The 57,671-nt window shown below is 44.4% G+C and carries 49 protein-coding genes, 1 other RNA gene, 1 riboswitch and 2 other annotated features; of the genes, 20 read left to right on the top strand and 30 right to left on the bottom strand.

All coding sequences use genetic code 11. The annotated features are described in order from the left end of the window. Positions 1–398: 398 nt before the first annotated feature. The gene (locus tag DW251_RS13420; protein ID WP_021869285.1) at positions 399–2,249 is read right to left on the bottom strand and encodes a VanW family protein; all 1,851 of its coding nucleotides are present in this window, start codon (positions 2,247–2,249) and stop codon (positions 399–401) included. 214 nt (positions 2,250–2,463) lie between these two features. Here DW251_RS13420 and DW251_RS13425 point away from each other — a divergent pair, with 214 nt between their 5' ends. After that, a complete protein-coding gene (locus tag DW251_RS13425; RefSeq protein WP_118301456.1) occupies positions 2,464–3,321 on the top strand; it encodes a PHP domain-containing protein in 858 nt (285 codons plus the stop codon). 122 nt (positions 3,322–3,443) lie between these two features. Further along, complete coding sequence (locus DW251_RS13430) at positions 3,444–3,680, top strand: hypothetical protein (protein ID WP_021869283.1); 237 nt, start codon at positions 3,444–3,446, stop codon at positions 3,678–3,680. An 88-nt stretch (positions 3,681–3,768) separates the two neighbouring features. Here the strand turns inward: DW251_RS13430 and DW251_RS13435 are convergent, their stop codons facing one another. Continuing rightward, a complete protein-coding gene (locus DW251_RS13435; RefSeq protein ID WP_118301457.1) occupies positions 3,769–4,947 on the bottom strand; it encodes an alanyl-tRNA editing protein in 1,179 nt (392 codons plus the stop codon). 203 nt (positions 4,948–5,150) lie between these two features. Here DW251_RS13435 and DW251_RS13440 point away from each other — a divergent pair, with 203 nt between their 5' ends. Then, positions 5,151–5,384 (top strand): hypothetical protein, encoded by a 234-nt coding sequence (locus tag DW251_RS13440; RefSeq protein WP_118301458.1) that lies wholly within the window; start codon positions 5,151–5,153, stop codon positions 5,382–5,384. Between the two features lie 49 nt (positions 5,385–5,433). Here DW251_RS13440 and DW251_RS18000 read toward each other — a convergent pair whose 3' ends face one another. Further along, the gene (locus DW251_RS18000) at positions 5,434–5,577 is read right to left on the bottom strand and encodes a hypothetical protein (RefSeq protein ID WP_021869960.1); all 144 of its coding nucleotides are present in this window, start codon (positions 5,575–5,577) and stop codon (positions 5,434–5,436) included. Between the two features lie 125 nt (positions 5,578–5,702). Here DW251_RS18000 and DW251_RS13445 point away from each other — a divergent pair, with 125 nt between their 5' ends. From DW251_RS13445 to DW251_RS13455, 3 genes are all read left to right on the top strand, one after another. Continuing rightward, positions 5,703–6,128, top strand: a complete 426-nt coding sequence (locus DW251_RS13445; protein ID WP_118301459.1) for a hypothetical protein — start codon at positions 5,703–5,705, stop codon at positions 6,126–6,128. Between the two features lie 13 nt (positions 6,129–6,141). Continuing rightward, positions 6,142–6,429, top strand: a complete 288-nt coding sequence (locus tag DW251_RS13450) for a hypothetical protein (RefSeq protein WP_021869958.1) — start codon at positions 6,142–6,144, stop codon at positions 6,427–6,429. A 102-nt stretch (positions 6,430–6,531) separates the two neighbouring features. Next, positions 6,532–6,647, top strand: a riboswitch (glycine riboswitch). 44 nt (positions 6,648–6,691) lie between these two features. Beyond that, on the top strand, positions 6,692–8,062 hold the full coding sequence (locus DW251_RS13455; RefSeq protein WP_021869957.1) for a sodium:alanine symporter family protein: 1,371 nt from the start codon (positions 6,692–6,694) through the stop codon (positions 8,060–8,062). A gap of 97 nt (positions 8,063–8,159) precedes the next feature. Here DW251_RS13455 and DW251_RS13460 read toward each other — a convergent pair whose 3' ends face one another. The 3 genes from DW251_RS13460 to DW251_RS13470 form a co-directional block, all read right to left on the bottom strand. After that, positions 8,160–8,948, bottom strand: a complete 789-nt coding sequence (locus tag DW251_RS13460) for a L,D-transpeptidase family protein (RefSeq protein WP_243034970.1) — start codon at positions 8,946–8,948, stop codon at positions 8,160–8,162. A gap of 208 nt (positions 8,949–9,156) precedes the next feature. Further along, positions 9,157–11,571, bottom strand: a complete 2,415-nt coding sequence (gene leuS, locus DW251_RS13465) for a leucine--tRNA ligase (protein WP_021869955.1) — start codon at positions 11,569–11,571, stop codon at positions 9,157–9,159. A gap of 66 nt (positions 11,572–11,637) precedes the next feature. Further along, positions 11,638–11,888 (bottom strand) — a binding site (T-box leader). Positions 11,889–11,910: 22 nt separating this feature from the next. Next, positions 11,911–12,258: a 4-fold beta flower protein gene (locus tag DW251_RS13470; RefSeq protein WP_021869954.1), complete on the bottom strand. Its 348-nt coding sequence runs from the start codon at positions 12,256–12,258 to the stop codon at positions 11,911–11,913. Positions 12,259–12,543: 285 nt separating this feature from the next. On the opposite strand from DW251_RS13470, the gene DW251_RS13480 reads away from it, so the two are divergent. Next, the gene (locus tag DW251_RS13480; protein WP_118301461.1) at positions 12,544–13,854 is read left to right on the top strand and encodes an endonuclease Q family protein; all 1,311 of its coding nucleotides are present in this window, start codon (positions 12,544–12,546) and stop codon (positions 13,852–13,854) included. Here DW251_RS13480 and DW251_RS13485 read toward each other — a convergent pair whose 3' ends face one another. Continuing rightward, complete coding sequence (locus tag DW251_RS13485) at positions 13,855–15,012, bottom strand: PrpF domain-containing protein (RefSeq protein ID WP_118301462.1); 1,158 nt, start codon at positions 15,010–15,012, stop codon at positions 13,855–13,857. A gap of 206 nt (positions 15,013–15,218) precedes the next feature. On the opposite strand from DW251_RS13485, the gene DW251_RS13490 reads away from it, so the two are divergent. Further along, positions 15,219–16,127 (top strand): LysR family transcriptional regulator, encoded by a 909-nt coding sequence (locus tag DW251_RS13490; RefSeq protein ID WP_118301463.1) that lies wholly within the window; start codon positions 15,219–15,221, stop codon positions 16,125–16,127. Positions 16,128–16,191: 64 nt separating this feature from the next. Here DW251_RS13490 and DW251_RS13495 read toward each other — a convergent pair whose 3' ends face one another. From DW251_RS13495 to DW251_RS13525, 7 genes are all read right to left on the bottom strand, one after another. After that, a complete protein-coding gene (locus tag DW251_RS13495) occupies positions 16,192–17,190 on the bottom strand; it encodes an isocitrate/isopropylmalate dehydrogenase family protein (RefSeq protein WP_118301464.1) in 999 nt (332 codons plus the stop codon). A 2-nt stretch (positions 17,191–17,192) separates the two neighbouring features. Beyond that, positions 17,193–18,533 (bottom strand): citrate synthase, encoded by a 1,341-nt coding sequence (locus tag DW251_RS13500; RefSeq protein ID WP_021869949.1) that lies wholly within the window; start codon positions 18,531–18,533, stop codon positions 17,193–17,195. Between the two features lie 54 nt (positions 18,534–18,587). Beyond that, positions 18,588–20,900 (bottom strand): hydratase, encoded by a 2,313-nt coding sequence (locus tag DW251_RS13505; RefSeq protein WP_021869948.1) that lies wholly within the window; start codon positions 20,898–20,900, stop codon positions 18,588–18,590. A 443-nt stretch (positions 20,901–21,343) separates the two neighbouring features. Further along, positions 21,344–23,437 carry an elongation factor G gene (locus DW251_RS13510; RefSeq protein ID WP_118301465.1) on the bottom strand — a complete coding sequence of 698 codons (2,094 nt, stop codon included), beginning with the start codon at positions 23,435–23,437 and terminating at the stop codon, positions 21,344–21,346. A gap of 194 nt (positions 23,438–23,631) precedes the next feature. Then, positions 23,632–25,779: an ATP-binding protein gene (locus DW251_RS13515; protein ID WP_118301466.1), complete on the bottom strand. Its 2,148-nt coding sequence runs from the start codon at positions 25,777–25,779 to the stop codon at positions 23,632–23,634. Between the two features lie 6 nt (positions 25,780–25,785). Next, positions 25,786–26,472 (bottom strand): response regulator transcription factor, encoded by a 687-nt coding sequence (locus DW251_RS13520; RefSeq protein ID WP_021869945.1) that lies wholly within the window; start codon positions 26,470–26,472, stop codon positions 25,786–25,788. A 159-nt stretch (positions 26,473–26,631) separates the two neighbouring features. Then, entirely contained in the window at positions 26,632–27,933 is a 1,302-nt protein-coding gene (locus tag DW251_RS13525; RefSeq protein ID WP_021869944.1) for a citrate:proton symporter, read from the bottom strand. 183 nt (positions 27,934–28,116) lie between these two features. On the opposite strand from DW251_RS13525, the gene DW251_RS13530 reads away from it, so the two are divergent. From DW251_RS13530 to aroA, 4 genes are all read left to right on the top strand, one after another. Beyond that, positions 28,117–30,621 carry an excinuclease ABC subunit UvrA gene (locus tag DW251_RS13530; RefSeq protein ID WP_118301467.1) on the top strand — a complete coding sequence of 835 codons (2,505 nt, stop codon included), beginning with the start codon at positions 28,117–28,119 and terminating at the stop codon, positions 30,619–30,621. Positions 30,622–30,828: 207 nt separating this feature from the next. Next, positions 30,829–31,851 carry a 3-deoxy-7-phosphoheptulonate synthase gene (aroF, locus tag DW251_RS13535; RefSeq protein WP_118301468.1) on the top strand — a complete coding sequence of 341 codons (1,023 nt, stop codon included), beginning with the start codon at positions 30,829–30,831 and terminating at the stop codon, positions 31,849–31,851. Between the two features lie 297 nt (positions 31,852–32,148). Continuing rightward, a complete protein-coding gene (locus DW251_RS13545; protein WP_347474668.1) occupies positions 32,149–33,285 on the top strand; it encodes a prephenate dehydrogenase in 1,137 nt (378 codons plus the stop codon). Between the two features lie 25 nt (positions 33,286–33,310). After that, positions 33,311–34,588 (top strand): 3-phosphoshikimate 1-carboxyvinyltransferase, encoded by a 1,278-nt coding sequence (gene aroA, locus DW251_RS13550; RefSeq protein ID WP_118301470.1) that lies wholly within the window; start codon positions 33,311–33,313, stop codon positions 34,586–34,588. Positions 34,589–34,676: 88 nt separating this feature from the next. Here aroA and DW251_RS13555 read toward each other — a convergent pair whose 3' ends face one another. The 6 genes from DW251_RS13555 to DW251_RS13575 all read right to left on the bottom strand — a co-directional run bounded on the left by DW251_RS13555 (position 34,677) and on the right by DW251_RS13575 (position 40,420). Then, a complete protein-coding gene (locus DW251_RS13555; protein ID WP_182433626.1) occupies positions 34,677–35,198 on the bottom strand; it encodes an L-2-amino-thiazoline-4-carboxylic acid hydrolase in 522 nt (173 codons plus the stop codon). Continuing rightward, positions 35,167–35,316 (bottom strand): hypothetical protein, encoded by a 150-nt coding sequence (locus DW251_RS18005; protein ID WP_182433627.1) that lies wholly within the window; start codon positions 35,314–35,316, stop codon positions 35,167–35,169. The genes DW251_RS13555 and DW251_RS18005 overlap by 32 nt, the downstream gene beginning before the upstream one ends. Beyond that, on the bottom strand, positions 35,317–35,850 hold the full coding sequence (locus DW251_RS13560) for a methylated-DNA--[protein]-cysteine S-methyltransferase (RefSeq protein WP_021869938.1): 534 nt from the start codon (positions 35,848–35,850) through the stop codon (positions 35,317–35,319). Between the two features lie 273 nt (positions 35,851–36,123). Then, positions 36,124–37,608: an aldehyde dehydrogenase family protein gene (locus tag DW251_RS13565; protein WP_118301472.1), complete on the bottom strand. Its 1,485-nt coding sequence runs from the start codon at positions 37,606–37,608 to the stop codon at positions 36,124–36,126. 99 nt (positions 37,609–37,707) lie between these two features. After that, positions 37,708–38,859, bottom strand: a complete 1,152-nt coding sequence (locus tag DW251_RS13570; protein ID WP_021869936.1) for an iron-containing alcohol dehydrogenase — start codon at positions 38,857–38,859, stop codon at positions 37,708–37,710. A gap of 163 nt (positions 38,860–39,022) precedes the next feature. Then, positions 39,023–40,420 carry a PLP-dependent aminotransferase family protein gene (locus DW251_RS13575; RefSeq protein WP_118301473.1) on the bottom strand — a complete coding sequence of 466 codons (1,398 nt, stop codon included), beginning with the start codon at positions 40,418–40,420 and terminating at the stop codon, positions 39,023–39,025. Between the two features lie 99 nt (positions 40,421–40,519). Between DW251_RS13575 and DW251_RS13580 the strand changes: the two genes are divergently transcribed. The 3 genes from DW251_RS13580 to DW251_RS13590 are packed head-to-tail and all read left to right on the top strand — an operon-like array spanning position 40,520 to position 42,293. Continuing rightward, positions 40,520–41,311: an SDR family oxidoreductase gene (locus DW251_RS13580; protein WP_021869934.1), complete on the top strand. Its 792-nt coding sequence runs from the start codon at positions 40,520–40,522 to the stop codon at positions 41,309–41,311. A 13-nt stretch (positions 41,312–41,324) separates the two neighbouring features. Then, complete coding sequence (locus DW251_RS13585) at positions 41,325–41,660, top strand: hypothetical protein (protein ID WP_118301474.1); 336 nt, start codon at positions 41,325–41,327, stop codon at positions 41,658–41,660. A 42-nt stretch (positions 41,661–41,702) separates the two neighbouring features. Next, the gene (locus DW251_RS13590) at positions 41,703–42,293 is read left to right on the top strand and encodes a nitroreductase family protein (protein WP_021869932.1); all 591 of its coding nucleotides are present in this window, start codon (positions 41,703–41,705) and stop codon (positions 42,291–42,293) included. An 11-nt stretch (positions 42,294–42,304) separates the two neighbouring features. Here DW251_RS13590 and DW251_RS13595 read toward each other — a convergent pair whose 3' ends face one another. Beyond that, positions 42,305–43,078, bottom strand: a complete 774-nt coding sequence (locus tag DW251_RS13595) for a ZIP family metal transporter (protein ID WP_118301475.1) — start codon at positions 43,076–43,078, stop codon at positions 42,305–42,307. Positions 43,079–43,154: 76 nt separating this feature from the next. Next, entirely contained in the window at positions 43,155–43,793 is a 639-nt protein-coding gene (locus tag DW251_RS13600; protein WP_118301476.1) for a cytidylate kinase-like family protein, read from the bottom strand. A gap of 182 nt (positions 43,794–43,975) precedes the next feature. Next, positions 43,976–44,209: a binding site (T-box leader), on the top strand. Positions 44,210–44,283: 74 nt separating this feature from the next. Between DW251_RS13600 and DW251_RS13605 the strand changes: the two genes are divergently transcribed. From DW251_RS13605 to DW251_RS13615, 3 genes are read left to right on the top strand one after another with little or no spacing between them, the layout of a single operon-like run. After that, a complete protein-coding gene (locus DW251_RS13605) occupies positions 44,284–45,375 on the top strand; it encodes an ABC transporter substrate-binding protein (RefSeq protein ID WP_021869929.1) in 1,092 nt (363 codons plus the stop codon). 33 nt (positions 45,376–45,408) lie between these two features. Continuing rightward, positions 45,409–46,350, top strand: a complete 942-nt coding sequence (locus DW251_RS13610) for an ABC transporter permease (RefSeq protein WP_021869928.1) — start codon at positions 45,409–45,411, stop codon at positions 46,348–46,350. Further along, positions 46,343–47,116, top strand: coding sequence for an ATP-binding cassette domain-containing protein (locus tag DW251_RS13615; RefSeq protein WP_021869927.1), 774 nt, complete (start codon positions 46,343–46,345; stop codon positions 47,114–47,116). The genes DW251_RS13610 and DW251_RS13615 overlap by 8 nt, the downstream gene beginning before the upstream one ends. Positions 47,117–47,168: 52 nt before the next feature. Here DW251_RS13615 and DW251_RS13620 read toward each other — a convergent pair whose 3' ends face one another. The 6 genes from DW251_RS13620 to DW251_RS13645 all read right to left on the bottom strand — a co-directional run bounded on the left by DW251_RS13620 (position 47,169) and on the right by DW251_RS13645 (position 53,753). Then, on the bottom strand, positions 47,169–47,900 hold the full coding sequence (locus tag DW251_RS13620) for a hypothetical protein (protein ID WP_118301477.1): 732 nt from the start codon (positions 47,898–47,900) through the stop codon (positions 47,169–47,171). 317 nt (positions 47,901–48,217) lie between these two features. Then, positions 48,218–49,252, bottom strand: coding sequence for a sugar kinase (locus tag DW251_RS13625; protein ID WP_021869925.1), 1,035 nt, complete (start codon positions 49,250–49,252; stop codon positions 48,218–48,220). A gap of 148 nt (positions 49,253–49,400) precedes the next feature. Then, positions 49,401–50,432, bottom strand: a complete 1,032-nt coding sequence (locus tag DW251_RS13630; RefSeq protein WP_021869924.1) for a sugar kinase — start codon at positions 50,430–50,432, stop codon at positions 49,401–49,403. Positions 50,433–50,511: 79 nt separating this feature from the next. After that, positions 50,512–51,162, bottom strand: a complete 651-nt coding sequence (locus DW251_RS13635) for a bifunctional 2-keto-4-hydroxyglutarate aldolase/2-keto-3-deoxy-6-phosphogluconate aldolase (RefSeq protein ID WP_021869923.1) — start codon at positions 51,160–51,162, stop codon at positions 50,512–50,514. Between the two features lie 133 nt (positions 51,163–51,295). Next, complete coding sequence (locus tag DW251_RS13640) at positions 51,296–52,054, bottom strand: IclR family transcriptional regulator (RefSeq protein WP_021869922.1); 759 nt, start codon at positions 52,052–52,054, stop codon at positions 51,296–51,298. A 214-nt stretch (positions 52,055–52,268) separates the two neighbouring features. Next, positions 52,269–53,753, bottom strand: coding sequence for an altronate dehydratase family protein (locus DW251_RS13645; protein WP_118301478.1), 1,485 nt, complete (start codon positions 53,751–53,753; stop codon positions 52,269–52,271). Positions 53,754–53,992: 239 nt separating this feature from the next. Between DW251_RS13645 and DW251_RS13650 the strand changes: the two genes are divergently transcribed. Beyond that, positions 53,993–54,997 (top strand): LacI family DNA-binding transcriptional regulator, encoded by a 1,005-nt coding sequence (locus DW251_RS13650; protein WP_021869920.1) that lies wholly within the window; start codon positions 53,993–53,995, stop codon positions 54,995–54,997. A 29-nt stretch (positions 54,998–55,026) separates the two neighbouring features. Beyond that, positions 55,027–56,442 (top strand): glucuronate isomerase, encoded by a 1,416-nt coding sequence (gene uxaC / locus DW251_RS13655; protein WP_021869919.1) that lies wholly within the window; start codon positions 55,027–55,029, stop codon positions 56,440–56,442. A 160-nt stretch (positions 56,443–56,602) separates the two neighbouring features. Here uxaC and DW251_RS13660 read toward each other — a convergent pair whose 3' ends face one another. Then, entirely contained in the window at positions 56,603–57,127 is a 525-nt protein-coding gene (locus DW251_RS13660; protein ID WP_021869918.1) for a transcription repressor NadR, read from the bottom strand. 137 nt (positions 57,128–57,264) lie between these two features. Further along, positions 57,265–57,618: RNase P RNA component class A (gene rnpB, locus DW251_RS13665), an RNA gene on the bottom strand. Positions 57,619–57,671: the final 53 nt, after the last annotated feature.

Raw genomic sequence — 57,671 nt, forward strand, 5'->3', positions numbered from 1 at the left:
TATTTTCTGAATTTTCAGGGTTTTACATACTGTTTAATCTTCAATTATCAAGGATCTCATTTCGTTGTCAGACTTGTTTGCTGCAACGGTTATTTATTATAACCGGTTGTTTTTCATTTGTCAACAACTTTTTAAATTTATTTTTTCGTTTCTTTTGAAACGATTGCTACTCTCTCAAGCGCGAAGATTATAATAGCAAACCTCAAACCATTTGTCAACAACTTTTTTGTATTATTTCAAATTTCATAAAAAAATATTTTAATTCTTTTGTCGCAAAAAAGTTGAAAACATTTCCATCCCATATCCGCAAAAATCCCCTGCCACCCAGCATCATCTGCCGGTGACAGGGGATTTTGTGATCCACAAGATCTGTTTTATTCTATTTTCCGATCTGGCTTCTAGTCTGGTTTTACAGGTATTACCACATCTCCGCTATCTCCAGGGCCGCCATTTTCTGCTGCTGTGGTGGTAGCTGCTGCAGTTGTCTGTACCGGTGCCGGGGAAGCGGCTGTGGTTGCTTCTGCGGAATGAGAAGGCGCTGCGGTTGTATGATTTGCTGCAGTTGTCGCATTTGGTGCTACCGTTGTGCTGGCTGCGGTTGTCTCAGACGGAACATAGCCATCTGGCATTCCATCTACGGTAGATGGAGCGGTGGTTGCCTGTGTAGTTGTCTCAGATGGATTTAATACTACACCACTGGAATTACGGCGGACTACAGGGGTATGTCCCTTATAAGTGGTCTTGTGATCCAGTTCTCTGGACACTTCTTTTCCATTCTTATAAACGATCTTATAGGTTTCCCATCTGCTTCCGGCACTTCCCTTGGACTTGGTCACTTCTGCGCCTGGCTGAAGAGTCTGGTCTTCCTCATAGGTTGGATTTGGTGTACCCAGATCTTCTACCTTTTTAGACTCTAAATCCCAGGTAACTCCATCTTCCAGGATCGGGATACCATAAACTGCTACCGTTACTTTCTGGTCTGCATAACTTGCTCTTAAACCAATGGCTGTACTTGAATTATTAATAAACTTAAAATCCGGCTGATCCCAGCTTACAGTTGCGTCACGGCCTGGTGTTACATAGCTTGGCTCAAATGTGTGGGAACGGCGGGAGCTGATCTTTAAACCAGCCTTAAATACTGCATTATATAAAGTAGTAGAAACCTGGCATACACCACCACCGATCTCCTGTACTACTTCTCCGTTATTATAAGCAGCTGCGCCTTTGTATCCCTTAGCTTCGGTACGCTGTCCTACAGTACCATTAAAAGAAAATTCCTGTCCCGGCTTGATAACTGTACCATTAATAGCCTCTGCTGCCAGACGCACGTTGGTATTACGGTTCTGGTTCGCAGTTGTGGTCGTTGTAAAGGTGCTGATGGTCTTATATTTCTCTTTTGCGCTGGATGCAGAGATCTCCGGTGCTACAGTGCTTCCGGTTGCAGTGATCGTTGCATCAAACTTTTTATCATTTAAAGCCTGGGAAATATCTGATGCCAGCTTGTCCTGGTCAATGGCAAAACCATTTTCCTCACCTGCAAATACGAATTTACCGCTTGCTGTATCAAACTTGTCAATGGAACCGTTCTTTGCCTTCTTGTCCCATTTTGCTGCGCAGGCTGCTGCCTCTGCCTTGACCTGCTCATCCAGACCAGATGTGTCCAGTGTATAGCTTTCCTGAGGATCACTGCCATCTTTGTAGATCTCATCTAACAGTGCTTCCACCTTTTCTGCCATCAGATCCGTTACCTGATACTGGTCAGACTCATATTCTACTGTCATACTCCACGGGAATTCCTTTAAAATAGCTGCTTTTGCTTCGCTCTTGGACATTCCTGTAATAGAGATACCATCCACCTGGACCTCTTTTTGCATTTCAGTCTCAGCTTCGCTTTCGATCACTGTTTCTGTTCCTGCAGTATCTGTATTGGAACCTTTTCCCTTAAGAGCAAGGGAAATTCCTGTGATAAATACGATCAGGACTACACCTGCAATGGCAATGATCTTGTAATTCGGGCCTTTCTTTCTGTGATATCCACTGCTCCGTCTGGTGGAATGGCTTCCTCCCGAACGGGAAGAATAACCAGAAGAACTGCTTCTGCGGCCGGAAGATGTTCCATAACTGCTTCTGGAAGAACTGCTCCTTGAAGATGAAGCGCTTCTTCCTGATGCACCGCTTCTATTTGTACCTCTGGCCCTGCTTCTGCCTGTAGAGGAATTTCGACTTCTGTTGTTTTCTAACTCATTCATTTCTTTTCACCTGTTACATTTTTTAGCTTATTTTTAATCACAGCTTGTAGTATAGCATACTTTATTTAAAATGGAACCGATTTTTACACTTTTTTTCAGATGATTTCTTACCCTTTTTTTCTGTTTGTAACATTCCTGTTAAAAGTGTTACCAAAGTATTTCAATCGTGTTATTATTATAGAAAAAACAGTTTAAAAACAAAGGAGGTTTTACCATGGGTTTTGTTGACCTGCACGTTCATTCCAATGCTTCCGACGGTACCTTTTCTCCCTCTCAGGTAGTGGAACTGGCAAAAAATGCCGGATTGGATGCCTTTGCCCTTACAGACCACGACACCACTGCCGGTGTACCTGAGGCATTAGAAAAAGGACGTGATCTTAATATAGAAGTGATCCCCGGAATTGAGGTGTCCAGTAGTTTCGATGGAACAGAGATCCACATTTTAGGACTTTTCGTAGATTCTGATGATCCGGTACTTGCCGCCATGCTGGAAAAAATGCGTATCAGCCGTGGCCGCCGCAATGAAAAGATGCTGGAAAATCTGGCCGCTGACGGGATCTCCTTTACAAAGGAAGAACTTTGCGGAGATAATCCTGATACCATTATCACACGGGCACATATTGCCCACGCTTTAGTGGCAAAAGGCATCTGTTCCGGAATGGACCAGGCATTTAAAAAATATCTTCAGTACGGCGGCCGCTATTGTCCGCAGAAAGAGCATCTCTCTCCGGAAGAAGTTGTAAAAACGCTGATCTCCAATGGTGCTTTCGTGGCCTTAGCCCATCCTTTCCAGTACAAATTCGGAGATAAGAAAACGGAAGAACTGATCGCCCACATGGCCGACCTCGGTATGAAGGGACTGGAAGTTTACCACTCCTCCAACAACAAGTTAGAAAGCATGAAACTTCAGGAAATGGCTGTCAGACATCACCTGCTCCCAACCGGCGGTTCCGACTTCCACGGCGGGAACAAACCGGATATTTCGATTGGTACAGGACGGGGCGGACTCAGAGTTTCTTCCCTTTTACTGGAAGATATCAAACGTGAAAGAGCAAAACAGGCGCTTTCATAAAAATTTCGCTAAAAATCACAAAATTTTACCCTTGTATCAGAGTCTCATCTTTGTTATAATGCAATCGTTAAAAGATTAACTAAACAAATGATAATAGATGTAATTCAGAAGGAGGAATTACCATGAAGATCCAGAATATTACTGATGTAGAGAAATTTTTCAAAGTGATCGACCAGTGCAAGGGAACCGTAGAATTAGTATCTCCAGAAGGCGACCGCATTAACCTGAAGTCTAAACTGGCTCAGTACCTGTCCATGGCTACTATTTTTTCCAATGGCTATATCAAGGAACTGGACCTGGTAGCACATGATAAAGAAGACATTGAACGTCTGATCAAATATATGTATCAGGGTGAATAAATCATAAACAAATGTGTTTTGGCACAAAAACAGCTGCAGGCTCCCATCTATCTGGATTCCCGCAGCTGTTTTATTATTATTCCTACTATTATTCCAGATTTCCAGCTTCCTGCATCAGTATTTCTCTGATCGCACTTTCTGCCGCTTTAAAAGTTCCCTGCGCCATCAGGTTGCTTCCGCCGCCTCTTCCATTAAGAGCACCGTTCATTGCCTTGCTTAATTTGCGCATATCTGCCTGACTGCTGCCTAAAGCATACTGATATACCTGTTCATCCTCATTTCCGGAGAAAACTCCTACGATCTTTCCTTTTCCCTTTTCATAAAGCATGGTAGCCAGCTGGCGAAGCTGTACAGGTGACAATCCCTCTTCAAATACAGCAAGTACCTCCGTGCTTTCCGGATAGCTTTCCGCCTTTTTTTCCAAAAGCTGCTGCCACAGGCGTCCTAAAGCCAGATCTTTTTCCTGACTTTCATTCTTCATCTTTTCCACTGCATCCGGTACCAGAGCCAGTTTTGCAGAAAGCAGATTGGAAATACGGATCTCATCCTTTAAACGTTCCCTGTAATCCATCAGTGCCCGGCGTCCACAGAGCATGGAAATACGCACGCCTCCTTTATAGTTGATCATAGTACGCAGTTTGATCAGACCTACTTCCCCGGTTGTCTCCACATGGGTGCCACAGCAGGCGCAGATATCTCCGCCTGGTATCTCTACAATGCGTACCAGACCGGTCAGTTCTTTTTTGCTCCGGTAATCCAGCTCTTCCAGTTCTTCTTTCGAAGGATAAAACACCTTTACAGGCACATTATCATAGATCAGCTGGTTCGCTTCATCTTCCAGCTCATCTAACTGCTCCTGGGTGAGAACACCGTTAAAATCCACCGTCACTTCATCTGTTCCCATATGGAAACCTACGTTGCCATAGCCAAAATGTTTATGTACCAGACCGGAAAAAATATGTTCTCCTGTGTGCTGCTGCATATTGTCATAACGTTTCTGCCAGTCAATGACTCCCTCTGCCAGAACCCCTTCTTCCAAAGGAGCCTCCAGTTCGTGGATGATCTCCTCTCCCTTTTCGCTGACATGTAAAACTTTTACACCATTTAAAGCACCTGTATCACTTGGCTGTCCGCCGCCTTCCGGATAAAAAGCAGTCTGATTTAAGATCGTATCCCAGGTTCCTTTTTTATTTTTTGTACATGAAATTACGGTACACATAAATGTTTTTACATAAGGGGTTGCATAATATAAACGGTTCTGATCCATAGGTCATTCCTCCATCCTTTGATTATAAAACGCCGCGTCTGCGGCTCTTGTCTTTCTTTTTCGCCCTATCATTATACCACCTTTATCCCTTATCTTTATTTAAAATTCTCTTTAAATTTAATTTTTCCCGAAAAACAAGAAACATAAGCAAGCTGCCTGACATATGATAGCATTGTAATCAAACATATTTCGGAGGAACTAAAATGAGTGATGTAGCAGCAACTAACTGCGGCTGTGACTGCGGGTGCGGATGCCAGAGCGGAGGAAATGGATGCAATATTATCTGGCTCATCCTGATCTTATGCTGTTGTGGCGGTGGAAATGGATGTGGCGGCTGTTTTGGAAATAACGGCTGCGGAAACGGATGTGGATGCGACATTATCTGGATCCTGCTGCTTTTATGCTGCTGTGGCGGCGGCAATGGCGGCTTCTGCTGATCTTCCTCAGAAAGTCAGAAAACAACGGGGCGTTTATGCGCCCCTGTTTTCATTTTGGAAAAACTCCTTTTTCTTCTTTTCGCTCTTCTCCTCTTCTCTTTCCTGCCTTATAACCTCTGTTTTTCTTTTTTTGTACACATTCCTCATCTATTTCATATACAGCATTCCCGTCGATCACCAGTCTGCTATACATAATGAACCTCCTTTCAGAAAATGGACTCCCAAACCTTTTAAGAGTACATCCTCATACTACAATATATGCATGAAATAAAAGGTTGCCGCATAAGTTTAAACCAAAGCAATAAGGCTGGTAAAAATATGAATTCCTACAATGAACATACAGACTATAAACTGACAGACCTGGACTATCTTACAGGAGATCACCATCTGCAGATGATGAAAGCTGCACTCCCCTTCTTAAATGTTCCCCAACAGCGTACCCTTTCCATGTTTGTGAAAATACAGGAACTTAAAAATACATTTCAGCTTTTTGAGGACGGTCAGACTGCAGCTATGGGGATCTGCTCCTTAGACCAGCCTGAAAAACCCGGTTCTGTAAAAGAATTATTAAAAACTTTAAAACCTTATGGAAACCCGGGAGAACAAAATCTCATTGATGCAGCAAATGCTTTATTAGACGGACAGACACCTTTAGAACAACTCAGACATTTTTTAACTCCCGCACAACAGACCCGTTTTGAAACCTTGCAAATGGTCATTGCTGCCCTTCAGGCTATGAATTAAAAAAGGAGTTTTTATGGACAATAACTGGAAACAGGACCCGCGGCTTATGGCAATGGATCCTGAAAAAGTAAGCTTATTAATGGAATTTGCAGAAAAAACGGCTCACACCGACCAGTCCCAGCTCATGCCTCATTTTCTGCATATATGCCAGGAAGCAAATGCAAAAGGTCTGCAATTTACAAATTCTGAAACCGCCCTTCTTGTAGATATCTTAAGCTGCCATATGCCGGAAAAAGACCGTAAAAAACTTCCGTTTCTTAAGCTAGCTGCAGGGAAGATCGCAGGCGGGATCCATAAATAGATTATTAGCTTCTTTCCGTTGTATGTTTTTTTATACTTTTTTAATTATTGCATTTTTATTTTATATATGCTATAGTCTCCCCATGCGGCAAATGCCGTGACGATATACTACTCTGGAGAGTCTCTTTCAATATCTGAAACGAGCGCCGAAGGTGTACAGCAGGAATAAATGCAGAAAATTCCTGCCAATCTCTCAGGCAAAAGGACAGGGCGGAATCAGACGATCCACAGACGTAGAACATACAAAGGGAGACTATCTAATTATGGACATGTTTGTGAAATTGGTCAATTCTGCTAACACCTTTTTATGGAATGTAGTGCTGATCCTTCTGCTTTGCGGAACCGGTATTTATTACACATTCCGTCTGAAATTTGTTCAGATCCGCGAATTTAAGCAGGGCTTAAAACAGGTATTCGGCGGTATCGGAAAGAAGCATGAGAAAAAAGAAGGAGAAATGACTTCCTTCCAGTCTGTTGCTACTGCCATCGCAGCCCAGGTAGGTACCGGAAACCTGACGGGTGCTGCTACTGCCCTGATCGGCGGCGGTCCTGGCGCTATCTTCTGGATGTGGATGTCTGCGTTCTTTGGCATGGCTACCATTTATGCCGAAGCAACTCTTGCACAGAATTATAAAACAGTAAAACACGGCGAAGTAACAGGCGGTCCTGTTTACTACATCCATGCTGCATTTAAAGGACTCTTTGGCAAGATCCTTGGTGTTATTTTCGCCATCTTTTTGATCCTGGCTCTTGGATTTATGGGCAATATGGTACAGTCTAACTCTATCAGCACTGCTTTCAGCCAGGTATTTACCTCACGGAATATCTCTATTCCGCCTTTTACAGTTGGCCTTCTTCTGGCCGTTGTTTCCCTGTTCGTATTTATCGGCGGCACCAACCGTCTGGCTGCAGTTGTGGAAAAGCTGGTTCCATTTATGGCACTTGTATATATTGCAGGAAGCCTGATCGTTATCCTTTGCAATATTACCCGCTTGCCTTCTGCTGTTGCCCAGATCTTTTTAGGTGCTTTTAATCCATCCGCTGTTTTAGGCGGCGCGGCAGGCGTTACTGTAAAAGAAGCCATCCGCTATGGCGTTGCAAGAGGTCTTTTCTCCAATGAAGCCGGTATGGGTTCCACACCTCATGCACATGCAAGAGCCGTTGTGAAAAATCCTCACTGCCAGGGACTTGCTGCTATGATCAGCGTATTTATTGATACCTTTATCGTATTAAATTTAACTGTATTCAGTATCCTTACTACTAACTCTTTAAGCAGCGGCAAGGACGGTATTATGCTGACCCAGTATGCATTTTCTACTGTTTTCGGCTCCTTCGGTGATATTTTCATCGCCGTATGCCTTCTGTTCTTTGCCTTCTCCACCATCCTTGGCTGGCACTTTTTTGGTTCTATCAACGTAAAACACTTATTCGGCAAGAAAGGAATGGTTCCTTATTCTGTTCTGGTAGCTGTGTTTATCGTTGTTGGTTCTATGTTAAAAGTGGATCTGGTTTGGACACTGGCCGACTTCTTTAACGGTCTTATGGTCATTCCTAATGCCCTGGCTCTGTTGGCTTTAAGCGGTGTTGTTGCTTCTATCTGTAAGAAATACAGTTCTGAAAAATCAGATAACTAGATCAGCAAACGCGCTATCTGCGTGTTCTTGTATGATCGTATAATATCGTATAATATTAAAAGGGCGCCTCTGCGGGCGCCCCTTTTTGATCCATTTCTTACTTCATGTACTCACTTAAATTCAGATGCTCTGCATCCTTTGCGATCACGATCCTGGTGTTCGTATCTACCAATCCTAATAATTCCTTCATCCGGCTTTCCGGCAGGCAGATGCACCCTGAGGAGCCCTGATAACCAGATGCTTTAAAACAGTGAAGGAAAATAGCAGAACCTTCTCCTGGTGTTCTTTCCTTATTATAATCCAGATTTAAAGCATAATTATAATAAGGAGTTGCTTTGATCAGATCTTCCCCTGAATTCCAGTCTTTTGCTGTAGTCTTATCATTTACCAGCTGGTTATAATGAGGACTGGCCGGATCATCTACCCAGAAATCACCTTCTGCGATCTTATGGTATGGCAGTACACTTCCCGGATCATCTAAAAGACCAAAAGCCAGATCAAAGGAGTACACGCCGGAAGGAGTTGCTCCGTCTCCTTCTTTTTTATTGTCTGTAATGCCATTTCTTCCTACATAGCCTTTTTCTGTCCACTTTAATTCCCAGTTTCCATTTTCCTTCTTATAATAAGAAATGTCTGCGTTGCAGTCACCGGTTCCGGCTACTGCAAGGATCTGGGTGATCACAGCTGTCTGCTGGTCCTGCTGACGTTCCTGAGTGTCACCCGGCTTTTCTCCGGTTGAAACATCCACAGAGGCTTTCTCTCCTGGTCCCCCGGTATTTGCATTTAAGTCTGCTCTTCCTGCGGCCAGGGAAGTCATGCCTAATACTCCCGTGGCAATAAGAGCTGCTGCTGCAAAGGTCATCCATTTTTTCTTCTGTATCTTCAATTTATGTACGATCCTTCCTTTTTACTGTTTCATCTTACCATTTCATTTTTCTATCCCTTATCTTACCACATTTACAGCTTCGTTTCTCTTACATTTTTCTTACCCTGATGCAAAAATGAAAGCCTGGGCAGCAAAAAGGCACCGGTTATACACCGATGCCTCTTTGTATCTGCAATTTGAACTATTTCAATTATTTCAACAATTCTAATTACTTGCAAACAATGTTGATGATCTTTCCTGGAACGTAGATCTCTTTTACGATATTTCCAGCCATCTTATCCTTTACTGCTTCCTTGCCCTGAACAATCGCATCTTCCTTGGAGATGTCAGCCGGTACGCTGATAACTGCACGGGTCTTGCCATTTACCTGAACAGCTACTTCTACTTCATCATCCTTCATAGCCTCAGTATCGCACTCCGGCCACTGGGAATGGAATACGCTGTCGGTTCCGCCTAACTGGCTCCACAGTTCTTCACCGATATGTGGTGCAAATGGAGCTAACAGGATAACGAAGGTCTTTAAGGTTTCTTTATCAATTCCGCCTTCCTTCTTAGCCAGATCCATTAACTTGTTGTTGTATTCCATGAAACCGGAAATAACAGTATTTAAGCTGAACTGGTTAAATCTCTGCTCGATATCGTAAACCAGTTTATGACGCAGCTTAACCATTTCCTTGGTTTCTTTCACATCTTTGTCCTTGCTGTCCATAACCAGGTTCCAGAAACGGTTCAGGAAACGGGATACACCTTCAATACCTCTGTCATCCCACTCTGCATCCTGTTCTGGCGGTCCTACGAACAGTTCGTAAAGTCTTAAGGAGTCGCAGCCGTAATCTCTTACCAGATCATCTGGGGAAACTACATTGCCCTTGGACTTACTCATCTTGATACCATTCTTACCAGTGATCATACCCTGGTTGAACAGCTTCTTAAATGGCTCGTCAAAGTCAATTACACCGATATCGCACAGGAACTTGGTGTAGAAACGGGAATACAGTAAGTGAAGAACTGCATGCTCTACGCCGCCGATATACATATCAACTGGCAGATACTTGTCTGCTTTTTCTCTGGAAACCAGAGCTTCGCTGTTGTGGTTGTCCACATAACGCAGGAAGTACCAGGAAGAACCAGCCCACTGAGGCATGGTATTGGTCTCTCTCTTAGAAGGAGCACCGCAGACTGGGCAGGTGGTATTTACCCACTCATCAATTGCAGCCAGTGGTGACTCACCGGTTCCTGTAGGCTGATAGCTTTCTACCTCAGGCAGCTTTAATGGAAGCTGATCTTCCGGTACCGGTACACAGCCGCACTTCGGGCAGTGGATGATCGGGATCGGCTCGCCCCAGTAACGCTGACGGGAGAATACCCAGTCACGCAGCTTGTAGTTTACAGTCTTGCGGCCGAAGCCCTTCTCCTCGATGATGTGTGGAGCTTCCTTCTTTAATACAGAAGATTCCATGCCGTTCCAGTCGCCGGAGTTGATCATGGTTCCACTTGCTTCTGTATAAGCTTCGGTCATATTTTCAATTTCCTTGCCATCCTTGGCAATAACCTGGATGATCGGAAGATTAAATTTCTTAGCAAATTCAAAGTCTCTGTCATCATGAGCAGGTACGCACATGATAGCGCCGGTACCGTAATCAGCTAATACATAGTCAGACAGCCAGATTGGTGTCTTTGCGCCATTTAATGGGTTGATAGCATAGCTTCCGGTAAATACGCCGGTCTTTTCCTTTGCCTGCATACGGTCTACGTTAGAACGCATGGAAGAATCGAAGATGTACTTCTCAACTTCTTCTCTGGTCTCATCTGTAGCAAGGCTCTTAGCCAGCTTGTGCTCTGGAGCCAGTACCATGAAGGTTGCACCATACAGGGTATCAGGTCTTGTGGTGTAAACAGTGATTTTTTCATCTCTGCCTTCGATTGGGAACTCAACCTCTGCACCATAAGATTTTCCGATCCAGTCAGTCTGCATCTTCTTAACCTTTTCAGGCCAGTCAAGCTTATCCAGGTCATTTAACAGTCTTTCTGCATAGGCAGTGATTTTTAACATCCACTGACGCAGGTTCTTCTTGGTAACAGGAGTGCCGCAGCGCTCGCAGCAGCCATTTACAACTTCCTCGTTAGCCAGACCTGTCTTACAGGATGGGCACCAGTTGATTGGGAATTCCTTCTCGTATGCAAGACCCTTCTTGAACATCTGAACGAAGATCCACTGGGTCCACTTGTAGAATTCAGGATCTGTGGTATTTACTTCCATATCCCAGTCATAGATCGCAGCGATCTGCTTGATCTGACGTTTGATATTTGCAATGTTAGCTGCTGTAGATTTTGCAGGATGTACACCCATCTTAATCGCGTAGTTTTCTGCAGGCAGACCAAATGCGTCCCAGCCCATAGGATGGATCACATATTTGCCCTTTAACAGCTGATATCTGCTCCATACATCAGAGATAACATAGCCTCTCCAATGTCCTACATGAAGACCATTTCCTGATGGATATGGGAACATATCCAGGCAGTAATATTTCTCTTTCTTTCCATCATTTACATTGATGGGGTTCTTTTCCCAGTTCTCACGCCATTTTTTCTCAATGGCGGAGTGATTATACTGTGATGCCATAATTCATTCCTCCGTAAATATTGCCGTGGGTGACGTAATGAGATAAAAAAACTGCGTCTCCTGTTTCCAAGAGACGCAGATATCATTTCCACGCGGTACCACTCTGATTCATGCGAAGTCGCATGCACTCAATTCCTCTTATAACGGTAAGGCCTCCGTCTTTTCTTACTGAAAATGAAGATCCTGTAATGATCTCATCTCTTTCTGAAAAGCTGCTCATGGATCAGTTCGGCACTTTCCAGTCACCGGTTCTCATCTTTTCCCGGCTCTCTGTGGGGCTTAAAAAGTGTTTACTACTTCCATATCACTGCATTTGCACTAAACCATAATTTAGCATATTTACACATCAGTGTCAATACCCTCTTTTTCGCTCCAATGAGCCTGGTAAGCCATTTTTGCCTTTCTCATTTCCCTTGAACCCTTAGATGGCAGGGCCTTTTTTGCATACTTTGCAGGAGTTGTCTCCATGGATGGTCTTGCAGGTCCTGCAAATGCCTGAGGGGTAAATAAAACACAATATCCGCCCATATCACGAAGCCAGCCTTTTTCAAACCAGCCTAACTGCTTTCCCGGGAAATTGTATACTGCATCCTGGAACAGATAGGCGATGGCTCTTCCATCAAAGGTCCAGATCACATCGTTTTCTATATAAGCAGCTGCTTTTCCCTTTTTATTATAAAGTGTCATGTTCTCATCCTCCTGTAAAATTCAATGTTCTCTCGGAATCTTTTTGTGCCTGATTTTGTGAGAAGATTTTTTGTCAGTTGTGCTCAAATTTCTGAGGCGTACGCGGTGCGTACGTTGATGAAATTCGGGTGCAGCTGGCGGAAAATCGGCCACAAAAGCAGGTGCATGAAAGACTCCGAGAGGACATCACCCCATAATACTTTCGAAAATTATTTTAACCTATCCCCTCTTGAAAGGCAATGGTATAATGTATGGGTTCACAAGAAAAACAGGAGGATTTTTATCATGTACATTGCAGATCTTCACATACATTCCCGTTACTCTATGGCTACCAGCAAGTTCCTCACACCGGAATACCTGGATCTGTGGGCCAGAAAAAAGGGCATCCATATCCTTGGAACAGGGGATTTTACCCATCCTTTGTGGCGGCAGGAGTTAAAAGAAAAATTAGAACCGGCAGAGCCAGGGCTTTATAAGCTGAAACCAGAATTGCGCCTTTCTGAGATTCCTTCCGGTTCCTTTGATCCCCGTTTTGTGGTCAGCGGTGAGATCAGCACCATTTATAAGAAAAACGGCCGTACACGGAAAGTGCACAGCCTGATTCTGCTTCCAGGACTTGAGGCTGCAGACCGTCTTTCAGGAGAACTGGAAAAAATTGGAAATATTCATTCTGACGGACGCCCTATTTTAGGACTGGACTGCCATGACCTGTTAGATATGACCCTTTCTGTATGCCCGGATGCCATGTACATTCCCGCTCATATCTGGACCCCTCATTTCTCTGTGTTCGGGGCATTTTCCGGCTTTAACAGTATGGAAGAATGTTTCGAGGAATTAACACCCCATATCCATGCTGTAGAAACCGGTCTTTCCTCTGATCCGCCAATGAACTGGAGTGTACCCTCTTTAAACCGGTACCAGCTGATTTCCAATTCCGATGCCCACTCTCCTTCCAAGCTTGGAAGAGAAGCAACCTTACTGGATATCAGTTTGTCCTATAAAAATCTGTACACTGCCATCCAGACCGGCAAAGGACTCGCCGGTACACTGGAATTCTTCCCACAGGAAGGGAAATATTTTATGGACGGCCACAGAAAATGCGGTGTATGCCTGTCACCTGAAGAGGCCATCAAATTAAATGGCATCTGCCCGGTATGCGGTAAGAAGCTTACCACCGGGGTATTGCACCGGGTACAGGATCTGGCGGCACTGCCTGCACCTGACCTGTTTTCCAATACGCAGGCTGCCTCTGCAAAACCGCTGACAGACACTCCTTTTTCTGTTTCCAAAGGATCCGACCAAACATCTGCCATACACCTCCCCTTTGAAAGCATTTCCCCGTTGCCGGAACTGATCGCTGCTGCAGAAGGTTTCTCTCCTTCCAGCGTAAAAGTGACCCGGATCTATGAAACACTTTTAAACGAACTTGGAAATGAATTTTTCTTATTAAGAGAAGCTGAAACATCTGATATTACGGCTGTTTCATCTGAAAATATTGCAGATGCTATTACCTGCCTGCGTCAGGGAAAAGTTCGTTGGAATCCCGGCTTTGACGGACAGTTCGGCACGATGGAGCTGGTACATCCTTTTCGCTAGTTAAATTCTAACTAATGCCACGCCATCCAGTAAAAGATTTGCTGTGCGGAACCCAAATGTGTCTTCGATCACTAACGTTTTGCCCCTTTCTTCTCTGTAATCCACGCCACATTCAAGGGTCCCGCCTGCATGACCAATACGCAGATACTGTGTATCTGCACCCTTTTTCAAAACCTGTTCCACTATACTTCCCGGCACTACTGCCGCTGCAGCTGTACACATGGCACCGGTCATTGCATAACTTGGATGGGCTTTCTGCATAGACATCATGCGGGAAAGAAGATCGATTTCTTCCTTTTTTATCATTTTTCCATCAGAAGTAATATAATCATCTGCCTCAGCTACGAAAGTCATTTTAGGGATTCCCGGTGTTTCCCATGCAGATTTCTTATAGTCACTGATCAGTCCCAGCTTAACAGCAGCAAGACCTCTTACTGTTTCCAAAAGTTCCAGCTTTTCCTCATCTGCATTTATTTCTTCAGGAAGTTCCTTTCCGCTAAGTCCCAGATCCTCTGCCTTTACAAATACAAGGGGATTAGCTGCGTCAATGATGGACACTTCTATGGATCCCATTCCAGGTACTTCCAAAACATCTACTGCTTTTCCCGTTGGAAGAAGTCCCTTTTTAAGGGTTCCAGCCGGATCTATAAATTTTAACTTTATAGGAGAAGCTGATACCGGTACCCCTGCGATCTTAAAATCTCCCTGGTATACAACCTTGCCCCCTTCTGTCTTTACATCAGCAGCAATGACTTTATCCGTATTTGTATTAAAGATCCTGACTGTAGTCATTCCTTCCTTTGCATTTACCAGACCTTTTTCAATAGCAAATGGTCCTACTCCTGAAGAAATATTTCCGCAGTTTCCTTTGTAGCTTACTACAGGTTTGTCCACAGACACCTGGGCAAATGTATAATCTACATCTGCATCTGACCGGTCTGACTTCTTTATGATTGCTACTTTACTTGTAACAGATTGGGAACCACCTAAACCATCGATCTGTTTCTGATCCGGACTTCCCATTAAACGCAGTAATATTTTGTCCCATTCATTATGATCTTCCGGAAGATCCTCTTCCAGAAGATATACGCCTTTACTTGTTCCGCCTCTCATAAGCGTTACAGGAAGTTTCAAAATATGATCATCTTTTCCCTGCATAATTAAAATGCTCCTTATACCCAGTAATATTAAGCAGCTGGCCTTACTGCTGTTTCCGGTACCGTACCTTTTGATGATTTCATCATAGCACACCGCGATAAGGAATTGAAATTCATTATTTTCATTAAAACTATTCCTTTTATCAATAGTTTTTGATATGATAAAAAGCAGAAAAATAATACATCCCAGAAAGGAACTGGTACCCTATGGATTTTAAAGACCTGTCCTATGTAATAGCGATTGCCAAAACACAGAATATTACAAAAGCTGCCGATATGCTTTATGTGACACAGCCGACTCTCACCAAATTCCTTCAAAATCTTGAGCGGGAAATGGGACAGAAATTGTTTAAAAAATTAGGAAACCGCTTTGTTTTAACATATGCCGGGGAACGTTATGTAGCGAAAGCCACCGAAATTTTAAACCTGAAAAAAGAATTAGACCAGGAGATGGGAGACATTATACGGCAGAATGCCGGTCTTTTAAAAATTGCTTTTCCAACCATGCGTGGAACTTATATGCTTCCCTGTACACTTCCTATTTTCCGAAGTTTATATCCCCATGTACGTCTGGAGATCAGAGAAGCACATTCCAGTCTTTTAGAGGGAATGCTTTTAAATGGGGATGCTGATCTTGCATTCTTTAACCTGCCTGTAAAAAACCCTGATATTGATTATCAGATCATCAGTCATGAAGAAGTTGTCCTTGTACTCGGCAATGACCACCCTTTAAAAAATAAAGGTATAAAAAAAGAAGGCTGCAAATATCCCTGGCTTGACCTGAAGCTTTTGGAAAATGAGCCTTTTATCCTGCAGCCACCGGATCAAAGGACCCGTCAAACGGTGGATCAATTGTTTAAATCCTGCCATATCCATCCTCAAATATGCCTTCAGACCGGTAACATTCCTGCTGCTGCGGAACTTGCCTCCCAGGGATATGGAGCCTGTTTTGTAACAGAAACCCATTTAAAACATATTCCTTTTAAGAAAAAACCTGTGCTTTTTTCTGTTGGCACCCCAAATACAACTGTTGATTTTGTTGCAGCCTTCAGAAAAGGAAGCTATCTGTCTTATCATGCTCAGGAATATATTAAGATCGTCCGGGATTTTACATGATTTTTCTAGTACGCAAAAATCCCCCTGCAGCCGCAGGGGGACAGGAATTTACATATAATTAATTTTACAGATGTGCAATAATAGCCTTCTCATATTCAATGGTTGTAGCAGTTCCGCCTATATCTGGTGTAAGAACGCTTCCGTCCTCCAGCACCAGGTCTACTGCCTTGCGGATCTTGGCAGCAACGTCTTTCTTTCCGATATGCTCTAACAGCATACATGCAGACCATAAGAACGCAGTTGGGTTTGCAATTCCCTGTCCTGCAATATCAGGGGCACTGCCGTGAACTGCCTCGAACATGGCGAAATCTTTACCCAAGTTGCTGGATGGAAGAAGTCCCAGACCTCCGATGAGGCCACTGACCAGATCAGATAAAACATCGCCATACAGGTTTTCTGTTACGATAATATCAAATTTTTCAGGATGCATAACCAGCTGCATAGCCACATTGTCTACGATCTTATCATCTGCTTCAATATCCGGATATTCCTTGCTGATATCATAGAAGATATCGCGGAACATTCCGTCTGCCATTTTCATGATATTTGCCTTATGAACGCAGGTCACTTTCTTACGTTTATGGCTTACTGCATAGTCGAAAGCAGCGCGGATGATACGCTCACAGCATTTTCTGGTAATGATCTTAATAGAATGAACCGTATCCTTATCGATCATCTCTTCTACGCCTGCATACAGATCCTCTGTATTTTCGCGGAAGATAACAATATCTACATTTTCAAATGCAGTCTTTACAGCAGAGTTTGTCTTTGCTGGACGGATATTTGCGTAAAGATCATACTTCTTTCTTAAAGTAACATTTAAAGAACGGAAGCCCTTTCCTAAAGGAGTTGTAATAGGGGACTTTAATAAAATGTGGGTCTTTTCCATAGAAGCATAGCCCTCTTTCGGGATCAGTTCACCATGCGCTTCGTATTCTGCAGCACCTACATTAAATACCTCATAGTTTAAATCTGCCCCAGCTGCGTCTAAGATCCTTAAAACGCAATCTGTGATCTCCGGTCCGATTCCATCGCCTTTAAATACTGTAATTGTGTCTGCCATCTCTATCTCTCCTCCATTGCTGTATATTCTTTATTATCACCTACATACTTGGTTGCAGGACGCATGATCCTTCCATCATAAAGCTTGTTTTCAATGTTATGGGCAACCCAGCCGACCATACGGCTGCACACAAATAATGGTGTGTAAAGATCTCTCGGGATACCTAACATTTCATAAGCAAAACCGCTGTAATAATCTACATTAGTAGGAAGTGCAACTCCCTTGCGCTCTTTCATAGTCTCTAAGGCAATACGTTCAAACCTCTGACGGAAATCAAATTCCGTCATCATCTTCTTTTCCTTTGCTACTTCCAAGCAGCGTGCCCTTAACATTTCTGCACGAGGATCGGAAATGGTATAAACTGCATGGCCAAATCCATATACAAGACCGGTACGGTCATATAACTCACCATCCATCAGCTTATTAACAGCTGTTTTGATCTTCTTATCATCTGCGGTATATCCGCCGGTTTCTTCCAGAACCGCATCCATCATTTCCGCAACCTTGATATTTGCACCGCCGTGTCTCGGTCCCTTCATGGAACCAATACTTCCGCAGACAGTGGAATAGATATCGGTGCCTGTAGAAGAGATCACTACATTGGTAAATGTGGAGTTGTTACCACCGCCGTGATCTGCATGAAGCATGAGAATGGTATCTAACAGTCTTGCCTCTTTATCAGAAAACTTCTGGTCTTTTCTCAATAAACTTAAGAAGTTTTCAGCAATGGAGTATTTCGGGTTTGCATAGTGGATAAATAAGCTGTCTCTGTTGTAATAATGAACTTTGCTCTGATATGCATAGCAGGCGATCGACGGAAGCTTTGCCATCAGGTTAATACCTTTTACCAGGGTTTCATATACATCCGTGTTATCCGGGTCATCATCGTAATTGTATAAAGTAAGAACTGCATCCTGAAGCTTGTTCATCAGGTTTCTGCCAGGCATACGCAACAGGTTCATTTCCACAAATTCATCCGGGATCTCATAGCAGTCAGTTAAGATATTTCGGAAATGCTCCAGTTCCGCTTTCTTTGGCAGATATCCAAAGAGAAGAAGGAAGCAGACTTCCTCATAACCAAAATGACTGTCCCCTTTACCTTTTACCAGGTCTTCTACATCATAGCCTCTGTAGTAAAGCTTTCCTGGAATAGCCTGGATGCCTCCCTCTGGAGTTTCGTCATAGCCCACAACATCTGCCACACGGGTAAGTCCTACTCTTACACCGGTGCCGTCTTCATTTCGAAGACCTTTCTTTACATTGTATTCTTTATACCATTTATTTGGAATATCCGTATAATTCTGGGATTTTCCATAAAACTGTGCAAGATAACTATCTTTCATAACCTGTTCTCCTCTCCCGGCATGTTCTCCTACTGCTGTCGCTTTTGCGTATGATCAATGTCTGTTCCGGTTATAATTAATAAGGCATCCGGCCTTAACAATGGCTCTTTCTTCCGGTGTCATATCTGCAATATAAAGATTTAACTCTTTGATTTCTGCCTTTGCATCTTTTCCGTTTCCAAGGACATATGCCTTAATGGAACTTAAATCCCCATCCAACGCTTTTCTCACTCCCGGAACGTAGATATAATCACCTACTTCAAAGTCAGGATCTGCTTCCATCTGGAATGGCAGCATGCCCCAGTTCATAACATTGGAGCGGTATCTCTTGGTTGCATATTCCTTACAGATATTTGCAAGTCCGCCGATGACTCTCTGGCAGCTGGCTGCCTGCTCTCTTGCAGAGCCGTCACCAGGCTTTACTGCATATACCATACTTCCTACTTCTGTATCTTTTACGGAAACATTTTCATTTCCAGAAATAGTCCTGATGGCTGCAAATACATTTGCAAGATCTGGTTCTAATGCCAGTTCTTTTTCTTCGCCCTCAGCTACTCTTGCTTTTTCTAATTTATCTACTTCTTTGGTCCGTCCTACATACTCCGGATCTCTTCTGGATAAGGTGAACTCTGCCAGTCCCAGTGGATTGGAACGATAGGAAGAAGTTTCACCAGATGGGATCAGTTCATCGGTAGTTGTTACCGGGTCCATGATCTTGGAGCAAACCTTTAAGAGGATATTATCTGTTAATGGGCTCATCTCCGGCCAGTCTTTGATATTTGGACCATATACAAGGGATTTCTCCTCTTCTGCCTTACCAAAGCCCTGATATACACGGTTCTTGTAAGACTTATCATCAAAGTCATATTCCGGAATATCATTCCAGCAGTCTAACTCCCATGCAGAGGTAAGTTTTCCTCCGTTTGCTGCTGTTGCTGCAATAGAACGGGCATCCATCAGTGCTACCGCTGCCATTTGTCCGTTTCCTGGCTTGCTTCCTTCACGGTTCGGGAAGTTTCTGGTGGTGTGGCGGATACTTAAACCATTGTTGCAAGGTGTATCGCCTGCGCCAAAGCAAGGTCCGCAGAAAGCGGTACGGATGATAGCGCCTGCATCCATCAGGTCTGAAATAGCGCCTTTCTTTACCAGGTCTGAGAATACCGGCTGGGAAGAAGGATAAACAGCCAGTGAAAATTCATCACAGCCACAGTTCTTTCCACGAAGGGCATGTGCTGCTTCGATCACATTGGTATAGTTTCCGCCTGCACAGCCTGCGATAATTCCCTGCTGTACCATCAGGTCATTTCCAACTACTTTATCAAGAAGTGTGAAATGCGCTTTTCCTCCGGATACCTTTTCAGCATCCATTTCTACCATATGAAGGATATCCTTCATATTTGCCTTTAATTCGTCGATCTCAAATGCATTGCTTGGATGGAAGGGAAGGGCGATCATTGGCTTTACGGTACTTAAGTCTACATAAACACAGCCATCGTAGTAAGCCACATCTGCAGGATCCAGTTTCTTGTAATCTGCCTCTCTGTGATGCTTTGCCAGGTAATTTCTGGTATCTTCATCCGTTCTCCAGATGGAGGTTAAGCAGGTGGTCTCTGTAGTCATTACGTCTACGCCATTTCTGTAATCGGTAGTCATAGAAGCAACACCAGGTCCAACAAATTCCATTACTTTATTCTTTACATATCCATTTTTAAATACCGCACGGATGATGGCCAGCGCAATATCCTGTGGACCGGTACCAGGTTTTGGACATCCGTCTAAATAAACTGCGATCACACCCGGATAAGCTACATCATATGTATCGCGAAGCAGCTGTTTTACCAGTTCGCCGCCGCCTTCGCCGATTGCCATGGTTCCTAAAGCGCCGTAACGGGTATGGCTGTCAGATCCTAAGATCATCTTTCCGCAGCCTGCCATCATTTCTCTCATGTACTGATGAATGACTGCGATATGAGGTGGAACGTAGATGCCGCCGTATTTCTTTGCAGCGGAAAGACCAAACATGTGGTCATCTTCGTTAATGGTTCCGCCTACTGCACAAAGTGTATTATGGCAATTAGTCAGGACGTAGGGGATCGGGAACTTTTCCATACCGGACGCTTTGGCTGTCTGGACAATTCCTACGAATGTAATATCATGGGATGCCATGCTGTCAAAACGGATCTTTAAATGTTCCATGTTATCAGCTGTATTGTGGGCGCTTAAAATAGAATAAGCAATGGTTCCCTTTTTTGCAGCTTCTTTATCTGCTTTCTTTCCTGTAAGGGCTTCTACTTTAACGCTTTCCTGTTCCGGTACGATTTCTTTTCCATTTACAAGATAAATACCACCATCATATAATGATACCATTTTTCTACCTCCTGATTTCCGCTCACAAAGGGTTTTTGTCGTTCATGTTAAAATGTACTTACCTTACTTCGCGGCTTTGTTCGTCGTTGCTTCATACTATAAACCAATTATTTTCATTTGTCCAGTCTATATATTGTAATTGCTACAGCTTTTTAGTTGTGTTTCAGAATGTAAGAAGGGGATTTTTGCTGTTAGATGGTATCGCTTTAACGTGTGACAACCAAAAAAAATCCCACTTTCTGGCTTCCAAGGGTTCACCCTTCAGAAATTCCAGAAAGCGGGATCTTTCATATATTATCTGTTTTTTATTATCTGTTTTTTCCTTAAACAGATCTTTCTTGAATTAGTTACAGTTCAGCCATCATCTTTTTGTTTCCATATTCATGAAAACAAGAATCATAGTAGGTTCACCATATGCTGATTTGGATGAACTGTAACTTTTATTATTCTTCCTTCGCAGCAGCCCTAGCTTCTACTTCGCGCTTCTGTACATCGCCAGGAGCCTGCTCGTAGCGGCTGAATTCATAGGAATAGTCTCCTAAACCACCGGTCATGGAACGAAGATCGGTGTTGTAGCCGAACAATTCAGACATTGGAATGTCTGCTTCGATGACCTGTTTGCCGTGGTGGTCAGATTCCATACCTAATACACGGCCTCTTCTGCGGTTTAAGTCACCCATGATATCGCCGGTGAAGCGGTCAGGAGCAACAACCTTTAAGGAAGCAATCGGCTCTAAAAGCACTGGGTTTGCATCCATAAAGCCCTGTTTAAATGCCAGAATAGTAGCCATCTTAAATGCCATTTCTGAAGAGTCTACCGGATGATAAGAACCATCTAACAGAGTAGCCTTTAAGCCAACAACCGGATATCCAGCCAACGGTCCCTTAAGAACGCATTCCTGCAGTCCTTTTTCTACTGCCGGGAAGTAGTTCTTCGGTACGGATCCACCGAATACCTTCTCTTCAAAGGTGTATGGTGTCTCTAAATCGCCGGATGGCTCAAATTCCATGATAACATCACCGTACTGGCCATGTCCGCCGGACTGTTTCTTATGTTTGCCCTGTACTTTTACTTTCTTTCTTAAGGTCTCACGGAAAGCAAATTTCGGTTTGGACAGAACTACGTCTACTTTGTAGCGGGTCTGCAACTTGCTGATCACAACATCTAACTGCTGATCGCCGATACCATAGATCAGGGACTGACGGTTTTCAGGATCATTCTTAACCTGTAAGGTCAGGTCTTCTTCCATCATACGTGCTAATGCGGTAGAAACCTTATCATCTTCGCCCTTATTAGCTGCCTTGTATGCCATATATGTATATGGTGTGGAGATCTGTGGTTTGTGGTAAACGATCGGAGCTGTACGAACTGCCATGGTATCGCCGGTTCCGGTTACAGTCAGTTTTGCAACTGCGCCGATATCGCCGGCCTTTAACTCAGGAACTTCGATAACTTCCTTGCCGCGCATTACATAAACTTTACCGATCTTCTCTTCTGCATCTTTATTTACATTGTATACAACCGTATCGCCCTTTAAGGTACCAGTACAGATCTTCATCAGGGAATACTTTCCGATAAATGGATCTACGATGGTCTTAAATACTCTTGCAGAAAGGGATACGTCATCATTATATTTAGCGGTGAAACGCTCGCCTGTGGAAACGTCTACACCGATACACTCAAAGTGATTTGGTGCCGGGAAGTATTTGTCAATAACCTGAAGGAGAACCTTAAAGCCCTGGCAGTTGATTCCGGAGCCCATCATAACAGGTACGATGTCGCCTTCGATAACATGTGCTCTTAATGCACCTGAGATCTCTTCCTGTGTAAATTCTTCTCCCAGGAAATAACGTTCCATATATTCTTCACTGGTTTCTGCAACTGCCTCGATGAGGGCGTCTCTTGCGATGGTTAAGTTCTTCTGAACATAATCTGGAATCTCGCACTCAACATAATCACTGAGGTTTGTAAAGCGGCGGCCTGCCATCTTTACTACGTTTACGAAACCTACGAATTTTTCATTTTCACGGATTGGAAGCTGGAAAGGAGCGATCTTTCTTCCGAACTTTTTCTCCAGCTTTACAACCAGCTCACGATAGCTGGCGTGATCATCGTCCATATTAGTAACGAAGATCAGTCTTGGCAGATTGTACTTTTCGCACATCTCCCATGCTCTTTCTGTACCAGGCTCGATACCTGCTTTACAGTTTACAACGATAATGGCTGCATCAGCAACGCTGATGGCTTCTTCTACTTCACCTACGAAGTCAAAAAATCCGGGAGTATCCAGTAAGTTGACCTTAACCGATCCGTTCTCTCCCTGGTATTCCAGAGGAATCAGTGTGGTGGAAATGGAAAACTGTCTCTTGATCTCTTCTTTGTCATAATCACTAATAGTGTTTCCGTCAGCAACTTTGCCCATACGCTTGGTAACACCTGTGATCAAAGCCATTGCCTCCGCAACTGTTGTCTTACCAGCGCCTCCATGCCCAAGTAATACAACGTTGCGGATTTGTTCAGTACCATATACGTTCATAAACTTCCCTCCTGTACACTTTATTTGTGCGAAACAACTGTAATATGTGCTTCGTCTTTGCCATGTGTACATTCTACTATATTTTTCTGAAATATTCAAGTTTTTTTGTTAAATTCTACACAACATTTTTCCAAAACATTCCAGATATTTTGATTTAAGTCACCACATGTTCCTGTTTTTCTCATCTTTAACCGTCATTTTGCCTTAATTGCCTCTTCAAATTCGCTAAAAAAGTCCTGTTTCAACATAAAACGGTCGATCATGCCATTATTCAGATACCACTGAACATCACTTCCGTCCTGTTCTGATAACAATAAAAGACGGATCTCCGGATTCATCCGGCGGATCATTTCACATAACTCGATTCCATTCATCATGGGAAGAACTTCATCTGCAATGATCAGGCCATAAAAAGAAGGCGTTTTCTGTACCCGGTCAAGGAGGGCTGCCGGATGGGTATAAACTTCGATCTGCCCAGTCTTTTCAAATTTTTTCCCTTTATAAGCAGACATCCTGGCATCTTCTGATATAATAGCGATCCTGGATACAGATTTTAAACGTTTTCTAAGATTGCCTTCCTCTTCTGAACTACTTTTGGGGATCATAAGCAAAAAGGTCGTTCCTTCTCCCTGACGGCTTTCTACCTCAATCTTTCCCCCTACAGACGCAATGATATTTCTTACCACGGAAAGCCCCAGTCCCGTTCCCTGTCTGGAACCTTTTGTTGTATAAAATGGCTCGAAGATCTTCTTTTGCACATCTTCCGGGATCCCGCATCCTGTATCAGAAATACGCAGGCAAAGCTGGTCTGTTCCCATTTCAGCTAATTCCACTGTCAGTTCTTTTTTATCAGACTGTTCCATTGCCTGAAATGCATTTTTGCACAGATTCATCAGGATATGTTCTGCCATTCCTTGTCTTACAAGAGCATACTGAGGTGTATCAGGAATTTTTGTTTTTAATGTAATGGCTGCCGGAACCAATTGTCGTACTACTGACATGGCCTTTCTTACTTCCTGTGCAAAATCCAGCCGTTCTAACCGGATCCCTGTATCCTGTCTTGAAAATGCCAGCAGCTTTTTTGACAGATCTGATGCCTTATCTACGGAATCTGTGATCTCATGGATCATCTGCCGGTTTTCTTCTGATATGGTATCATCGTTCTCCAGAAGTTCCGAATAGATCAGGACCGGGGTCAGATAATTATTAAATTCATGTGCTATATGGCTTGCCATCATGCCAAGAGACTGTATTCTCTGGTAATGGCGGATCTCATCATTTTTCTTTGCCACCATCTCCATTCCCTGGTTTATTTCCTTAAGGTACGCTATTTCCCTGTACTGTGATATGGTACGGAACCGGTTATAAAGAATGTATACCGTTGCCGTGATCAGCAGCACCATATATAAAACAGCGATCCCCACCAGGATCTCCATCATAGTATCTAAAGGTTGGGAAAGCTCTGTTAAAGGGATCGTAGAATTCACGATCCAACGTTCTCCCTGAATATAGATCGCCTGAAACGCAGCCACTCTTTTTACTGCTTTTAGTTCCGGATTATCCCATATATAAGTATGGATCAGGCCTGCGCCCTTATCTTCTTTATTTTGTCTTTCCAGCCATTGTTTCAGATCATCCAGATCCAACTGTGTATACATTTTTTGCCGGTCTTCTAATGCCTCCAGACCAATCTGGCTTTTTACATGATGCATGATAATATAGGTATCCTGGTCCTTAACAATAGAGTATCCGCCCTTTCCGATCTTTACAGGCTCTACGATCTGACGGTACAGCTGTTCCAGATCCATAGAAAGAACAAGATCATAAACAGCTCCATTTGCTTCAACCTGCTTTTCTATGTACATTTCATACCAGCCTGTTTCTTCTGATATCTTTTTTCCCGTGATCTGTGCATTCGTGGCATGTCCCGCCGGAGTATGTTCTGCCTCAGCAGCTTCGTAAAAAGGCTCTGTACCTGCTTTATAAAGGATCTGCCTGCCATCAGGACATATCAGACGGATCCAGTTATACAATTTCTCATTTTTATCCAGAAAATAGGATATTTTCCGGTTCATCTGCATTTTTTCCCCTAAAAGCCCATTTTCTGATGAGTAAAAAAGGTCGATCTGCTCCAGCTGTTCATTAAGGAACATGTCAAGATTATTTCCTATGATCCCGGCTATGGTAAGCAGCTGGCTTTCCTCTGTATGGATTACCTGCTCTTTATAACGCTTATAAAATTCTGCACAGGATAATGCCATAACCAGTGACAGAAACACTACCAGAAAAACAGCGCCTATTGCTGCCTGTCTTTTTCCTTTTGTTTCCTTGATCCATTTCATTTTTTATCAGACCTCCAGCATATATCCGATTCCCCGTATTGTTTTTAAATATTTAGGTTCTTTTGGATTTTCCTCGATCTTGCTTCTGATCCGCTTAATATAAACCGTGATCGTATTATCATCTACCACTGCCTCATTCCACACCTGGCTGTAAAGCTGTGCCTTTGTGAATACCTGTCCCGGATGCTCTAACAGAAAGCGGAATAGCGCCTGTTCCCTTGCTGTAAAATTCAGGGAGACTCCGTTTTTTAAACACTCCATTTTCAAAGTGTCCACAGCAAAGGGACCTTTATGGATCCTTGCTTCCGATGCCTGACTGTATATCTGGTTTCTCCGGATCAATGCTTTTGCTGTCTGTATCAGCACAGAAGTATGAAATGGTTTTGTCAGATAACTGTCTGCCCCGAATCCCAGCCCCAGCACCTGGTCCATCTCATCTGACTTTCCAGAAAGCATCATCACCGGTGTATGATCTCCCCAAGCCCGCATAGTCTGTAATACCTGATAGCCGCTGACATTTTCCATCATCACATCCAGGATCACCAGATCGAAATGTTTCTGTTTTAGTAAATCTAACGCTGTACTGCCATCAGCTGCTTCTGTTACATGCATTCCTTCCCTGGTCAAAGCCGTCCGTACAGCCAGACGGATTGCTCTTTCATCATCTACCATCAATATTTCTTCCGTATTCATGTTCATTTCCCCATTCTATTTTTTGCTCTTTCAAGCGCATTTGTACCTATAAAAGAGTATAGCAAATATATAAAAATAAGACCATAACCGGCTGGCTTTTTCTCACAGCCGGTTATGGTCTTTTGTGTTCTTACTATGCTTTTATGGTCTTACTGTCTCTTATAAACTTATGATCCCTAAAATTACTCCCAGTACTAACATGATCAGGCTTACCACATAATAGGGCGGAATGCTGAATTTCATATGATCCTTTAATTCTGTTCCTGTCAATCCGATAGCCAGATAAGTAGCCGGGACAAGGGGACTTACCATTAGCGCCAGATTCTTTCCGATCAGCATGGTAAGTGCTGTGTTCAGGGATGCAACCCCGTATGTTTCGCCAACCTGCATGACCAGAGGCATGATGCCGTAAAAATATGCATCGGTTCCCACACAAAGGCCAAAAGGAAGGGCAAGGATACCAAAAATAATGTGGATGTATTTTCCCATAGCTGCAGGAATGACCGCCATGATCGCATTTGCCATTGCTTCCAGCATTCCTGTTCCATCAAAAATACCTACCATAGCGCCTGCCGCAAACAAGGTTGCTGAAATGATCAGTGCTGCCGGAGCATGCTTCTTTACCAGTTTATCCTGGATCTTCTGATCCGGGTAGTTTACTGCCAGTAAAACACAAAGTCCTAACATAAAGATCACATAGGATTTTCCTACACCAGTTGATAATGCTGCGATCACAGCAACCGTAAGAAGGAAATTAAAGATCAGATATCCTCTGGATTTTTTCAGTGCTTCTGTTTCTGCCTTTTCTTTTTCATTTGTCTCAACTTCTACACCTTTTCCTGCACCGGCACCCTTTTTTACCGCGTACATTCCAAGCAAAACGGCGATCACACTATTCATGACCAGACCAACAATCTGAAGCGGGATCAGCATATGCCACAACTCTGTTGCGTCCATCTGAAGTACAGTTGCCGCCCTTGCTGTAGGTCCGCCCCATGGAAGCAGATTCATGACACCCATACAGGCTCCGGTAATACACAGTAAGATCCGGGCATCAATATTCATTCTCTTGTATACTGGATACATTGCCGGGATCGTAATCAGAACTGTTACAGCGGTGGTTCCATCCAAATGGGCAATGGTTGCGATCATTGCAGTTACCACAGTAACTGCGATCACATTATTTCCAGCCTTTTTTACAAGCCAGTTTACGATCACGTCAAACAATCCTGTATCAGACAAAACCCCAAAATAAATAACAGAAAAAATAAACAAAATACCATTACTGGTAGTTGTCTTAATGCCATCTGCAATAAATCCCAGAATGTCTGTAGGAACAAACCCCAGGATCAGGGCTGAGATGGTTGGGACGATAGCCAATACTACAATAGGTGACATTTTCCCCTTTAAAAGAAGGGCTACGATCACGATGATCATTAAAAATCCAATTGCTGCTGCCATAATTTTTTCCTCCTTCATTTGTATTTTATTTTATACATACAAAATTAAATGATCATGACTCTAAAATGACAGTTTTGTCATAATTGAATTACGGTTCCGTCATGTGACGGTCTGCTTTTCTTGCAATTCCTTACGGAGATTGTTAAAATAGTTGCAGAATAATGAGAAAGGTATGCACATTTTATGTCTGAAAATAAAACCTTTAAAAGCAATATACAGAAAATACAGATCCGCGGCGCCCGGGTGCATAATCTTAAAAATATCAATGTAGACGTACCCTTAAACCAGATCGTAGCCATTGCCGGTGTCTCCGGCTCCGGAAAGTCCTCTCTGGCTTTAGGCGTACTATATGCAGAGGGCTCCAGACGCTATCTGGAGTCTCTTTCTACCTATACAAGAAGGCGCATGACCCAGGCATCCAAAGCCAGTGTGGATGAGATCTTACATGTTCCCGCTGCTCTCGCCCTGCATCAGCGTCCCGGCGTTCCCGGCATCCGAAGCACCTTTGGAACCGGTACAGAACTTTTAAACAGCCTGCGCCTGATGTATTCCCGTCTGGCTTCCCACTGCTGTCCAAATGGACATTATCTGGCTCCCACACTGGCAGTGGCTGCCGGAAAAGAACTGGTCTGCCCTGAATGCGGCATCCACTTTTTTGCTCCTTCTGCAGAGGAACTGGCATTTAACAGCCAGGGAGCCTGCCGCACCTGCAATGGAACGGGAACGGTTCGCACCGTAGACTTAAATACCCTGGTGCCAGATGACTCCTTAACCATTGACGAAGGGGCTGTGGCTCCCTGGAATACTCTTATGTGGTCTTTGATGACCGATGTATGCCGGGAAATGGGTGTGCGCACCGATGTGCCTTTTAAGGAATTAACAGAAAAGGAAAAAGACATCGTTTTCCATGGACCTGCTGAGAAAAAACATATTTTCTATCACGCCAAAAACTCCAATCAGGCAGGAGAACTGGATTTTACCTACTTTAACGCTGTCTACACCGTAGAAAATGCTCTTTCCAAAGTAAAAGATGAAAAAGGTATGAAGCGGGTGGAGAAGTTTTTAAAAGAAGATGCATGCCCGGACTGCCATGGTTCCCGTTTAAATGAACGGGCCAGAGCGCCGAAATTACAGGGGATCACTCTTGATAAAGCCTGTGAAATGACCTTATCCCAGCTGATCACATGGGTGGACAATGTTCCCAGTTCTCTCCCAGCGGAAATGGTGCCAATGGCAGAAAGCATCTGCGACTCCTTCCAGACAGCTGCAAAACGGCTTATGGAGCTGGGACTTGGCTATCTCTCCTTAGACCGGGCTGCTTCTACTCTTTCTACAGGGGAGCGCCAGAGAATGCAGTTAGCCAGAGCCGTGAGAAACCGAACCACAGGTGTCCTCTATGTACTGGACGAGCCGTCCATTGGACTCCACCCGGTAAATATCGTTGGACTGACAGGGGTTATGGATGATCTGATCGCTGACGGAAATTCCGTTATTTTAGTAGACCATGACACACAGATCTTATCCCATGCAGACTGGCTCATTGAAATGGGGCCGGAAGCAGGCGCAAAAGGGGGACAGGTGATCGCAGAAGGGACTATTTCTGATATTGTGGAAAATAAAGTATCCCGCATCGGTGCTTTTCTAAAGCCGGGATACGCCAAACGCCTGCGTCCGGTGATCCAGGAAAATGACCTGTTTGAACATGGGGCCATCTCCCTTTCTACCGGTGCCATCCATACAGTAAAACCACTTAAGGTAAATATCCCCAAAGGCCGTCTTACCGTTGTAACCGGTGTTTCCGGTTCTGGAAAGACCACTCTTATTCTGGAAAGCCTTGTTCCCGGCATAGAGGCAGCTATTGCAAAAACGCCTCTGCCTTCCCATGTCCTTTCTGTGGACCCGGCAGGTATTTCCCAGGTAAAACTGATCGATGCAACTCCTATTGGCATCAATGTCCGCTCCACTGCTGCTACTTATGCCAATGTCCACGATGAACTGCGAAAAGTATTTGCAAAAACGGCAGATGCCAAAAACATGGGATATAAAGCTGGTGATTTTTCCTATAATACAGGAAAGCTTCGCTGCCCCGTATGTGACGGCACCGGCCAGGTCAGCCTGGACGTACAGTTTCTGCCCGATGTGGACATTCCATGCCCGGAGTGCAGAGGTTCCAGATATTCCAAAGAGGCATCTCTTATTAAATACACGAATAAAAAAGGGCAAAGTGTTTCTCTCCCGGAACTTATGGACATGGACATCCATACAGCCCTTGAAGCCTGCGATGACCTCAAACTGGTAAAACAGCGGCTCACTGTGTTAAAAGAGCTTGGACTTGGATACCTGACTTTAGGAGAAGAAACACCCAGTCTTTCCGGCGGTGAGGCCCAGAGACTGAAATTGGCAAGCGAAATGGGCAAGCTGCAAAATGACTCCCTGTTTATCTTTGATGAACCTACCATTGGGCTGCATCCTCTGGATGTGCAGACTCTCCTTAAGGTATTTCAGACCCTGATCGAAAATGGAGCAACTGTTGTGGTCATTGAACATGACCTGGATGTGATCCGCAATGCTGACTATATTATTGATATGGGACCTGGAGGCGGAGCAGACGGCGGCCGTATCGTTGCCTGCGAGACACCGGAACAGCTTGCAAAAGATCCAAACAGCCAGACCGGCCGCTATTTATAGCATGAGTTACATAAAAGCGTAAAAGTTTAAAGCATTAAAGTGTTGACTTTTACGCTTTTATGTATTAAACTGTCTGCAAGTTAAGAGATACCTGGATTGAAAAAGCACATCATGCTCACCGCAATCCGATATCTGGTAAAAAGGGGCATCTAACATACAGAGCCGATATACAAGAAACCATTATGCGGATAAGGAGTATAACAGACTATGATCATTATTATGAAACCACAGGCTTCCAAAGAAGCTGTTGAAAAAGTAACTTCCCTCATTGAGTCAAAAGGACTTCAGGCCCATCTTTCTGAAGGTTCCCAGGTCACGATCGTTGGTGTTGTAGGTGATAAGAGCAGACTTGCCGGAAGCAATATTGAAATGAGCGAAGGTGTTGACAAGGTCGTTGCTGTCACAGAGTCTTACAAACTGGTCAACAAAAAATTCCACCCGGATGACTCCATTATTCCTGTAGGCAACACCCACATCGGACCAGGAACCATGACTGTTATGGCAGGTCCCTGCGCTATTGAGTCAAAGGAACAGCTGCTTTCCACTGCTTTCGCTGTAAAGAAAGCTGGGGCTACCTTCCTTCGCGGCGGTGCTTACAAGCCCCGTACTTCCCCATACTCTTTCCAGGGACTGGAAGAAGAAGGCTTAAAATATATGAAAGAAGCCAGAGAAGCAACCGGACTGAACGTGATCTGTGAAGTTACCAGCGCCCATGCCATTGAAGCTGCTGTTAAATATGTAGACATGCTCCAGATCGGCGCAAGAAATATGCAGAACTTCGAGCTGTTAAAAGAAGCCGGAAAATCAGGAATGCCTGTATTGTTAAAACGCGGCTTATGTGCTACCATAGATGAGTGGCTGAATGCAGCTGAATACATTATTTCAGAAGGAAACCCAAACATCGTTTTATGTGAGCGTGGTATCCGCACCTACGAAACTTCTACCAGAAACACCCTGGATATCAGTGCGATTCCTGTGATCCGCCAGAAGAGTCATCTTCCAGTGATCGTAGATCCAAGCCATGCAACCGGCGTAAGAGCCTATGTAGAACCTCTTGCAAAGGCTGCAGTTGCAGTAGGTGCCGACGGACTGATGATCGAGGTTCATCCAGATCCGGCAAAAGCCCTTTCTGACGGTCCTCAGTCTCTTACCTTTGATGCATTTGACAAATTAATGGCTGACTTAAAGCCATATGTGGATCTGGCTGGCAGAACTTTTGAAGCCAGATAACCAGATAGTCACCTATCATTCACAGCCCAAACACCTGAAAACCTTTATGTTCTCTCGGAATCTTTCTGTGCTTGATTTTGTGAGAAGATTTTTTGTCAGTTGTGCCCAAATTTCTGAGGCGTACGCGGTGCGTACGTTGATGAAATTCGGGTGCTACTGGCGGAAAATCGGCCACAAAAGCAGGTGCAGGAAAGACTCCGAGAGGACATCTATCTTTGTGAAGGTTTTCAGGTGATTCTGTATCTCCGATAGAACATTCTATATGTAAGGAGCGATTTTAAAATGGAAAAATTTACCATGAATGATACAACCATTGCCTTTATCGGCCTTGGCCTTATCGGCGGTTCCTTAGCAAAGGGCATTAAAAGAGCCCGTCCGGATATCCGCATCATGGCCTATATGCGCACCCGTTCCAAGCTGGAGCAGGCAAAAAAAGACGGCATTGTAGATGTTATTTTAGACGGCATTGACGAACAGTTAAAAGAATGTGACCTGATCTTTTTATGTACACCGGTGGAATACAATGCACAGTATCTGTCTAAGATCCGCTCCTATTTAAAACCGGGAGCTTTGATCACGGATGTAGGAAGCACCAAAACGGACATCCACGAAGAGATCCTGCGCCAGGGCCTTACAGACTGCTTTGTAGGCGGTCATCCTATGGCCGGTTCTGAAAAAACAGGATACGAAAACGCAACGGATCATCTCCTTGAAAATGCTTATTATATTGTTACACCGCCGGAAGGCCTTGACCAGAGCGGCAGCGAAACCGGTAATATTCCACCAAAATATGCCGAAAATGCCAACCGTATTATCGCAGTGGCCCAGACCGTAGGTGCTATCCCACTGGTACTTGACTACAGGGAACATGATAAAGTGGTGGCTGCCATCAGTCATCTGCCCCACCTGGTTGCTTCCAGCCTTGTAAATCTGGTAAAAGATGCCGACTCACCTGCCGGAACCATGAAACGGGTAGCTGCAGGCGGTTTTAAGGATATTACCCGTATTGCGTCTTCCTCTCCTGAAATGTGGGAGCAGATCTGTATGACCAATGTGGAACCTATTGCAGATATGTTAGAACGTTATATCGGTTCCCTTCAGGACATCCTTTCTGAAATAAAAGGACATCAGGGAGACGCGATTTATAAACTGTTTGAAAAATCCAGAGACTACCGAAATACCATTACCGACCGGGCCAAGGGTTCTGTGGAACCGTCTTATGCCTTTTCTGTAGATGTGGCCGATGAGGTAGGTGCGATCTCCACCATCGCAGTTATTCTGGCAGCCAAAGGCATCAGTATTAAAAATATTGGTATCAATAACAACAGAGAACGGGGCGAAGGTGCCTTAAAGATCGAATTTTATGATGAAACATCTATGACCGCAGCCTGGAAACGGCTGGAATATTATAAATACGAAATGGTAAGACTGTAACGTCTACCTGTCTGGGAGGAAACATATGGAATTTAAAAAATCAGGCCCATTAAAGGGAGAAATCACGGTTCCGGGAGATAAATCTATTTCCCACCGTGCCGTGATGTTCGGCTCTCTTGCAAAGGGAACCACCGAGATCACAGGATTTTTACAGGGAGCTGACTGTCTGTCTACCATCTCCTGTTTTGAACGTATGGGCGTTGCCATTGAAAATAGAGGGGATATCGTCCTGGTACATGGAAATGGCCTTCACGGTCTTAAAAAGCCGGAGACCATACTGGACTGCGGAAACAGCGGCACTACTACCCGCCTGATCTCCGGTATTTTATCTGCACAGAACTTTGACGTAACTTTAACAGGTGACGCTTCCATCCAGAAACGTCCCATGAAGCGTATTATGGAACCACTGTCCCTTATGGGCGCAGATATTGTCAGTGTAAATGGAAATGGCTGCGCGCCTCTGGCGATCCACGGAAAAGCCCTTCACGGCATCCACTACACCTCCAAAGTAGCCTCTGCCCAGGTTAAATCTTCTATTTTATTAGCAGGACTTTACGCAGAGGGACCTACCTCTGTTACAGAGCCCTATGTATCCAGAAATCACTCTGAAATCATGTTAAATCTGTTCGGCGCCCATGTGACCACAAAAGATACCACTGCTACTATTGAACCGGCCAGTGAACTGCACAGTGTAAAGGTAAATGTACCAGGAGACATTTCTTCTGCTGCCTACTTTATTGCAGCAGGACTTATGGTACCCGGCTCTGAGATCCTGATCAAAAATGTAGGCATCAATCCTACCAGGGACGGCATCCTTCATGTATGCAGGGCTATGGGTGCAGACCTTACTTTATTAAATGTAAAAGAAGACGAAGGGGAACCGGTTGCTGATCTTTTAGTCCGCGCTTCTTCCCTTCATGGAACAGAGATCGGCGGCAGCATTATCCCGACTCTTATTGACGAACTGCCTATGATCGCTGCTATGGCCTGCTTTGCAGAGGGAACGACCGTGATCCGGGATGCAGCAGAATTAAAGGTAAAAGAGTCCAACCGAATTGCTGTTATGGTGGAAAATTTAAGTGCTATGGGAGCTGACGTAACAGAAACAGAGGACGGCATGATCATCCGCGGCGGCAGACCTCTTCACGGTGCTGTGATCGAAAGCCACTTAGACCACCGCATTGCCATGACCTTTGCAGTGACAGCTCTCTGCGCAGAGGGCATTATACAGATCAATGGGGCAGAATGTGTGAATATTTCTTATCCACAGTTTTACCAAGATCTTGAGAACTTGTTTTCATAAATACGGAAACAAGATGAATAGCAACAAAAGGCGTATGAGTCCATACCAGGATCCACACGCCTTTTATATGCTCATTTTTCAGTCCCGATCAGGATCTTTTCCTGAAAAAATGAAAATCACAGCAGTCTCCCCCGTAACCTAATGTTTTAGTACGGGAAAAGTCCAGTTTTTTCAGACCACCATATGTTACATTATCAACATCACAAAACAGGGGACAAAGCTTTTCACAGCCATTTTCTAAACAGGCTGTATGCCACAGGCATTTTTTCATTGTCACATCAAAATAATCCTTTCCATGGGCCTGCTCACTGTCCCACAGATTCGTTCTTCGCACAACACGAAGGAAAATATTGCTGTAAAGAAAATAAAATCCCGGCACCCGTTCCATTTTTACCATGGACAAATGCTTTTCTGTTCCAACGATATCCAGCATATAGTTTCGCATATGCCTGTAGACATCCTCCTGTGACAGACCACTTTGGTTCAGTACCTTGTACAGGGCTATACGGGGCAAAATTGTCTGAGTCAGCGTTTTCATCTGATCCTTTGTCTTATTTTCTGTATTTCTGATCAGTGTATCAAGCAGTTCCTCCTGTTGACGAAACAGCATATCTCCTCTGCTGTTCCCAAACAGGTTGACTAAAAATGCATTGATCTGCCTTTGCTGTTTTATTTTCATCCTTTTTGTGCCTTTTTCTTTTATCATTTTCTGTGATCTCAAGATCCATTTAAAGGGCAGTCCCCTTCTTTGGAATAAAGAACCCGCTCATATCTGTATGTTCCAGTTCTAACAGCGCGATCTTCTTTTCAATTCCCCCGGCATATCCGGTAAGACTTCCATTGGTTCCTACAACACGATGACAGGGGATGATAATGGAAACTTCGTTATGTCCTACTGCTCCGCCTACAGCCTGTGCAGACATATGAGGCGCATCCTGCATCTGTGCCATCTTTTTTGCAATCTCTCCATATGTCATAGTCTGTCCATAAGGGATCTGCAGTAAGATCTGCCATACAGCCTGGCGAAACGGGGAACCTGCAGGATGAAGTGCAGGAGTAAAATCCGGCTCTTTCCCTGAAAAATATACATCCAGCCATTTTTTCGCCTGGATCAGAACGGGTGTCTCCTGTGAAATGGTTTCTTTTGGAAGTGTATTTGCAAAGTATTTTTGTCTTTCAAACCATAAACCAGTCAGTCCAACCTCATCTGCCGCCAGTAAAATATTTCCCAGTGGGGACGGATATGTACATGTATAAATCATATTACCACTTCCTTTCCCATCAACTTTTACATTTAAGTTTTTCGCTTACACAGACTCTTTTGGACTCATTATACCTCATTTTTATCTATCCGTCTATAGTTTTATCGAATGTATGTTCGTTTTGCTTTTATCTTAAACTTTCCACCTGACTCTTTTTGCATAAAAAAACGAGCAGCAAAACTGGATTTACGCTTGTTTGCTACTCGTTCAGGAATTATTATATTTCTCAACTCAAAAAATGTCAAAAGGATGGAATCATTTTTTATTTACATCCTATGCCGGATAAAATCCAGTAGGCGCCTCTGCCATATTAATCATAATGTTCTTCATCTGGGTATAATGTTCCAGGATGACCTTATGGGTCTCTCTTCCGATACCGGATGCCTTGCAGCCGCCAAATGGAGCGCCTTCCGGGATCGCATTGTAGGTGTTGACCCACATACGTCCTGTTTCCACGCCTCTTGCCACACGAAGGGCCCTGTTGATATCTCTGGTCCAAACAGCACCGCCTAAGCCGTAGGCACTGTCATTTGCCATGGCAAGGACTTCTTCCTCTGTTTTAAACTTGATGATGCATGCAACTGGTCCGAAAATCTCTTCCTGGGCAACGCGCATATCGTTGGTCACATCTCCTAATAAGGTTGGACGCAGGAAGCAGCCTTTTTCCAGTTCTCCTTCTTTCGCCTGTACACCGCCGCAAAGCACCTTTGCGCCTTCTTCCTTGCCGATCTCCACATATTTTAAGATCTTTTCCATCTGTCTGCGGTCGATCTGGCTTCCCATCTGGGTCTCTTCTTTCCATGGAAGACCTACTTTTACTTTATTAAAGCGTTTTACAGCCTCTTCTACAAAACGGTCATAAATGCTTTCCTGGACAAAGACTCTGGAACCTGCGCAGCAAACCTGGCCCTGGTTAAAGAGGATGCCCATCTGAAGTCCGTCCATTGCCATTTCCCAGTCACAGTCTTCAAAGAAGATATTGGCAGATTTTCCACCCAGCTCCAGTGTAGCAGGGATCAGTTTCTGGGCTGCTGCCAGAGCTACATTTCGTCCTACTTCTGTAGAGCCGGTAAAGGCAAGTTTTCTAAAGCCCGGATGATCTAACATATACTGACCGGATTTGGAGCCGGAACCGGTGATCACGTTAAATACGCCTGCAGGGATCACATCCTGGACCAGTCTTGCAAATTCCAGAACGCTTAAAGGTGTGGTGCTGGATGTCTTAAATACAGTACAGCAGCCGCTGGCAAGAACAGGAGCCAGTTTCCATGCTGCCATTAAAAATGGGAAGTTCCATGGAACGATCTGGCCTACTACGCCGATCGGTTCTCTTAAGATCAGGCTTAAGGTGTCTTTGCCAAGAATATTGGCACTTCCCTCTTCTGCCTGGATGCAGCCTGCAAAGTAGCGGAAATGGTCAGCTGCCATAGGGATATCTACTGCCAGTGTCTCACGGATGGGCTTGCCGTTGTCCATGGACTCTACCATAGCCAGATGTTCCTTATTTTCATCAATGATGGCAGCGATCTTATTTAAAACGGCGGCTCTTTCTGCAACTGTAGTATGCTTCCATGTTTTAAAAGCTTCCCATGCTGCTTTTACTGCCTCATCTACATCTTCCTTTGTTGCCTGGGCACACTCTGCTAATACGCTTCCGTCTGCCGGGCAGATTGTTTTAAATGTTTCATGGGCAGAAGCATCTTTCCACTGACCTCCGATAAATAACTGATAACGTTCCTGTAACTTTGCCTTTTCCATATTATTTTCCGCCTTTCTTATGCAATTTCTTTGCAGTCTTTCATGCCTTTTGCCACTGGACCATTTCCATTTCCATTTTCATAAAGCCCGCAGATCTTATTAATAAGCAGCCTTGAAAATTCCGATTACCTGTTCTTTGGTAGCCTTTCTCGGGTTGGTCAGCTGGCATACGTCCTTCATTGCATTTTCAGCCATGATCTCATAGTCTTCTTCTTTTACTCCAAGACTTCTCAGGTTCTGTGGGATACCTACCTGCTCGCTGAGCTGGCGGATGGCTGCAATGGCTTTTCTGGCTGCTTCCATAGTGGAAAGTCCGTCAATGTTTTCACCCATTGCCTTTGCAATGTCTCTGAAGCGGTTTGCATTTCCGATCAGGTTAAACTCTTCTACATGAGGAAGGAGGATAGCGTTGCACACACCATGAGGCAGGTTGTAGAAACCACCTAACTGATGAGCCATCGCATGAACATAACCTAAGGAAGCATTGTTAAAAGCGATACCGGCCAGGTACTGTCCGTATGCCATTTTGTCTCTTGCCTTCATGTATTCTCCATTTGCGACTGCCTTTGGCAGATACCGTGTGATCATGGTAATAGCCATGGTAGCAGCTGCATCTGTCAGTGGATTTGCATTGGTAGAAACATAAGCTTCAATAGCATGGGTCAAAGCATCCATTCCGGTAGCTGCTGTCAGTGACGGTGGCATGCCTACCATCAGCTTGGGATCATTGATGGCGATCTGTGGTGTCACTCTCCAGTCTACGATCGCCATTTTTACATGACGACTGGTATCTGTAATGATACAGAAGCGGGTGATCTCAGAAGCAGTTCCTGCTGTGGTGTTGATGGCAACCATAGGGCACATAGGCTTTTGTGACTTGTCCACACCCTCATAATCCCGGATGTTTCCTCCATTGGAAGCTACAATGCCGATACCCTTTGCACAGTCGTGGGAAGAACCACCGCCAAGAGAGATAATAGAGTCGCATCCATTTTCCTTGAATACCTTAAGACCGGCTTCTACGTTTACATCCTTCGGGTTTGGCTCTACCCCGCCAAATACAACGCTTTCAACACCAGAGTCCTTTAAGATATCCTGAACCATCCGGGCCATTCCCTGTTTTGCCAGAAATGCGTCTGTTACAATGAGAGTTTTCTTTCCTCCCAGGCTCTGCATTAAGGAACCTGTTTCCTTTACGGAATCTTCTCCAAATAAGTTTCTTGTAGGCAGAAAATAATAAGTTGTTCCCATGTGTCCGTACCTCGTTTCTTTGCTTATTTTTTTCACTCATTTTCCTACAGGGAGTTTTTATTTTGGAACACTTTATTCCTCCCTGTGTGTCGGTAGGCTCATGGTAACACTGATCTGATATCTTTAAAATATCCAAAATAAAACTATTAAAGGATATCAGATTTTACCACTGGATAAAAATATTACCCAGTCTTCTCACCGCTTCCGTCAGGCGGCTTTCATCCATATCAGAATAATTTAACACTAAAATATGATCATATTCCGGGTTCTTCTCACTGCAGAACCGGGACAGACATGAAATATGGATACCCATATTTTCCGCTGCCTCTTCAATCTCCGTATCTGTCATGGAAGTATCTACTTTTACCAACAGATGAGTGCCGCTCTCACCTCCGTCCACGCTGACTGCTGGCAGTAGCACCGATTGTTTTAAGATACGCTTTAAACGTTCTCCTTCTGCATGATAAAACTTCTTAAGACGGCTTAAATGGCGCTCAAAATAGCCATTTTCAATAAATCTTGCCAGAGCATACTGCTCACAGGTAGAGGCTGTATTGCAGTAAAAATTGGCGGTATCAATGTAGCGGCGCATCAGCTTCTCCGGAAGGACCATATAGCTGATACGGATAGCCGGTGTCAGGGTCTTGCTGAAGGTGTTCATATAGATCACGCTTTCGTGGGAGTCCATGCTCCCAAGTGCGGGAATAGACCGGGAACGATAGCGGAATTCGCAGTCATAATCATCCTCTATGATATAGCGTTCTTCTTTTTCTGAAGCCCAGCTTAAAAGCTCCTGACGCCTGGATGCAGACATAACTGTTCCCAATGGATAATGGTGCTCCGGGGATACATGGATAATGTCTGCCCCGCTGTCTTGCAGGCTTTTCATATGGATTCCCCCATCGTCCATGGCTATACTCTTCCACTTCAGCCCATATTCTTCATAGATCACAGGGATTTTCTTATATCCCGGGTTTTCCACAGCATAGACTGCGTCTGCAGGCAGAAGCTTGATCAGACGGCTATACAGGTATTCAATACTGGCTCCGATCACAATGCATTCAGGAGAAATGGTCATTCCACGGGTGCGGTATAAGTAATCCGCAATGGTCTCCCGCAGCTGGCGGACTCCCAGAAAATGACCTCTTTTTACCAGTTCTTTGTCATACTCTGACAGCACCTCCCTCATGACCTTTCTCCACATGGAAAATGGAAATTTATCATACACTGTGTTGTTGGCTGTAAAATCCGCAAACCATTGATCTTCCCTGTAAAGTTGGGGATATTCTGCCACTACAGGTTTATACTCCGGCATAGCTTCCACTGCCGCCACAAAATAGCCTTTTTTCTCTTTGGAATAAAGATAGCCTTCTACCACCAACTGTTCGTAGGCGCTTAAAACTGTCTTTACGCTGATGCCATTATCCCTGGCCAGCTCCCTTTTGGAAGGCAGCTTGGTCCCCGGCAGGATCCGCCCTCTTAAAATGTCTTCTTTCAGTTTCTGATACAGTTCTTCATAGAGAGAACTGCCCTTTTTCTTCTCTAACTCATAATGCAGCATTTCATCTGGTATCCTTTTTTTTCACTATTCTGGGTATTACATTGGTATCAATTTCGATTATAATAGAAAGAAAATTATTTGTAAACCGGAGGATCACTTATGGGAGTCTATGCAATTACCGGCGGTTCCGGTGGGATCGGCCTGCGTGTGATCAGTCAATTAGAAAAACAGGGACATGAGACTATCAATATCGACTGGAAAACAGGAGATATCCAGGCCGACCTTTCTATTCCAGAAGGACGGCAGAAAGTAATTGATGAATTACACGAGCTGCATCCAGAAGGTTTAGACGGTCTGATCTTATGCGCCGGCGTTCCCGGTTCCTGTCACGATCTGCGCCTGATCCTTTCTTTAAACTTTTTCGGAACGATTTCTATTATAAAAGGGGCCTACGATCTTTTAGAGAAAAAAGGCGGCAGCTGCGTAGCCACTGTTTCCAATGCTATCTCCCAGGGAGACCTGCGCATGGACTTGGCAGATATTTTAAATAATAATAATGAAGATGAACTTCGCATCCTGGATCTGGTTTCCAATTTAGATGAAAATGACCTTCTTACAGGTAACCGCCTGTACGTGGCTTCCAAGTATGCCTTAGCCAGATGGGTCCGCCGCCATTCTGCCTCTTATGCCGCAAATGGGGTTCGCATCAACGCAGTGGCACCTGGAAACGTAAACACATCCATGACTGCCACTATGTCTGTGGATGAAAAGACGGCATTAAATGCCCTTCCTATTCCTACCAAATATGGCAAAGAGACTCTTATGGAACCGGATGAGATCGCCTCTGCCATTAATTTCCTTATTTCAAAAGAAGCAAGAGGCGTCAACGGCATTATCATGTTTGTGGACGGCGGCACAGACGCCCTTCTCAATTCAGAAAAAGTATATTAGAAAGGAAACTTTCATGGAACCTGTTATCCAGAAATATCTCACAGCTCTTGAAACAAAAGATTTTGAAGCCCTGGCAGAATTATTTACCAAAAACGGCCACTACTGTGATTACTGCGCCAACGGCACATCCCAGCACGAATTTCATTTATATGGAAAAGAAGCCATTTCCATGTTTTTCCGGAATAAGTTTCTCTTCTGTCAGTATTCCATATTATCGCCCACGATCCTGAACGGCTCACAGGCAGAATTTATCGCCTCCTACGGCGGTTACCAGGTCATGGCTATTGCCAGCTTACAGCAGCTGACCGCAGACGGACATATCCGCCGACTGACCGTGCGACCGAAATAATACAATCTCACAACATCCTATACAATGAAAGGATCTGTACTCATGATAAAAGAAATAGAAAGCAGACGGAGCATCCGCCGCTATAAAGACATTCCTGTAAAAAAAGAATTAATAGAAGAAATATTAAAAGCCGGCATGCTGGCTCCTTCCTCTAAAAACCGGCAGCCATGGCATTTTATCGTAACAACAGGCTCTGCAAAGGAACAGGTCCTTAAAGCCATGGAAGCAGGACTGAAACGGGAAGAAAAACAGCCTTTTCTCCCAGAAAGTGCCCCTTATTTAGATGGTGCCAGGGCAACCCTTAAGATCATGAAAGAAGCACCTGTTATTATTTTTATCACAGACCCTCTGGCCTCTCCTATGGATCAGCCGCTGGCCATTGATGAACGTGTGTCAGAAATATGCAATGCCCAGTCCATGGGAGCTGCCATTGAAAACATGACACTGGCTGCCACAGAACTGGGCCTTGGAAGTCTTTGGATCTGTAATACGTTTTTTGCTCAGGAAGAATTAAATCACTGGTTAAATGCTGACGGCCAGCTCTATGCTGCCTTGGCTGTAGGCTACGCAGATGAAGCACCTGCTCCAAGACCAAGACGAAAAGCAGAACTGACTGTGGAGTGGCGAAAGTAACACAACCTGCATTATCCCAATGCCACATCAAGGACCATCATCAATGCAAACCCAATGGCAAATCCGATGGTACCAATATTGGAATGTTCCCCTTCTGATGCTTCCGGCACCAGTTCTTCCACTACTACGTAAAGCATGGCACCTGCTGCAAAGGAAAGGAAATATGGCATAAAGGGCTCCAGTTTTTCTGCCAATAACAGCATAAGACCGGCGCCGATGGGCTCTACAATACCGGAAAGCATACCGTAGACAAAGGCTTTTTTCTGCCCTGCCGCTTCTTTTAAAGGAAGGGAGATAACCGCTCCTTCCGGGAAATTCTGGATCGCAATTCCCAGTGACAATGCCATGGCGCCTGCCAGTGTAATGGACTCACTTTTTGCCAGCATACCTGCAAAAGCCACACCAACTGCCATTCCTTCCGGTATGTTATGTAAGGTCACTGCAAGAACCAGCATAGTGCTCTTTTTCCAATTGCTTTTTGCGCCTTCCGGCTGATCCGTATCCATATGAAGATGAGGAACTACCATATCCAGAAACAGCAAAAACGCCATTCCTAAAAGGAAGCCAGTTACTGCCGGAAGAAAAGCCAGTCTTCCAAGTCCATCACTCATTTCCATAGCCGGGATCAGAAGGGACCACACAGAAGCAGCCACCATCACTCCCGAAGCAAAGCCCAGAAATGCTTTCTGCACTCCGGGCTTTAATTCTCCCCGCAGGAAGAACACGCAGGCGCTGCCTGCTGTGGTTCCTATAAAAGGGATCAGTATTCCTGTTAAAATATCCATCTGCTACCTCATGTTGCTACATTGCTGCCCCATCCATAGGCGGATCTACCATCTCTAAAGAGCATCGTCATAACGATCAGTCGATCATTCCCCGAAGTTTCAGATAATCTTTGATCAGTTTGATCATCTGATCATAATCAATACGGCTGGCATTAATAGGAAGGTCATAATTTTCCATATCCATCCAGTTTCTGCCAGTGAAATATTTATGATACTCTGTGCGCTCCTTATCGATCTTCTTCATGCGGCGCAGTGCTTCTTCTTCGTCTACCTTGTCTACGTCCATAACTCTGCGGACTCTGGTAACCGTATCTGCATAGACGAAAATGCGGACTACATCATCTAACTGATCCTGAAGAACATAATTGCCACAGCGTCCAATGATAATGCAGTTTTCAGACTCTGCCAGCTTGCGGATGACCTCGGACTGGAAGCGGAACAGATTTTCCGGTGATGTAAGCCTATGTCCATCCTTTACAGGTGCGGAAAGCTCCGGCTTCATATTGGTAACTGTACGATATAATAAGTTATTCCCTGCTTTTTCATCTGCAAGACGGAAGTACTGTTCTCCAATAGCACTGGTCTCTGATGTCATTTTCAGGATCTCTTCATCATAATAATGAATACCCAGCTCTTCTGCAAGGCGCATACCTGTAATACGTCCGCCGCTTCCGTACTGACGCTCGATTGTGATCACATAATGTTTATCGCTCATATGACCGACCTCCCTTGTTTTGCTATCTTAAGTATAGCACATTTTTACCTAACCGAACACTATATTATCTGAAATTTACTGAAATTTTTCTTCAAATTTCTCATAACAACAGGTGCAACGGATACAGCTTTGCAAAAAACAGTTGACAAAACCCGCCCTATGTATTAAGATACGGATTAACAGCTAAACCGTTGAGAAAGAGGAGTAAGCTTCCAATGCATTAGCACAGAGAGCCGCAGGTGGTGGGATTGCGGTATAAGGCAGGCAGCTGAATGGACTTTTGAGGGCAGTCTTGAAATATTTCAGTAGGGACTGACGGACTCTGCACCCGTTACATTTGCAGCACATATGTTAGTATGTGAAAAGTGGACTTTCAGTCAATTTGAGTGGCACCGCGGATCATATTCGTCTCAATCACAATCGTATTGTGTTTGGGACTTTTTTTATTCCAAAATATTATTTCAAATTTTATTTTCAGGAGGTAAGTATTATGAAAAAATCTATGGCATTCCTTTTAACCGCAGCAATGGGCGCAGCTTTATTAACAGGCTGCGGAAGCTCCTCTTCTACTGCTACTACAGCAGCAGATACCACAGCAGCCCCTTCTTCTGAGGCAGCATCCTCCGAGGAAGCTTCCAGCGAAGCAGAAAACACCGCTGATGCAGACGGCTCCTACACCATCGGTATCGGCCAGTTTGCAGAGCACGGCTCTCTTGACAACTGCCGTGAAGGTTTCTTAGAAGGCCTTGCAGCAGAAGGCATTGAAGAAGGAAAGAACTTAACCGTTCTTTATCAGAATGCACAGGCTGACGGCGGTACTTCCGCACAGATCGCCAATACATTTGCAGGAAAGAACGTAGATTTAATGTGTGGTATCGCAACTCCTATGGCTCAGGCTGAATATAGCGTGGCTATGAAATCTGATATTCCTGTTATCTTCACCGCAGTTACTGACCCAGTTGCAGCCGAACTGGCAAATGCAGACGGAATCCCAATCGGCGAGATCACAGGTACCAGCGATAAGCTTCCTGTAGAGCAGCAGTTAAAGATGATCCGCGAGATCTTACCTGATGCAAAGACCATCGGTATCATGTACACCACCAGCGAAGTAAACTCTGAGTCTGCGATTGCAGAATACAAGGAACTGGCTCCAAATTATGACTTTGAGATCGTAGACTCCGGTATCTCCTCTTCTGCAGATATTCCTCTGGCAGCAGATACTTTAATTGGAAAGGTTGACTGTATCACAAATCTGACCGATAATACAGTAGTAGCATCTCTTCCTGTTATCTTAAGCAAGGCTTCCGCAAAGAACATTCCTGTATTCGGAAGTGAGATCGAGCAGGTAAAGATCGGCTGCCTGGCTGCTATGGGTCTTGATTATGTAGAACTTGGCAAGCAGACCGGTGAAATGGCTGCAAAGGTATTAAAAGGCGAAGCAAAAGCAAGTGAATTAAACTTTGAGACCATTAAGGATGCTGCATTCTACGGCAACACCAAAGTAGCTGAAAATCTTGGCATCACTCTTCCTGAGTCTTTAACAGGAAATGCTGCTGAACTCTTTGACAGCATTACAGAGTAATTTTAGTAGGAACACAAGTATTGGAGGAACATCATGACAACGATCATTTTCGGTATTCTGGAAGAAGGCCTTGTATATGCCATCATGGCTCTGGGCGTTTACATCACTTATAAGATCCTGGACTTCCCGGATCTGTCTGTAGACGGCACCTTCCCACTTGGCGCTGCAGTGACTGCAGCAGGCATTGCAAACGGGCTTCCTTTCATTGGTACCATTTCACCTGTAGCAGCATTATTCATTTCCTTTACAGTGGGTGCTTTAGCCGGCTGTATCACCGGTCTCATCCACGTAAAGTTGAAAGTACGTGACCTGCTCTCCGGTATCATTGTCATGACGGCCCTCTATTCCATTAATTTAAGGATCGCAGGAAAAGCAAACCTTCCTATTTTTAGTAAGGAAACCATCTTTTCCAATTCCTTCCTTTCCGCTCATGTGCCGGAAGCTGCATCCCCATTTATCGTGACCATTATCCTGTTTGTGATCGTTATGATCTGCAAGGTGTTATTAGACGCTTACTTACAGACACGTTCCGGATACCTGCTTCGTGCAGTTGGTGACAATGACGTACTGGTCACTTCTCTTGCAAAAGACAAAGGCCTTGTAAAGATCGTAGGTCTTGCTATTGCAAACGGTTTTGCAGCTCTTGCAGGAAGCGTTTACTGCCAGCAGAAAGGCTTCTTTGAGATCTCCATCGGTACTGGTACCATGGTCATCGGCCTTGCAAATGTGATCATCGGAACCCAGCTGTTAAAAAGAGTTGGATTTATCCGCTCTACTACTGCTGTTATCATCGGTTCCATTGTATACAAAGCCTGCGTATCCATTGCGCTGCTGTTAAATGACCTGCACATTGCAGGACTGGACCTTTCCATTCCTGTCACTGCATCCGACTTGAAGCTGATCACTTCTGTATTATTCCTGATCATCCTTGTAGTAAGCCCTTCCGGCGGAAAGAAGGTAAAGAGCCATGCTTGAATTAAAACACATCCATAAATATTACAACGCAGGTACAGTAAATGAAATGTGCCTGTTTAATGATTTTAACTTAACCATTGAAGACCACCAGTTTGTATCCGTAGTAGGAAGCAATGGTTCCGGTAAAACTTCTCTTTTAAATATCATCTGCGGAAGTATCCCGTTAGATGACGGCCGTATTATCATCGGTGGCGAAGACATTACCAAAATGCCGGAATACAAGCGTCAGCGCCGCATTGGACGCGTTTACCAGAACCCGTCTATGGGAACCTGCCCTTCTATGACCATTGCAGAGAACATGGCTTTAGCAGATAATAAGGGCAAAGCCTTCAATCTCCGTCCTGGAACCAACAAACAGCGCCTGGAATTCTACCGCGAATCTCTCCGCTCCCTTGGCCTTGGACTGGAAGATAAAATGGACGTAAAAGTAGGCGTTCTCTCCGGCGGACAGCGCCAGGCAATGGCACTTTTAATGTCCACTATGACTCCTATTGAATTCCTGATCCTGGATGAACACACTGCTGCTCTGGATCCAAAAACTGCGGAAACGATCATGGAACTGACCAACAAAGTAGTCCGTGAAAAGAACCTGACTACCATTATGGTCACCCACAATCTCCGCTTTGCTGTGGAATATGGTGACAGACTGTTAATGATGCACCAGGGACATGCAGTGATCGATAAAGCAGGCGCAGAAAAAGACGCTACTACCATTGATCATATCCTTAAGAAATTTAATGAGATCAGTATTGAGTGTGGAAACTAGATAGCAAAGGGACGCGCCAACCGGTGCGTCCCTTAATTCTTTCATTCAATTTTTATTCTGCAAATACCATGATCCGTGTTGCTGTATTCTCTCCATCAGACCATACCACTGCTTTTCTGCCCTGAGTCAGGTCATCTAACGTAACAATATTTCTGGTAAGATACGGTACGATCCCACAGTCATCTGCCAGTGTATATTCTGTGCCGTCCATAGCAGTCAGTACAGACTGGGAAGAAGCTGCATCTGTCACTACTGATTTAACTGTTACATAGTCCGGAACCTTAAAATCTGCCGGAACATTGGCAAAGATCATCGTCGCATTGGTCATTGGCGGAAGGCTCATGGTCATTGCCGGTCCGATGTAAGCGTAGATGGTGTCTCCGTCTTTAATATCAGAAAGTTCTATTGGAAGACCGGAAACTGCGTCTAATACATAAGTAGACTCCTGGGAAACGTTTAAGATCACTTCTCCCTGATATCCCTGATCTGCCTGACTGTCAATGGATAATCTGCCATCTTCCATCTGGGTAGCCGGTCCAAACAGGCATACAGAGTCTTCTGCCTGCTCTGGCTGCTCTTCTGCACTTTCGATCGTGCCGCTTACAGTTTCTACAACGGTAGTCTCTTCTGCAGAAGAAGTAGGTTCTTCAGACTCTACCACCACTGGTCTTGACTCATTTACAAGAGGCAATGTGGTTGCCGCATCCACTTTATTGGAGCATCCGCCAAGGCCTAAAACTGCTGCGCTGCATAATACTGCTGCGTATAAATGATATTTTCTCAATATGATTTCTCCTTTTCTATAACAAAGATCATTTCTTTAACTGTGCTCTAATACTCAGGTTCCCGTGCTGACGCGCTCCACTGCCTGCTGACGCAGGCGGAACCTTCGTTAATGACTTGAGAAAAACAAATGTCTGCTGACGCAGCCGCTTGTTTTTCTCTGCGTTCATTATATACTATATTCCCCTTACATCCAATAAAGCTTTTCTTAAGTCTTTTTTAAATCTCTACAACAAAACAGGAGCCTTCCCATATAATTACAGGAAAGCTCCTTTTTTTATATACAATATAGTTTTGAAACCTTTTAACAGGCTTTTATTATCTTGCCATCTCACTCTGTGGTCCGGTCTGATTATGGGCCTTGATAATGGTCTCGATTTCTTCCAGGTTAGAGGATGGAAGATCTCCAGGAATGGTGTTCTTTACAGCTGCTGTGGCGTTTCCAAAAGCAACTGCCTTCTGGCAGTCACCACCGCTGCTTAACAGGCCGTAGAGAGCGCCGGAAATATAAGCATCACCACTACCGATACGGTCTACTACTTCAATGTCACGATATGGCTCTTCTTCGTAGAAAGTATCTCTTGCTGCATCATAGATCACAGAACCAAAGGTATGGCGTTTCGGGCTGTGTACGATACGCTGGGTGGAAGCTACGATAGAGATCGGATATTCTTCTGTAAAGCTCTTCATCATTTCTTTTGCTGTACCAGTCTTTAAGAAGGTCAGTCTTGCAGTATCTTCAGAGCAGAAGAAGATATCTACATAAGGAAGGATACGCTCAATGCATTCTCTTGCTTCATCACCCGTCCACAAGTTTCCACGGAAGTTTACATCAAAAGAAACCAGGGTTCCTGCTTCTTTGAAACGTTTGATCATCTCAATGGTAGTCTCTCTGATCTTCTCACTAAGAGCCAGAGTAATACCGGTGGTATGGAAACACTTGGAAGCTGTGTATACTTCCTCCGGGATCTCATCAATATCCAGAGTAAAGAAAGAACTGTTCATACGGTCATAAATAACCTTTGGTTTTCTTGGGTATGCACCGTTTTCATAGTAATAAATACCTACACGGGCTGATGGAGAATGATCATACATAAAAAAGTCATCACTGACACCAAAGGAACGGATCTTACCTTTCATAAAGCTGCCGATATCATGTGACGGAAGTTTGGAGATAACACCGGTATGAAGGCCTAACAGAGACGCACCAACTGCTACGTTTAATTCTGCACCGCCTACCTGTTTTACAAATGTATCACCTCTGGAAAGACGGTCATTGTCTGGTGGTGACAGTCTTAAAAGAAGCTGACCTAATGTCAGCAGGTCAAATGTTCTTCCTTTTATCTCTCCCATTTTCATATCCTCCTGAAGTTTAAAAAATTTTCATAAACGTATTATTAAAGAAAATTTCTAAAGAAAAGGCCTGTCTGAAAATACATTCCAGGAACGCTATTTCCAAACAGGCCTTTCGGTCTTAATTTTTAACTCTTAAGAAGAGTAATTATCTCTGTACACGACCTGAACCGTCGCCGCCTGCTAAGGTTTCAACTTCTGCACGGGTTACCAGGTTGAAGTCTCCAGGGATGGTGTGCTTTAATGCGGAAGCTGCTACTGCGAATTCCAGAGCTGCCTTCATATCCTTGCCATCAGCCAGACCGCAGATCAGACCACCTGCGAAGGAGTCGCCGCCGCCTACACGGTCAACGATTGGAGCGATGTGGTACTTTCTGGAGTGGTAGAATTCACGAGTCTGTCCGTCCATGATGCAAGCAGACCAGTCATTGTTGGAAGCGCTGTGGCTTTCACGTAAGGAGCTGATGATGTACTTAAATCCGAACTTGTCAGCCATCTGATTAAAGATGTCAACGTATCCAGCTAATTCCAGTTCTCCGGAAGTAACATCAGTGTTGCCTGGCTTGAAGCCAAGAACCTTCTCTGCATCCTCTTCGTTACCGATGCAAACATCAACATACTGCATCAGGTTGGTCATAACCTTCTGAGCCTTCTCGGAAGACCACAGTTTCTTACGGAAGTTTAAGTCTACGGAAACAGTTACGCCGTGAGCCTTAGCTGCCTTTAAAGCTGCCTCAGTCAGTTCGATTGCTGCATCGCTGACAGCTGGAGTGATACCGGTGAAGTGGAACCAGTCAGCATCAGCAAAGATCTCATCGAAGTTGAACTCATCTGCAGTTGCAGTAGAGATAGAGCTGTGTGCACGGTCATAAACTACGTTGGAAGCTCTCATTGCAGAACCGGTCTCTAAGTAGTAAATTCCCAGTCTCTCACCGCTTCTTGCGATGTACTTTGTACCTACATTGTATTTTCTTAAAGCTGCTACTGCGCACTCACCGATTGGGTTAGCTGGTACTGCAGTAACGAACTGTACGTCATGACCATAGTTAGCTAAAGATACAGCTACGTTAGCCTCGCCGCCGCCGTAGTTTACATCAAACTCATCTGCCTGGATAAATTTTTCATTATTTGGGGTAGATAATCTTAACATGATCTCGCCCATGGTAACAATCTTTGCCATTTTAATATTCTCCTTAAGATATGTGAAAATTGATATTACAGTTCAGCGCATGGCTGAACTGTAAGAAATTTATTAACAATTATGCTCTTGCTGCTGCTACAGCCTTAACGAATTCCTGAGCCTTTGCAGTTACAGCTGCGAAATCACCAGTCTTAGCGCCCTTTGTAAGGCTGCTTCCGGTACCAACTGCGTATGCACCAGCATGGATCCACTTATCAACGTTGTCTACGTCAACACCGCCGGATGGCATGAACTCACCCTGTGGCAGAGGTCCCTTGAAGGAGCTGATAGCTGCAGGTCCTACGATATTTCCTGGGAAGATCTTGATTACATCGCATCCAGCTTCCATAGCGGTAATAGCTTCGCTTGGAGTCATAACGCCTGGCAGCATTGGTACTCTGTAACGGTTGCAAAGCTTGATGGTCTCTACATTTAAGCCTGGGCTTACGATGTAGTTAGCACCTGCTAAGATGCAAGCTCTTGCAGTCTCTGGATCCAGAACGGTACCAGCACCGATCACGATCTTGTCATTGTCTTTATACTTGTCAGCCATCTTCTTGATGAAGCCTACTGGATCACCGTCATCCATAGTCATGGTCAGCTCGATAAAGTTGATGCCACCTTCAATAATAGCATCTACTACCTTCTCACCCTGCTCATAATTCTTTGCACGTACTACAGCAACCAGGCAGTCTTCTTTCAGTCTTGCTAAAACATGTTCTTTTTTCATTTTTCTTCTCCTTCTTTCGATGAGGTTCGTAAATACGAATTAATTTCATATTTACGATTTATACTTAAATTTTAATAGTTACCAACTGATTTGTCAACAGCAAAACAGATAAATTATTATCTTTTATCCTGTTTTATTTACCCAAAAATCCCAAAAGTCTTGAAAGCGCTTTTGCCTTCTCGCAAACCAGCCTTCCTAAGGCGTCATAATCCTCTGTAGGCTTGTAAAGACTGGACACACTGATGGCCCCGATCACATTCCCATCCGGGCCGAAAACAGGGGAACCTACACATTCCATATGTTCCTCCAACTCCCTTGCGTCAAAGGCGTATCCATTTTCCCGGACCCGATCCAGTTCTTCTATGAAATGAGTCTTGTCCTGAATGGTACGCTGGGTATGGGGACGGAAATTGATCCGGTCTGCTAAGGCATCCCGCTCTTCCTGCTCCATATTTGCCATAATGGCCTTTCCAAGGGAAGTACAGTACAATGGGTTCTTGGTTCCTACAGTCGCTGTTGTGATAATGGGATTTTCCGGCTCAAATTTACAGATGTAAACAATAGAGTCATCTGAACGCACTCCAAAGAATACGGTCTTTCCCACTTCTTTCGCAAAAGCTTTTAATACAGGATCAATGGTACCGATAAAATCCAGGTTATTTGTATAATTAATTCCTACACGATAAGCAGTAAGTCCGATGGTATAACGCTGCTTCTGCCCCTTTACCACATGGACCATACCTGTATGTGCCAGTGTTGTGATAATGTCATAGGCGCTGGTCTTTGGAAGTTCTAACTTCTCACAGATCTCATCCAGTGTAATACCATCCGGCTTTTTGGAAACCATTTTCAGTATATCCACTGTGCGCAGCGTTGTCCGGTTTAATTTCATTTATGTTCCTCCTGCATCAGGTTCTGTCGATCATATATGTCTTTTGTATTTGGTCGTATATATGTTTCTTATACGCATATACGATTTTCTTCTTTTAGTATAGCGCATCCTGAAACAGATTACAAGATGCGCTTTTGTTTTCCTGGCACAGTCAGATCAAATTCCGTTGCCGGTCATGCAACGCATGAACCGTAACTGTTTTGTTCACTAATACTTACAGAGTTACACCCTGTTTGAAGATTGCCATATCATGAAAACCGGCTGCTTCTGATTTAACCTTGCGTCCGGAAGCAACTTCCAATACATAGTTTAACAGATCCTGTGCCAGTTCTTCTTTGGTCTTATCCTCTACCATCTGTCCCGCATTGAAATCGATCCAGTTGGACTTGTGTCCTGCAAGCTTGGAGTTACTGGAGATCTTTACAGTTGGAACAGGGGAAGCAAACGGAGTGCCGCGGCCGGTAGTAAACAATACCATATGAGCGCCGGATACTGCCAGCGCAGTTGCTGCTACCAGGTCATTTCCAGGTGCGCTTAAGAGGTTTAATCCCTTAACCTTAACTGGCTCCGCATACTCTAATACACCCTTTACTAAAGAACTTCCTGACTTCTGGGTGCATCCTAAGGATTTATCCTCCAGAGTAGAGATACCGCCCTTCTTGTTACCTGGGGATGGGTTCTCATAAATAGTCTGGTTGTGGCTGGTAAAGTAGTTCTTGAAGTTGTTGATCAGAGCTACGGTCTTGTCAAAAAGCTCCGGAGTTGCGCAGCGGTTCATTAACAGAGTCTCTGCACCAAACATTTCCGGAACCTCTGTTAAAATAGTAGTTCCGCCCTTGCTTACTAACAGATCAGAGAAAGCACCAACTACAGGGTTTGCAGTGATACCGGAAAGTCCGTCAGAACCACCGCACTTCATACCGATGATCAGTTCGCTTGCGTCGATCTTCTCTCTGGAGAATGCGTTTGCATAGGTTGCCAGTTCTTCCAGGATACCCATAGCGGTCTCCATCTCATCTTCTACATCCTGGCACTGTAAGAATTTAACACGCTGCTCATCATACTCGCCAATGTAATCCATTAATACAGGAATATTGCTGTTCTCGCAGCCAAGTCCTAATACCAGAACACCTGCTGCATTTGGATGATGGATCATGTCTGCCAGAACTTTTCTGGTGTTTTCCTGGTCATCACCCATCTGGGAACATCCATATGGATGCTGGAATGCAATGATATCTTCTACATTTCCGCCTACAAACTTCTTTGCAGCAGTCTCAAGAGCCTTTGCAATAGAGTTTACACAGCCAACAGTTGGAACGATCCAGATCTCATTACGGATACCGACTTTTCCGTCTGCTCTGCGGTAGCCGTCAAAGTATACATGCCCAGATGGCTCTACGTCCTTGCTTCCTTCTGGTTTATACTCATAAGAAAGAACATCGCCTAAAGCGGTCTTTACATTATGAACATGTACCCATGCGCCTTTTTCAATAGCTTCTTTTGCGTAGCCGATACGGAAACCGTATTTAACTACCTCTTCACCCTGTGCAATGGCACGAAGGGCAAATTTATGTCCCTGTGGGATATCCTGGACCAGAGTTACCTTTTCTCCTGCTACATCCAGGGTCTCTCCTTCATTTAAAGGACGAAGAGCAACGGCAACGTTATCATTCTGATTGATCTTGACAATGTCCTGCATGGTCTTTAATCTCCTATCTTTGTTTTTGTACTCAGGAAACCTTCCCAAAATAAAATCTGTTGCAAAAGATTCCGGAATACATTTGATTTATTTTAACTACAGATCACTTTGTAAGTGCTTACAATCATTCTACCTATTTTCTACACAGAAGTCAATAGAAAACTGTTGCAATCTTTATTAGTAGTATGTATAATAGACTTAGCGTGTAAGCGCTTACAGAATGTGAGGTGGATTACTGAATGAATATATATGACGTTTCTGAGCGCGCAGGCGTTTCCATTGCTACGGTTTCCCGTGTACTCAACGGCAATCCCAACGTAAGTGAACGCACCCGCAAGAAGGTTCTGGCTGTAATGGATGAGTTGGGTTATACCCCCAATGTTTTTGCCAGGGGACTGGGACTTGATACCATGCAGACCATCGGTATCATGTGTTCTGACTCTTCTGATCCTTATCTTGCTGAGGCGATCTACTATCTGGAGCGGGAACTGCGCAGTCATAATTATGATTCTATCCTCTGCTGTACCGGTTACGACCTGGATGTAAAACAGAAGTATTTTAATCTGCTTCGCTCCAAGCGCGTGGATGCTATTATCCTGGCAGGTTCCAAATTTGTGGAAATGCGTTCCCGGGATAATAATTATATTATAGAAGCTGCCGCAGACGGACTTCCTGTAATGTTAGTAAACGGTTATCTGGAAGGAAAGAATATCTACAGTACTGTCTGTGATGATTATGCCTCTATGTATGATGCCACATTACAGCTGATCCATTCAGGACACAGCCGTATCCTTTATCTTTACACCAGCGTTTCCTACAGCGGTGTTAATAAGATGGAGGGCTACAAAGCAGCATTGAAAGAAAATCGTATCCCGGTTGAGGACTCCATGATTCATCAATGTTCCAAGAGTTTTGAAAATTCCAGGGATCTTCTTTTAAGCCTGAAAGAAGAAGGGCTGAAATTTGACGCAGTTTTGGCTTCTGACGATTCACTGGCCGTAGGAGCCGTAAAATATGCCCATACAGCCGGTATTTCCATGCCGGAAGAGCTTAGTATTATCGGGTATAATAATTCTCTCCTGGCACGTTGTACAGATCCGGAGATCACATCCATTGACAGCAAGGTAGAAGCACTTTGCACCACTACTGTCAATACTTTAATGGGGGTTTTCAGTGGCGCTAATGTCCCAAACCGGACAACCATCGCCTCTGCTTTAATAAAAAGAAAAACCACAAACTTTTAAATTCCAATTTTAAAGGAGGATTTACCACTATGAAACAGTTTTTGGACAAGGACTTCTTATTATCCACAGACATGGCAAAAACAATCTATCATGATTACGCAGAAAATATGCCGATCTTAGACTATCACTGCCATATCAACCCACAGGAGATCTATGAAGACCGTAAGTTTGAAAACATTACCCAGGTATGGCTGGGCGGCGACCATTACAAATGGCGTCAGATGCGTTCTAACGGTGTTGATGAGAAATACATTACCGGCGACGGCACAGACAGAGAGAAATTCCAGGCATGGGCTGAGACAATGCCTAAACTGATCGGCAACCCACTGTATCACTGGAGCCACTTAGAGTTAAGAAGATACTTTGGATACGAAGGCTACTTAAACGGCGATACTGCTGAGGAAGTATGGAACCTGTGCAACGCTAAGTTACAGGAAGACTCCATGACTGTCCGTAACCTGATCAAGCAGTCTAACGTTACTCTGATCTGCACCACTGATGATCCTGTTGACTCTCTGGAATGGCACAAGAAACTGGCTGAAGATACTACTTTTGATGTACAGGTTCTGCCAGCATGGCGTCCAGACAAGGCTATGAACGTAGAGAAGCCAACTTTTGCTGCTTACATGGATCAGTTATCCAAGGTCAGCGGTGTTGAAGTAAAAGATTTCGCATCCTTAAAGGAAGCTTTAAAGAACCGTATGGATTTCTTTACTTCCATGAAGTGCTGTGTATCTGACCACGCATTAGAGTATGTTATGTACGTTCCAGCTACTGAGGATGAAGTAAACGCTATCATCGCTAAGGGCTTAAAGGGCGAAGCAATCTCCAGAGAAGAAGAATTAAAGTACAAGACCGAGTTCATGCTCTTCGTTGCAAAAGAATACACCAAGAGAAACTGGGTTATGCAGCTTCACTACGGATGCAAGCGTGACAACAACGCTTACATGTTTGACAAGTTAGGCGCAGATACCGGTTACGACTGCATCAACAACTACGCTCCAAGCGCACAGATGGCAGATTTCTTAAATGCATTAAGCGCAACCAATGATATTCCTAAGACTATCATTTACTCCTTAAATCCAAACGACAACGCTTCCATCGGCACCATCATCGGCTGCTTCCAGGAGAAATTCCCAGGAAAGATCCAGCAGGGTTCCGCTTGGTGGTTCAATGATCACAAGGTAGGTATGACCGATCAGATGGTATCCCTGGCTAACTTAGGCTGCCTGGGCAACTTCATCGGTATGCTGACCGACTCCAGAAGCTTCTTATCCTACACCAGACATGAGTACTTCCGTCGCGTTCTCTGCGCACTGGTTGGCGGCTGGGTAGAAAACGGCGAATATCCGGCAGATATGAAGTCCTTAGAGTCCATCGTTAAGGGCATCAGCTACAACAACGCTGTTCAGTACTTCGGATTTGATCTGGATGTTGTGAAATAAATAGGGACAACGAACGAATTGTCTGCGCAAGCAGACAGTAGAGTGCGTCAGCACGGAATTCGTGAGTCTAATCGTGAGTCTACACCAGATGCAAAAAGCGCCCCGCCTCACAATGTGAGGTTGGGCGCTTTCTTAATGCCTGCAATTACTTTTCTTATCTCTATTCTTCTTTTAAGTATCCCTTTTTCCGCAGTTCCTGCTCAATAAAATCCAGGTTTTTCTCCGATTCCGCAGTCACTGTATGATAATGGTAATCCCCGGTCAAAACCTTTAAAGGCTGTGCATTGTAGCGGTTCATGCGGTCTACAAACTCTGCTACATCCAGGCGGTTGTTGATGATCAGATCTGCACGGATCTGCCCATACAGCGGATGATCCACTGCCACATCCAGCACATGGCCACCATAATCTACAATGGTCTGAAGTTCGTCCTGGGTATCTTTGGTAGAATGGCAGACGCAGAACACCCGGATACATTTTCTCTTTTTTTCACTTTCCCGGTCAAGAACATATCCCCTGTAAGTAGAAAGGATCTTCTTATCTTCTGCCCGCAAAAGAGCAATATCCTGAACGATCACCTGGCGGCTTACCTTAAAACGATGAGCCAGTTCTGTTCCAGATAATGGAGTGTCGCTCTCCTCTAACAGTGAAAGAATGCCATCTCTTCTTTTTCCGCCTTCTGTCATGATAAAATTCCCTCCTTTTGCGCAGCATGTTCTCTCATTGAGAGCAGTCTGACCATTCGCTGTATACTGCATACGTTTTCTTTTATGCGAAAAAGCGTCCCCTTTCATTCAAGGAGACGCACTTCATCGTTGCAAAGGTTGTGAGTAAAACGGTAAGCCGGGTTATGTCGTTGGATGGTCATCTATCTAGTACTACTGTCGCCAGCAGCATCAAGCAACCTACCCGAAAGCTGACGGGCCGCCATATGCTCTCTGTTTGGTCTTGCTTCGGATGGGGTTTACATGTGCCCCGCCTGTTACCAGCCGGGCGGTAGTCTCTTACACTGCCATTCCACCCTTACCTGCTGCAAATGCAGCGGGCGGTATATTTCTGTTGCACTGTCCCTAGGGTCACCCCCGCCAGACGTTATCTGGCATCCTGCCCTGTGAAGCCCGGACTTTCCTCTCCTGCGTCCTCTCGGTGTCGCAGCAGCGACCATCTGTCTTACTCACAACTTGTTTATTTTAGCATAGTTTCTTTGCCATGTCCATGGGTAAATCCAAA

It is taken from the genome of Clostridium sp. AM22-11AC, from assembly GCF_003473545.1.
Classification (GTDB): Bacteria; Bacillota; Clostridia; order Lachnospirales; family Lachnospiraceae; genus Enterocloster.

Excerpts from the sequence above, each read along its gene's own strand:
- DW251_RS13420 (WP_021869285.1), bottom strand. The coding sequence starts at position 2,249 with ATGAATGAGTTAGAAAACAACAGAAGTCGAAATTCCTCTACAGGCAGA.
- DW251_RS13425 (WP_118301456.1), top strand. The coding sequence starts at position 2,464 with ATGGGTTTTGTTGACCTGCACGTTCATTCCAATGCTTCCGACGGTACC.
- DW251_RS13430 (WP_021869283.1), top strand. The coding sequence starts at position 3,444 with ATGAAGATCCAGAATATTACTGATGTAGAGAAATTTTTCAAAGTGATC.
- DW251_RS13435 (WP_118301457.1), bottom strand. The coding sequence starts at position 4,947 with ATGGATCAGAACCGTTTATATTATGCAACCCCTTATGTAAAAACATTT.
- DW251_RS13440 (WP_118301458.1), top strand. The coding sequence starts at position 5,151 with ATGAGTGATGTAGCAGCAACTAACTGCGGCTGTGACTGCGGGTGCGGA.
- DW251_RS18000 (WP_021869960.1), bottom strand. The coding sequence starts at position 5,577 with ATGTATAGCAGACTGGTGATCGACGGGAATGCTGTATATGAAATAGAT.
- DW251_RS13445 (WP_118301459.1), top strand. The coding sequence starts at position 5,703 with ATGAATTCCTACAATGAACATACAGACTATAAACTGACAGACCTGGAC.
- DW251_RS13450 (WP_021869958.1), top strand. The coding sequence starts at position 6,142 with ATGGACAATAACTGGAAACAGGACCCGCGGCTTATGGCAATGGATCCT.
- DW251_RS13455 (WP_021869957.1), top strand. The coding sequence starts at position 6,692 with ATGGACATGTTTGTGAAATTGGTCAATTCTGCTAACACCTTTTTATGG.
- leuS (WP_021869955.1), bottom strand. The coding sequence starts at position 11,571 with ATGGCATCACAGTATAATCACTCCGCCATTGAGAAAAAATGGCGTGAG.
- DW251_RS13470 (WP_021869954.1), bottom strand. The coding sequence starts at position 12,258 with ATGACACTTTATAATAAAAAGGGAAAAGCAGCTGCTTATATAGAAAAC.
- DW251_RS13480 (WP_118301461.1), top strand. The coding sequence starts at position 12,544 with ATGTACATTGCAGATCTTCACATACATTCCCGTTACTCTATGGCTACC.
- DW251_RS13485 (WP_118301462.1), bottom strand. The coding sequence starts at position 15,012 with ATGCAGGGAAAAGATGATCATATTTTGAAACTTCCTGTAACGCTTATG.
- DW251_RS13490 (WP_118301463.1), top strand. The coding sequence starts at position 15,219 with ATGGATTTTAAAGACCTGTCCTATGTAATAGCGATTGCCAAAACACAG.
- DW251_RS13495 (WP_118301464.1), bottom strand. The coding sequence starts at position 17,190 with ATGGCAGACACAATTACAGTATTTAAAGGCGATGGAATCGGACCGGAG.
- DW251_RS13500 (WP_021869949.1), bottom strand. The coding sequence starts at position 18,533 with ATGAAAGATAGTTATCTTGCACAGTTTTATGGAAAATCCCAGAATTAT.
- DW251_RS13505 (WP_021869948.1), bottom strand. The coding sequence starts at position 20,900 with ATGGTATCATTATATGATGGTGGTATTTATCTTGTAAATGGAAAAGAA.
- DW251_RS13510 (WP_118301465.1), bottom strand. The coding sequence starts at position 23,437 with ATGAACGTATATGGTACTGAACAAATCCGCAACGTTGTATTACTTGGG.
- DW251_RS13515 (WP_118301466.1), bottom strand. The coding sequence starts at position 25,779 with ATGAAATGGATCAAGGAAACAAAAGGAAAAAGACAGGCAGCAATAGGC.
- DW251_RS13520 (WP_021869945.1), bottom strand. The coding sequence starts at position 26,472 with ATGAATACGGAAGAAATATTGATGGTAGATGATGAAAGAGCAATCCGT.
- DW251_RS13525 (WP_021869944.1), bottom strand. The coding sequence starts at position 27,933 with ATGGCAGCAGCAATTGGATTTTTAATGATCATCGTGATCGTAGCCCTT.
- DW251_RS13530 (WP_118301467.1), top strand. The coding sequence starts at position 28,117 with ATGTCTGAAAATAAAACCTTTAAAAGCAATATACAGAAAATACAGATC.
- aroF (WP_118301468.1), top strand. The coding sequence starts at position 30,829 with ATGATCATTATTATGAAACCACAGGCTTCCAAAGAAGCTGTTGAAAAA.
- DW251_RS13545 (WP_347474668.1), top strand. The coding sequence starts at position 32,149 with ATGAATGATACAACCATTGCCTTTATCGGCCTTGGCCTTATCGGCGGT.
- aroA (WP_118301470.1), top strand. The coding sequence starts at position 33,311 with ATGGAATTTAAAAAATCAGGCCCATTAAAGGGAGAAATCACGGTTCCG.
- DW251_RS13555 (WP_182433626.1), bottom strand. The coding sequence starts at position 35,198 with ATGCTGTTTCGTCAACAGGAGGAACTGCTTGATACACTGATCAGAAAT.
- DW251_RS18005 (WP_182433627.1), bottom strand. The coding sequence starts at position 35,316 with ATGGATCTTGAGATCACAGAAAATGATAAAAGAAAAAGGCACAAAAAG.
- DW251_RS13560 (WP_021869938.1), bottom strand. The coding sequence starts at position 35,850 with ATGATTTATACATGTACATATCCGTCCCCACTGGGAAATATTTTACTG.
- DW251_RS13565 (WP_118301472.1), bottom strand. The coding sequence starts at position 37,608 with ATGGAAAAGGCAAAGTTACAGGAACGTTATCAGTTATTTATCGGAGGT.
- DW251_RS13570 (WP_021869936.1), bottom strand. The coding sequence starts at position 38,859 with ATGGGAACAACTTATTATTTTCTGCCTACAAGAAACTTATTTGGAGAA.
- DW251_RS13575 (WP_118301473.1), bottom strand. The coding sequence starts at position 40,420 with ATGCTGCATTATGAGTTAGAGAAGAAAAAGGGCAGTTCTCTCTATGAA.
- DW251_RS13580 (WP_021869934.1), top strand. The coding sequence starts at position 40,520 with ATGGGAGTCTATGCAATTACCGGCGGTTCCGGTGGGATCGGCCTGCGT.
- DW251_RS13585 (WP_118301474.1), top strand. The coding sequence starts at position 41,325 with ATGGAACCTGTTATCCAGAAATATCTCACAGCTCTTGAAACAAAAGAT.
- DW251_RS13590 (WP_021869932.1), top strand. The coding sequence starts at position 41,703 with ATGATAAAAGAAATAGAAAGCAGACGGAGCATCCGCCGCTATAAAGAC.
- DW251_RS13595 (WP_118301475.1), bottom strand. The coding sequence starts at position 43,078 with ATGGATATTTTAACAGGAATACTGATCCCTTTTATAGGAACCACAGCA.
- DW251_RS13600 (WP_118301476.1), bottom strand. The coding sequence starts at position 43,793 with ATGAGCGATAAACATTATGTGATCACAATCGAGCGTCAGTACGGAAGC.
- DW251_RS13605 (WP_021869929.1), top strand. The coding sequence starts at position 44,284 with ATGAAAAAATCTATGGCATTCCTTTTAACCGCAGCAATGGGCGCAGCT.
- DW251_RS13610 (WP_021869928.1), top strand. The coding sequence starts at position 45,409 with ATGACAACGATCATTTTCGGTATTCTGGAAGAAGGCCTTGTATATGCC.
- DW251_RS13615 (WP_021869927.1), top strand. The coding sequence starts at position 46,343 with ATGCTTGAATTAAAACACATCCATAAATATTACAACGCAGGTACAGTA.
- DW251_RS13625 (WP_021869925.1), bottom strand. The coding sequence starts at position 49,252 with ATGGGAGAGATAAAAGGAAGAACATTTGACCTGCTGACATTAGGTCAG.
- DW251_RS13630 (WP_021869924.1), bottom strand. The coding sequence starts at position 50,432 with ATGGCAAAGATTGTTACCATGGGCGAGATCATGTTAAGATTATCTACC.
- DW251_RS13635 (WP_021869923.1), bottom strand. The coding sequence starts at position 51,162 with ATGAAAAAAGAACATGTTTTAGCAAGACTGAAAGAAGACTGCCTGGTT.
- DW251_RS13640 (WP_021869922.1), bottom strand. The coding sequence starts at position 52,054 with ATGAAATTAAACCGGACAACGCTGCGCACAGTGGATATACTGAAAATG.
- DW251_RS13645 (WP_118301478.1), bottom strand. The coding sequence starts at position 53,753 with ATGCAGGACATTGTCAAGATCAATCAGAATGATAACGTTGCCGTTGCT.
- DW251_RS13650 (WP_021869920.1), top strand. The coding sequence starts at position 53,993 with ATGAATATATATGACGTTTCTGAGCGCGCAGGCGTTTCCATTGCTACG.
- uxaC (WP_021869919.1), top strand. The coding sequence starts at position 55,027 with ATGAAACAGTTTTTGGACAAGGACTTCTTATTATCCACAGACATGGCA.
- DW251_RS13660 (WP_021869918.1), bottom strand. The coding sequence starts at position 57,127 with ATGACAGAAGGCGGAAAAAGAAGAGATGGCATTCTTTCACTGTTAGAG.